Below are 57,671 nucleotides of genomic sequence, written 5' to 3' on the forward strand. Positions count from 1 at the left end.
CGCGCCCTGGACCGTGCGCTGCACCATCTCGATATAGCGGCCGACGCCATGCTGCTCATGCACGATGAAGTCGCCCGCCTGCAGCGTCAGCGGGTCGATCGTCTTACGGCGCCGGGCGGGCATCCGGGCGGCGTCCCGGCCCGCGGCCTTCTGGCCGGACAGATCCGTCTCCGTCAGCACGGCGAGCCGCAGGTCCGGGGCGATAAAGCCGTTGTCGATGGAGCCGCAGGCCACATGGACGACGGACGGGCCGATCTCGGTCAGGTCGTCTTCGAGGCGGGCGGCGATCCCCTCCCCGCCCAGCACCTCGGCGGTACGCGCCGCCGGGCCGTGGCCCTCGGTGAGGTAGACACAGCGCCAGCCCTGAGCCAGCCAGCCCTTGGTGTCGGCCAGCGCCCGGGCCGTATCGCCACGGTAGGACTCGGGGGCGCGCATACCCAGCCGGAGGGTGTCATCCCGCTCCCCGTCCGCCTCGCCCGCTCCGTCCAGCCCCGCCTGATCCAGCCCCGCCTCGGCCAGCCCCGCCTCGTTCAGCTCAGTGTCCGCGGCGAAGGGGCTGACCGACCACCACAGCATGCCCAGCTCACGGGCGTGTTCCCGGACATCCGCGATGCCCCACAGAGAGGCAGCATCGACATCGATGGGCGCCTGGCCACCGCCAGCGGTCGCCGCCCAGGAGGCCTGCAGAAACTCCTGGCTGGTCGCCACCAGATCGGCGGCCCGGCTGCGTACCCGCTCCGGGTCACAGACGACGGCCATACTGCCCGCCGGGAGCACATCCAGCAGCAGCTCCATCTCATCGACAAGCACCGGGGCAAGGGACTCCATGCCCTCCACGGCGATCCCCTCGGCGATCTTGCCAAGCAGCTCACCGAGCTCGGGGTGCGCCGCCGCCAGCTCCGCCGCCCGCGCCCGTACCTCGTCGGTCAGCAGCAGCTCACGGCAGGGCGGAGCCCACAGACCGTGCTCGGCCACCTCAAGGGAGCGCTGGTCGGCGACCTTGAAGTAGCGGATCTCCTCAACGTCATCGCCCCAGAACTCCACACGGAGGGGGTGCTCCTCGGTGGGCGGGAAGACATCGAGGATTCCGCCGCGTACGGCGAACTCGCCGCGCTTCTCCACCAGCTCAACCCGCGCGTAGGCGGCGGCCGCCAGCCCGTCCACCAGCTGGCCGAGGTCGGCGGTCTCGCCCTGCTTCAAGGACACCGGCTCCAGCTCACCAAGGCCCTTGACCTGCGGTTGCAGTACGGAGCGTACCGGCGCGACCACCACGCTGACCGGACCGGCGGTGGGGTCGTCCGCGCGCGGGTGCGCCAGCCGCCGCAGCACCGCCAGCCGACGGCCGACGGTGTCGCTGCGCGGTGAGAGCCGCTCATGCGGCAGCGTCTCCCAGGCCGGATACTCCACGATGCCGTCCGGCGGGAGCAGCGACCGCAGGGCGGCGGCCAGATCCTCGGCCTCCCTGCCGGTCGCGGTGACAGCGAGCACCGGCCGCTCGGCGGACCTGGCCAGCGCGGCGACGGTAAACGGCCGCGCGGCCGCCGGGCCGACGAGATCGACATGGTGCCGATTGCCATCGGCGGCGGCTTTGACGGCCTCCTCCAGGGCCGGATCCCGTAGGACAGCGTCAAGCAGACCGGTCAAGCTCATGGAAGGGTTCCGTCCCAGGGTGGCTGGACAACACGAGGGGAGTTTCCAGCGTACGTGGTTCGCAGGCTGCTGCCCGGCCGGACGTTGTCGGCTCTCCCACCGTGGTGGTTTGTTCCCGCCCACCCACCCCTCGCCCAGCTTTATTCTGTCGCGATGGCGTTCAGGACGTTCATCCGGCCTGCCCGGAAGGCGGGCACCAGGGCCGCGATCAGGCCCACGACCGCCGAGCCCAGGAAGACCGTGATGATCGTCGGCCAGGGGATCTCCAGCACCTTGAGCCCCTCCAGCGCCAGCAGCTGCTGGGCCGCCGCGCCCCAGCCCATGCCCAGCCCGAGCCCGAGCAGCGCCCCGAAGAGGGCGATCACCACCGACTCCAGCCGGATCATCCGCCGCAACTGCCGCCGGGACAGACCGATCGCCCGCATCAGACCGATCTCCCGGGTCCGCTCGACGACGGAGAGGGCGAGCGTGTTCACCACGCCCAGGATGGCGACGATGATCGCCAGGGCCAGCAGGCCGTAGACCATGTTGAGCAGCTGACCCATCTGCTCCTCCAGGAGCTTCTTGTAGTCAGCCTGGTCCTGGACCGTGTACCCCGGGTAGGGCTTCAGCTCGGACTTGAGCGCGCTGTAGGCCCGCTGCTCGTTCCCCTCCTGCGCCTGGGCGAACATCATCCAGTTCTGCGGCATCTTGTCCGCGGGGATATAGCGCTCGGCTGTGGCGATGCTGAGGTACATCGCCCCGCTGTCCAGCGTGCTGTCCGAGGAGGTGATCGCGGCGATCCGCAGCTTCGCCGGGGTCGTGCCGTCCGGGAAGACGGCGGTCAGCTCATCGCCCCTCTTCAGCCCGTGCTCCTTCGCGAACTGCTCGTCGACCGACATGGCGTCCTTGCGGTACGCGTCGGCCAGCTCGCCCTCCACCGTCTCGACGCGCAGATCCTGTGCATAGGTCGGGGACGCGGCGATGAGGTCGCGGGTGTCCGACGTGCCGCTGGGAGTGGTCAGCTCGACCTCGACGAGCCCCTTGTACTCGGTGACATGCTCAAGGCCGGGCGCCTTGCGCACCACCTCCGCGATCTGCGGGGTGATCACCTTGCCCTGGTCCCCGGTGATGATGAAGTCCGCGCCGACCGACCTGTCGAGCTCATCGTTGGCCGAGGCCACCAGGGAGGAGCCGACGACCGAGAGGCTGGCGACCAGTGCCAGGCCGATCATCAGGGCCGCGCCGGTGGCACCGGTACGGCGCGGATTGCGCAGCGCGTTGCGCTCGGCGAGCCGCCCCATGGGGCCGAAGACCCGCAGGACGAGCGCGCCCAGTACCCGGACCACCACGCCCGCCAGGAGCGGGCCGATCAGGATGAAGCCGATCAGAGTGAGCACTACGCCGACGCCCAGATACAGCGCACCGGGGCCCGGCTCGTCCGCGCCCGCCGCGCCCAGCAGCGCGGCCGCGCCCGCCAGGGTGAGGAGGGTGCCGATGGCGGCCCGGACCTTACCGGACTTGTCGTCGCTGGGAACGCCCGCGTCGCGCAGCGCGGCCATGGGAGAGACCTTGCCCGCCCGGCGGGCCGGGAGGTAGGCGGCGACCACGGTGACCAGGACACCGAGGACGAGGCCGATGACGGGGGTGGTCCAGACGATGGTCAGATCGCTGGTGCTGAGGTTCATCCCCATCATGCCCATCAGCTTCATCAGGCCGATGGCGATACCGACCCCGGCGCCGACGCCGAGGACCGAGCCGAGGATGCCCAGGAGCAGGGCTTCGATGAGCACGGACCGGTTGATCTGCCTGCGGCTGGAGCCAATGGCGCGCAGCAGACCGATCTCGCGGGTGCGCTGGGCGACCAGCATCAAGAACGTATTGATGATCAGGAAGATGCCGACCAGGAGGGCGATACCGGCGAAGCCGAGCAGCGCGTACTTCATGACGTCGAGGAAGGCGCCGATGTCATCTTTGTTCTCGGCGGCGAACTCCTCCTGGGTCTGCACCTTGTAGCCGTCGCCGATGGCGGCGGTGACGTTCTTCTTGAGCAGTTCGTCGGTGACGCCCTCGGCGGCGATGACGGAGACCTGGGTGAACTCATCGGTGGAGCCGAGCAGTTTCTCCTGGGCGGTCTTGTCGTCGTAGTAGAGGACGGCGGCGCCCGGGTTGGTCACCTGGAAGGCGGCGAGGCCGGAGATGGTGGCGGTGAAGTCACCGGTGACGGCGATGGTGCGCAGTTCGTCACCGAGGCTGAGGCCGTGCTTCTTGGCCGTATCGGCGTCGACCATCACCTCGGTGGGACCGCGCGGCGGGTGTCCGGAGGTCACGTCCATCGTCTTGACATCGAGGTCGGTCCAGTTGGACGCGATGGTCGGAGCACCGCTGGTGGGGCCGATGTTGTTGTTGTCCCGGTCGACCACGGTCACGGCCATGCTGGCGGTGGTGCCGAGGGCCTTCTCCACGCCCTCGGCCCGCTCCACCCGCTGCACGAGCGAGGCCGGTACGGTCGTGGGCTTGCCGGTGGCGGGGCGTTCGTCGCCGTTCCCGGCCTTCTTATGGGAGACGGTGACGTTCGCCGAGGTCTCGGCGAAGAGCTTGTCGAAGGTCGTGTTCATGGTGTCGGTGAACACCAGCGTCCCGCAGACAAAGGCCACCGACAGCACCACTGCGAGGCCGGAGAGAATCATCCGGCCCTTGTGCGCGAAGAAGTTGCGCAGTGAGGTCTTGAGAACCGTCATGACACCCGCCCGAAGGTGTCGGATGCTTCGGCGGTGTGGGGGTCGTCCCCCGCAAGGTGCAGCATGCGGTCCAGGACCATCTCGGCGGTTGGGCGGCGCATCTCATCGACGATGCGGCCATCGGCGAGGTAGAGCACCCGGTCGGCATAGGAGGCCGCCATCGGGTCATGGGTGACCATGACCATCGTCTGACCGAGCTCATCGACGGAACGGCGCAGAAAGCCCAGCACCTCGGCGCCCGCCCGGGAGTCCAGGTTTCCGGTGGGCTCATCGCCGAAGATGATCTCGGGGCGGGCGGCGAGCGCCCGCGCGACGGCGACCCGCTGCTGCTGGCCGCCGGACAGCTCGCTCGGGCGGTGCTTCAGCCGCTCGCGCATCCCGACGGTCTCGATGACCCGGTCCATCCACTCCCGGTCCGGCTTACGGCCCGCGATGTCCATGGGCAGGGTGATGTTCTCCAGCGCGTTGAGCGTGGGGAGGAGGTTGTAGGCCTGGAAAATAAAGCCGATGTGGTCCCGGCGCAGCCGGGTCAGCTTCTTGTCCTTGAGCCCGGAGATCTCGGTGTCACCGACCCAGATCTGGCCGGAGGTCACCGAGTCCAGCCCGGCCAGACAGTGCATCAGCGTGGACTTTCCGGAACCCGATGGGCCCATGATCGCGGTGAAGGCGCCCCGGGCGATCTCCACATCGACCCGGTCGAGCGCGAGGACCTCGGTCTCGCCGGAGCCGTAGGCCTTCACGACCTGCCGTGCTCGCGCCGCGACGGCCGTGCTTCCCCCACTGCCCCCGGTCCTTGGATTCGCTACAGCCGTAGTCACGGTATATCTCCCATATCGGTTTGCTCTGGCGCTGGCGCGGCGTCTGAACTCAGCCTGCTGGGCGGAGAGTGAGCACCGCGATGGTGCGCATGGGCGTATCCGACCGGGGGCCAGCCCCACCCTCCCGCTCCGGCACGCCCGATCAGCCACGGCCCACGGTAGGGAGAGCGGCCCGTCACCTCGTCCTGCGACAGGACGAATCAGAGCCGGGCAAAACCCTGTACCGCCCCCTAGGGGTTGACACTTCGTAACCCTTACCCGAAGTAATAAATCGCAGTTCAGCGGCGATCCTGTGAAGATCCTTCCACCGCTTACTACTTGTGAGTAACGTGCGCTCTTCCCCCGCGAGTTCCAGGCCATACCCCACCAGAAGAGCCGCCTCATGTCATTTGACGCAGGACGCCCCCATCAGTACACCCACCGGCACGCCCGGCAGCACAGCCACCAGCACATCCCGCCACCCCCGCCCCACCCACCCCGAACGCATTTCGGCAACACAGCTTTCGACGACGCAGCCTTCGACGACCCCGCTGTCCACAACACCGCTGTCCACAACACGGTGTCCAGCAACACCGCGTTCGACAACACAGCCGAACTGCGCCGACTGCGCTCCGCCTACCGGCTGCTGCGCCGCAGCATGACGCTGGCCGCGCTCGGCTACTTCGTCCTCTTTCTCCTGCTGTCCGCGTTCGCTCCGGGCCTCATGGACACCAGCCTCTTCGCCGGACTCAATATCGGCCTGCTCATGGGGCTGCTCCAGCTACCCGTCGCCTTTGCCGCGGCCATCGCCTATGAACGCCTCGCCCGGCGCAATGTCGACCCACTCGCCCGCCGGGTCCAGCACGCCCAGGGAGGCGGCCAGTGAACAACTTCGACGCCTCCGCACAGACCCTGTCCCTGGCCATCTTCTGCGCCGTCGTCAGCATCACCCTGCTGCTGTGCATCATGACCAGCGCCGAAGCCGATGACCTCGGCGAGTTCTACACCGGCTACCGCAGCCTGTCCCCCACCCGCAATGGGCTCGCCATCGCCGGTGACTACATCTCCGCCGCCACCGTCCTCAACACCATCGGCATCATCGCCCTCACCGGCTACGACGGCCTCATCCTCGCACTCAGCACCGCGCTGTCGCTGCTCCTGCTGATGTTCCTGCTCGCCGAACCTCTGCGTAACGCGGGCAAGTTCACCATGGGCGACGCTCTCACCCGACGCTCCCCCAGCCGTTCGGTACGCATCACCACCAGCGCCGTCACCCTGCTCGCCCTCGTACCGATGATGGTGGTCCAACTCGCCGGAGCGGGCTACCTCATCACTCTGATACTGGGCTTCTCCGGCGAGGGCGTACGCACCGGATGCATCATCGTGCTCGGCCTGCTGATGATCGCCTACGCCACCATCGGCGGCATGAAGGGCACTGCCCTCATCCAGATCATCAAGATCGTCGTACTGACCGGCGCCGCCACAGCCGTCGCCATCCTCGTCATGGACCGCTTCAGCTGGAGCCCCGGCGAGCTGCTCAGCCAGGCCCAGCAAGGCAGCGGCGCCGGACCGGCCTTCCTCAGCTCGGGCCTGCAGTTCGGCACCGACCTCACCGGCCGCCTCGACACCATCAGCGGCATGCTCACCGTGGTCATCGGTGCCGCCGTCCTCCCCCATGTCACCATGCGCATGTACACCGCGCACAGCGCGCCCGCCATACGGCGCGCCATGTCCTGGGCGGTCGGCGTTGTCATCTATGTCGTCCTGCTCATCGCCGTCATCGGCGTCGGCGCCACCGCGCTCATCGGCGCCCGCGACATCGCCGCCGCGAGCCCCCAGGGCAGCAACGCCATCCTGCATATCGGCCAAGCCGTCGTCGAGGGCTCCGGAACCCTCTCCACCCTGGTCTTCACCGCCATCGCCACCGCGGTCTTCCTCACCCTCCTGTCCTCCGTAGCCGGTATGACCCTGGCCTGCGCCTCCTCAATCGCGCACGACCTGGCCGCCCATGGAGTACACCGCGGCGGGCTCTCCGCCGCCCGTGAGATGACCACCGCCCGGCTGGCCGGGCTCGGCGTCGGACTGGCCGCTATCGGCCTCGCGATCCTCGTCCAGGACTGGACGCTCCAGGCGCTGATCACCCTGTCGTTCTGCATCGGCGCCTCCGCCATCACCCCCGCACTGGTCTACAGCCTCTTCTGGCGCCGCTACACCCGCACCGGGCTCCTCGCCACTCTGATCGGCGGCAGCCTCTGTGTCCTGGTGCTCCTGACCTTCTCCAGCGTCGTCTCCGGCGGTCCGCACGCCCTGATCACCAGCCGGGACTTCAGCTGGTTCCCCCTGCACACCACCGGCCTGATCTCCATCCCGGCGGGCTTCCTGCTCGGCTGGCTGGGCACGGTATTCAGCGACCGCCGCACCCAACAGCGGGAGCAGCAGCGGTACGAGGCCGTAGAACCCCGGATTCTGGCCGGTACGGACGCCCCTGGCTAGGAGCTGGCTGGGAGCTGGCTAAGAGCTGGCTGGGAGCCCTCCCGCGGAGGGAGCTACCCGGAAATGACGACGGGTCCTGACCGAAAGGTCAGGACCCGCACATAAGCTCTGCTCCGCTGCCAGGACTCGAACCCGGACTTACTGGACCAAAACCAGCAGTGCTGCCTATTACACCACAGCGGATAGCAATAGGTACCAATTCGAACACCTCGCTGGGTTGCCGAACTGGCCCCCACCACTATGCCGTACGACCACCCCTCAACGCGACGGTAAAGATCGGCGCCGCCCGGCACACGGACGTCGCCGCGGGGAAAGGCGCAGGTCGTGCGCAGGTCGTGCGCCCCCCGTACGCCCCCGGGAAAACGGCTGGCGGCCGGTCGTAGTCTGGTCGGTATGACCGAGACGGGGGAAGACGTCCGCGCCGGGGAACGGGCGCGGCGGCCGGGGCCGCTGTGGTGGGCGCGGCCGCGGAGTGCGGTGCTTGATATCTCACTCGCGGTGATATCCACGGTGGAGTGTGTCCTGCAGGGCATCGTCTTCGCGGGTGAGGCCGGGATTCCGGTGGGGCTGGGCGTGCTGCTCGGGGTGATCGCCGGGGCGACGCTGGTGTTGCGGCGGCGGTGGCCCATCGCTGTGGTGCTGATGTCCATCGCGGTCATCCCCGCCGATATGGGGCACCTCCTGGGCATTGTCGCGCTCTATACACTGGCCGCCTCCGAGGTGCCGCGCCGGATCATCGGGCTGCTGGCCGGAATGCAGGCACTGGGCGTCTTCATCATCGCCCTCGTCCAGATGCGGGAGAGCAGCGGACAGGAAGACCTCACCGGGCCGGGCTGGTTCCTGGCGCTGGTCGCCACGCTGCTGGCGCTGGTGGTGACCGTGCCGCCGGTGCTGCTCGGTCTGTACGCCGGCGCCCGGCGGCGGCTCGTATACGCGTTGCGGGAGCGGGCGGACGGCCTGGAGCGGGAGTTGTCGCTGCTGGCGGACCGGGCCGAGGAGCGGGCCGAGTGGGCGCGTAATGAGGAGCGGACCCGGATCGCGCGGGAGATGCACGATGTGGTCGCGCACCGGGTGAGCCTGATGGTGGTGCACGCGGCGGCGTTGCAGGCGGTGGCGCTGAAGGATCCGGAAAAGGCGGCGAAGAACGCGGCGCTGGTCGGGGATATGGGGCGGCAGGCGCTCACGGAGTTGCGGACGATGCTGGGTGTGCTGCGGGCGCACGAGGTGCCGCAGGAGGAGAGGCCGTTGGCGAGGGTGGCTCAGTTCGCGGCGGCCGCGGTGGAGCGGGAGGCCGGTGACGCCGGAGCACGGCTGGGGGAACTGGATCAGCTGATCGGTCAGTCACGGGCGGCCGGGATGGCGGTGGAGCTGTCCGTGGAGGGGGAGTCGCGTCCCTATCCGGTGGCGGTGGAGCAGACCGCTTACCGGGTGGTGCAGGAGGCGCTGACCAATGTGCACAAGCACGCGGCCGGGGCGAAGACGCAGGTGCGGCTGGCGCATCGGCCATCGGAGGTCGCGGTGCTGATTGAGAACGCGGCTCCGGCGGCCGGGGTGGCGGACGCCGGGCTGCCCAGCGGTGGCAATGGTCTGGTGGGGATGAAGGAGCGGGTCACCGCGCTGGGTGGGGGCTTTGTGTCCGGGCCGACGACGGCCGGGGGTTTCCGGGTGTCGGCGGTCATCCCTGACCGTAAGTGAGCCGCACTGGCTTGGCGCCGGTGACGAGGGTGGTCAGGGCGGCGTCGATATGCGGGCCGAGATACCAGTCACCGCTGTGGTCCAGGCTGTAGACGCGGCCTTCCATGTCGATGGCGAGCAGCGCTGAGCCGTCGTCTTCCTCGCTCACTTCTCCGCCCGGTTCCCCGCGCAACTCCCCGTGCAACTCCCCGCGCAACTCCTCGCCCAGTGGGGCGATCTCCGTATCCAGCGCGCGGCCGAGGTCGGAGAGGGTACGGGCCCAGTGGAGGCCGCGTTCGGGGTCGATACGCAGTGGGGTGGGGGCGATATGGCGTCCTGGCCCGGTGCCGGCGATGCGCAGCCCGCCGAATTCGGCCCAGGCTTCGACGGCGGCCGGAAAGACCATGTGCCGGTGGCCGGCGGGTGAGAGGTGGGCGCGCAGGGTGTCGGCCCAGACCTCGGCCTGGCGTATGTCCCAGCGGCCGGGCTGCCAGCCGGCGGCGCGCAGGGCGGCATCGACGGCGGCCGGGAACCGGCTGTTCATGGCGGGGGTCATCGGGTGCTGGCGGCGTCGACGGCGCGGACGCCGAAGTGGGCGAGAAGCGCGGTGCAGGAGCGGCAGGGCGGGGCGTAGGTGCCGTGCTGCGGATCGCCGTGTTCGCGGATGCGGCGGGTGGTGAGTTTGGCCTGCCTGAGGGCTCGGCGTGCGTCGCCGCCGGTGAAGGGCTTACGGCTGGAGCGCTTGGAGCGGGAGGCCTCGGCGGAGGTGAGGTAGCGGGAGAGGAGAACGGCTTCGGGACAGCGTCCGGTGTGCCGTTCGCGGCGGTCGGTGGTGAGGGTGTCGAGGAAGTCCTGGACGAGTGGGTGAAGGGTGGGTGGCCGTTCGGCTTTGCTGGCGGTGCAGGTGAGTGTGGTGCCGCGGACGGAGAGCGCGGCGGCGACGGTGGGCATGATGCCGTCGCGGCGGTGGCGCAGGACGGGCGCCGTGCCGATGGCCGACTGGCCGTGGGTCCCCCAGCCGATGCGGGGGTCTCCCGTATACGAAGCTGTGTGCATAGTGCCGCCTTTCTCCCCGTCCATCCCCCCTGTGCGAGATCGACTCTGCCAAACACCGGGGGTGTTGCGGAAGTCTGGACCTGTGCTGAACATGTCCCAACCTCGTGACAGGACCAGGTACGGTCCGGGGCTCGCGAGACCGCATGGCGAGACCACATAGGCTGTGCCTCGACAGCCAGACGCAGCAGGGGGCACCGCCATGACGACAGGTCGGCTCGGGCAGCAGGCCGCGCCACCGAACACGGCCTACGCCGGGCAGGTCGTGCAGTTCCCGGATCCGGTCCGGGCAGCTCGCCACCCGAAGGGGGTACGGGTGGATGAGAACGGCTTTCCGGATTTCTCAGCCTACGCCCGTGCCGCCGCTGAGGTCGCCGAGCCGCCGGAGGGCTTCGGCGTGGACGAACTGCGGCTGACGGATTACGTATCGGCGAACGCCGCGCTGCACGCCGCTGGTCATGAGCTGTGGGCGGATCTCGCCCCGGTGGCGACCCCGCACGGCTGGACATGGCATCACGTGGCCCACAGCCGTCGGATGGAGCTGGTCCCGGTCGAGGTGAAGGCGCTGCTGCGGCACCATGGCGGGCTGGCGACGGCTGCCGTGGACCACGGCAAGCGGGGCACACGTCCCTTGCAGGAGACCCGGCCTGTGCACTTTGAGGTGCCCCATGGTGTCGCGGTCGCTGAGGAGCAAGTGCAGCAGGTCGAGGAGTCCTTGGGCTATCGGCTGCCTGGTGCGTACCGTTCGTTCCTCAAGGCGGCGGGCGGCTGTGCCCCGGTCGGGGTGGCGCTGGACGCCGAGCTCGGTCTCCTGATCGACCAGCCGTTCCTCACGGTGCGGGATGAGGCGGCGGTCAATGACCTCCTCTATGTCAATAAGTGCCTTCGGGACCATCTGACCAAGGATTATCTGGGCGTTGGCTTCGTCCATGGCGGACTGGTCGCGGTGAAGGTGAGGGGTGAGGGCACCGGATCCGTATGGTTCTGTGCGTATGACGACGCCCGGGACCGGGATGGGCTGGGGGTGCAGGAACGGGTGACGGAGCTGCTGCTGCCCTGTGGCGCCGATTTCGATGACTTTCTGCTGCGGCTCGCGGGAAATCCGCCCGAGTTGGAGACCGTGGCCAATCTGATGGTGGATGGCGGCTTCGCGCGCGCTGTCCCGGTGGAGAGGTGAGCGCGGTGGTGACATTCGCGCAGGCGCAGGAGCGGGCGGAGCGCTGGATCAACGGCGGTGTGCCGGGCCACCAGCACCGTGAGGTGCGGGTGCGTGAGTTCGATCTGGGCTTTGTGGCCTGGGCGGAGGACCGGGGAACCGTGCCCGCCTCGGACGGCGGAAACGCGCGGCTGCTGATCGCGCGGGACAGCGGTGATTCGACGCTGTGGCCGGGACTGCCGGTGGGCGAGGTCATCCGGCGGTACGAGGAGCAGTACGGCCCGGCCGCGGGCGGTGAGCCCGCCGCGGCCGTGCCACCGCAGCGGGTGGATCTGGAAGCGACGTCCTTCCTGCTGACGCCGCCGGAGTGGTTGCAGGAGGCGGCGGACCGGATGGGCGTACCGGGCCGCCGTGAGTCCGCGAGCGCGTGGGCCGATACCTCGAGCTCCGGGTCCGGTGAGTCGCTGGCACCGCCCGCGACGGTGTTCGCACCGCCGATCAGCGGGAGCGATGACGACGACACTCCGCCACCGCCCAGCGCCGGTTCGGAGGCGAAGACGGCGCTGCTGCCGGAGGGCAGCGCACTGCCGAAGACACAGGTGGCCCCGGCGCTGGAGGAACCGCAGCCGCCCCAGCAGACGCCCCGGCCGCCGGGCGGTGGGATGCATCACGCGGCGACGATGCTCGCCGACCCCGGCAGCGGTGGCCTGCCGCCCGTACCCCCGCCACCCGCGCCCGGCCCGCCCGGTCAGCCGGGTCAGCCCGGCGCGGCTGATATCGCGGACGCCGATACGAGCCGTGCGCCGCGTGGTGGGGTGCCGCCGCGCCCGTCGGCACCGTCGGCACCCCAGCAGGCTGCCCGTCCTTCGCGGGGCAGCGGTCCGTCGGTGCCCCCGCCCCCCGGTGCGCCGGGCACACCCGGGGCCCGGCCGAAGCCCGCGACCTCGGGGCCCGGTGCGCCCGGCAGCCCGGGGGCGGGCTATGTGCCGACGCAGCTGGTGTCGGCGGAGGAGGTGGCGGCGCAGGGCCAGAGTGACGCCCCGCCCTCGCCGCCCAGCGGTTCCGACGCGTCCTCCGGGGGCGGGGTGCATCACGCGGCGACGATGCTCGCCGACCCGGGCAGTGCTGGCCAGCCGCCCGTACCGCCGCCGTCCGCGCCCGGTCAGCCGGGTCAGCCGGGTCAGTCCGGCGGGCCGGGTACGCCGTCCCCGCCCGGTCCGCCCGGTCCGCCCAGCCAGCCCAGCGCTCCCGGCGGCGGCGTACACCAGGCGGCGACGATGCTGGCGAGCCCGGGCGGCCCGTCGGCTCCGCCGCCGCCGAACGCCCCGCAGCCCCCGGCGATGACGCTGGGCGCTGCTGGGGCCGGCTATCCGCAGCAGCCGCCCACCGGACAGCCGACCGTCGGCCCCGGCTATATGGCGGTGCTGCGTTACCGTGCGCCCGACGGTTCCGAGCAGCAGCTCATCCGCCGTTCCGCGCCCGGCGCGCCGCATCCGGAGTGGCAGATCCTGCATGAGCTGCGTGGCCTGAATGTCCCGCCACAGCAGGTGCTGGAGCTGCATACCGAGCTGGAGTCCTGTGACCTGCCCGGCGGTTACTGCGCCCGGATGATCCGGGAGACCTGGCCGCAGGTGCGGATCACCAACACCGCCGCGTACGGGCGCGAACACGCCTCCCGTCAGCAGGGTGTGCGCCATCTCGTGGAGCACCAGGGCGAGTTGCACCAGGTCGCCGATGGCCCGGCCCGCCCGGCGCCGGTGCGCGTCCCGCTGCAGCAGGTGCCGCCCGCGCCGCCGATTCCACCGGACGGCATCGGGCAGGAGCTGGCGCAGGCCTTCGGGCCGCAGGGCATCTTCCGCTTCGATCAGCGGGCGGTCTCCCGGCAGGGAGTGCCGGACATCGTCGCGCACACCCTGGTGTGGGCCGGTCTGCCGGTGGACTTCGGACCGTTCTTCTGGGCCCAGGCCCAGCCGGACCGTCCGGTGCCGACGCTGGCCGAGCTGGCGCAGGAGCGCGGTGTGCAGCCCGCCTCGGACGCGGGCTCGTATCTCGTCATGGGCAGCGACTTCGGGCGTCAGCTCTGTGTCCAGTACGGCACGGCGCATATCGTCGCGGTGCCGTTGGAGGCAGGGCCCGGTGGTCAGCCGGTGCCACCGCAGTTCGTCAACACCGGGCTGCCGGAGTTCGCCCGCTGTCTGGCGCTGCTTGGGCGGATGTGGCGGCTGCGGTACGGGCTGACGCCGGAGCAGGCGGGGCACTGGACGGTCGACTTCCAGAACCAGCTGTCGGCGCTGGATCCGGCGGCGCTGTCCGGCCCGGAAAACTGGTGGTCCGTCCTCCTTGAACAGATGTGGGACGGCTTGCTGTAACCCTCGCAGACCCGCTGTAACCCTCGGCCGCCACTCGCAAGGGTGATGAGCGAGCGGGCGCATCCGCTCAATGAGGCAGGTGAGCGGGCGAAACGCCCAGCTTGCGGGCCCGGGGGCATACGTCTGGGCAGTAGCCTGCTAACCATGTCTTCGACGGAGTCACCGCGCGGCTTCACGGTCGTACGAGGCCGCGGCTACCGGCCCCAGCAGGTCGACCGCCGGGTGACCGCGCTGAACCAGGAACGCGATGAGGCCTGGGAACGCGCCGCCCGGCTGACCGTGCTCGCCAGAGAGCTGTCCGAGGAGGCGGAACGCCTCCGTGGTGTGGTGGCCGCGCTGGCGCCGCAGACCTACGAATCACTGGGGTCCCGCGCCCAGTTCATCCTCGCCGAGGTGGAAGAGGAGGCTGCCGATCTCCGCAAGGCCGCCGAGGCCGAGGCGATGGAGCTGCGGGAGAGCGCCGAGCTGGAGGGCCGCACCGTGCGTGAGGCGGCCCGCGAGAAGGCAGCGCGGGTACGGGCCAACGGTGAGGCCGCGGCCGTACGCATTCTGGACGCCGCCCAGTCGCAGGCCGACGAGATCCGGGTGGCGGCCCGGAGCTACGCCGAGCAGACCTGCGGTGAGGCACGGACGGCGCTGGATGAGATGACTCGGCGCTGTGCGTCCCTGCTGACCGAGCAGGAGGAGAAGCACGCGGCCGCCCTGGACGCCCTCGGCCGGGAGCTGGCCGGGCATGAGGCCGCGATGTCCGGGCGGATCGCCGAGCTGGAGGGGCACGGCTCGGCGGTGCTGGGTGAGGCGAAGCGGGCGTACGCGGAGGCCGAGGAGTCCGCCCGGCACGGCCAGGAGGACGCGGAGGCGCAGGCCGCGGAGATCATCGCGCAGGCCCGGGTACGTGAGGAACGTATCGAGCGGGAAACGGAGCGGGTGCTGCGTGAGCACGCGGAGCGGCAGGAGGAGCTGCGGCAGCATATGTCGCATGTGCGCGCCAGCCTGGCCGCGCTGACCGGCAGGGACCCCACCGAAGGAGGGACGGGCTCGGTACCCGGGCCGGGGGCGCCAGCGGAATAGGGGCATCAGGCCGGTATCCTGCGGGTGACATCCACCCGAAGCCGAAGGGCACACCCGTGAGCGCCAACCGCCCGGCAGCCGTCGTCGTTCTCGCAGCGGGTGAGGGCACCCGTATGAAGTCGGCGACCCCCAAGGTTCTGCACGACATCTGCGGGCGGTCGCTCGTCGCTCATGTTGTCGTGGCCGCCCAGGAACTGGATCCCGAGCATCTCGTGGTCGTCGTCGGCCACGCTCGTGAGCGGGTCTGCGAACATCTCGGCGGCCTCGATCCCGATATCCGCGCCGCTGTGCAGCATGAGCAGAACGGCACCGGCCATGCGGTCCGGATGGGTCTGGAGGCACTGTCCGCCGACGGCGTGACGCTGGACGGCACGGTGATCGTCACCTGTGGTGACACCCCGCTGCTGACCGGCTCGACGCTGCGGACGCTGGCCGACACCCACACCGCCGAGGGGAACGCGGTGACGGTGCTCACCGCCGAGGTGCCGGACTCCACCGGCTACGGCCGGATCGTACGGGGCGCGGACGGTTCGGTGACCGAGATCGTTGAGCACAAGGACGCCACCGAGGCGCAGCGCGCTGTCCGCGAGATCAACTCCGGGGTGTTCGCCTTTGACGCCGCGCTGCTCAGCGACGCGCTGGGCAAGGTCCGTACGGACAACACCCAGGGTGAGGAGTACCTGACGGATGTCCTCGGCATTCTGCGGGAGGCCGGGCACCGGGTGGGTGCGGCGGTCGCCGCGGACCACCGGGAGATTCTGGGCATCAACAACCGGGTCCAGCTGGCCGAGGCACGCAGGCTGCTCAATGAGCGGCTGCTGGAGGGCATGATGCTCTCCGGGGTCACGATCATCGATCCGGCCACCACCTGGGTGGACGCCACGGTGACCGCGGAGCCGGACTCCCTGGTGCACCCCGGCTCCCAGTTGCTGGGTGCCACGCATCTGTCCGCGCACGCGGAGGTCGGGCCGAACTCCCGGCTGGCCGATACGGAGGTCGGCGAGGGCGCGGTGGTCAGCAATACGGTCGCCGATGGCGCCCGGATCGGCGCGGGGGCGTGTGTGGGCCCGTACGCCTATCTGCGGCCCGGTACGGATCTTGGTCCGAAATCCAAGGCGGGCACCTATGTCGAGATGAAGAACGCCCAGATCGGCGAGGGCACCAAGGTGCCCCATCTGTCGTATGTCGGGGACGCGACGATCGGTGAGTACACCAACATCGGCGCGTCCAGTGTCTTCGTCAACTACGACGGTGAGACCAAGCACCACACCACGATCGGCTCCCACTGCAAGACCGGCTCGGACAACATGTTTGTGGCTCCGGTCACGATCGGGGATGGCGCCTACACCGCCGCCGGGTCCGTGATCACCAAGGATGTGCCGCCCGGCTCGCTCGCTGTCGCCCGAGGCCAGCAGCGCAATATCGAGGGCTGGGTGGCCCGTAAGCGGCCCGGGAGTGCCGCCGCGCAGGCGGCACAGGCCGCTGGTCGGCGAGAGGACAGCGGTAAGTGACCGGGAACGGCCGGAAACAGGACGCCCCGGACAGGGCGTACCGTGATAAGCGCACAGCCAGTGGAACTCAAGGAGACGGTGCAGTGACCGGGATCAAGACGACCAGTGAGAAGAAGCTGATGCTCTTCTCCGGCCGCGCTCACCCCAGGCTGGCAGAGGAGGTCGCCAGTGAGCTGGGCGTGGACCTGGTCCCGACCAAGGCGATCGACTTCGCCAACGGCGAGATCTATGTCCGCTACCAGGAGTCGGTGCGTGGCGGTGACTGCTTTCTGATCCAGAGCCACACCGCTCCGATCAATAAGTGGATCATGGAACAGCTGATCATGATTGATGCGCTGAAGCGGGCCTCCGCGCGCAGCATCTCCGTGGTCATCCCGTTCTACGGCTACGCCCGCCAGGACAAGAAGCACCGTGGCCGGGAGCCGATCTCGGCCCGGCTGATGGCGGACCTGCTGAAGGCCGCGGGCGCGGACCGCATCCTGAGCGTGGACCTCCACGCCGACCAGGTACAGGGTTACTTTGACGGCCCCGTCGACCATCTCTTCGCGCTGCCGGTGCTGACCAGGTACATCGCGCAGCGGGTGGACCGGGACAAGCTCACCGTGGTCTCCCCGGACGCGGGCCGCGTGCGGGTCGCCGACCGCTGGGCCGACCGGCTGGGCGCGCCCCTGGCGATCGTGCACAAGCGGCGCGACCCGGATGTGGCGCACCAGGTGACGGTCCACGAGGTCGTCGGTGATGTCGAGGGCCGGGTCTGTGTCCTGGTCGACGACATGGTCGACACCGGTGGCACGATCTGCGCGGCGGCGGACGCGCTCATCGCGAACGGCGCCGCGGACGTCATCGTCACGGCCACGCACGGCATTCTCTCCCACCCGGCGCCGGACAGGCTGAAGAACTCCAAGGTGAGCGAGTTCGTCTTCACGAACACGCTGCCCACCCCGGAGGAGATAGAGATCGACAAGGTCACGGTGCTGTCGATGGCCCCGACGATTGCCCGTGCGGTGCGGGAGGTCTTTGAGGACGGCTCCGTGACCAGCCTCTTCGAGGAGCAGGGCTGAGCGGTACGTCTGCGGGGGCGCCGTGGGTGGTGTTCCCCGTATCCCTCCCCTTCCCGTAACCGGGGCTTGCGCCCCGGGGCCCCGGGGGGTTGCCGGTGCGGGCCGGTGGGCGGTGTTGTGCCCACCCGTTCCGCCCTGCGGAACGACTGCCCACAACACAGGGGGTGGGGGGAATACCCCGCGTGATCGATTTCGGTGTGGCCTTCCGGCCGAGTAGACTCACAGGGTTGCTCGGCGAGGGAGGCCGCACTGATGTGTGCGGCTCATCCGTTATCGACGCGCTCTTCGTAGCAGGCCTGTCGTAGGCCGGGTGACGGCCACCAGATCGTCTGAAATACGAGGAGCGAGTCATGGCTGACGTCAAGATCTCCGCCAAGGTCCGCCAGGAGTTCGGCAAGGGTGCCGCCCGCCGACTGCGCCGCGAAGAGAAGATCCCCGCGGTCATCTACGGCCACGGTGCCGACCCCGTCCATGTCGAGCTGCCCAGCTACGACATGATGATGGCGCTCAAGAACTCGAACGTCCTGATCAACCTGGATGTCGAGGGCAAGAAGGAACTGGTCATCCCCAAGGCTGTGCAGCGCGAGGCCATCCGTGGCTTCCTGGTCCACGTCGACCTGCTCACCGTCAAGAAGGGTGAGAAGGTCACCGTTGAGATCCCGGTCCACACCGAGGGCGACCTGGGTCCGGGCCAGAACCTGCTGGAGCACGTCCTGAACGCGCTGCCGGTCGAGGCCGAGGCCACCCACATCCCGGAGTCCGTCTCCGTGTCCGTCGAGGGTCTGGTCGCCGGTGACCAGGTCCTGGCCAAGGACATCGCACTGCCGAAGGGCACCACCCTCACCGTCGACGAGGACACCGTCGTCCTCCAGGTCCTGGGCGCGCAGGCCGAGGAGCCGACCGCGGAGGCCGCGGCCGAGGGCGAGGCCGCCGAGGGTGCGGCGGAGTAATTCCCCGCTCCCCGGATAACATTTGTTCAACCGCCGCCCGGCGCCGCAGCGCGGGGCGGCGGTTGAACTGTTGAGGAGAGGTGTAGGTGACGGATACAGCGAGCCCCTGGCTCATCGCGGGCCTCGGCAACCCCGGGCGGGAGTACGCGGCGAACCGCCACAATGTGGGGTTCATGGTCGCCGATCTCCTGGCTGAGCGGATGGGCGCCACATTCAAGGCACACAAGGCCAGCGCCGCCCGCGCCCAGGTCATCGAGGGCCGTATCGGCGCGCCCGGACCGGACAGCCGCCGGGTCGTCATCGCCAAGCCGATGTCCTTTATGAACCTCTCCGGCGGCCCCGTCACCGCGCTGCGGGACTTCTACAAGGTTCCGGTCGACCACATCGTTGTGATCCACGATGAGCTGGACATCGACTACGGCATGCTCCGCCTCAAGAAGGGCGGCGGTGACAACGGCCACAACGGTCTGAAGTCCATCACCAAGTCGCTGGGCTCCGACTACTACCGCGTCCGCTTTGGCGTGGGCCGCCCTCCGGGCCGTATGCCGGTGGCCGACTATGTACTCAAGGACTTCTCCGCCGCCGAGCGCAAAGAGCTCGACTACTTCGTCGACCGTGCCGCGGACGCCGTGGAAACGCTCATCGTGGACGGCCTGGAGCGCGCACAGGGCACGTACAACTCATAACCCGTACAACTCCCGTAGGGGGACATCCGTCCATCGCGGGTTGACCGACGCCCGAGTCATGGCCAAGTATCACGGCCATGCCCACCAGCACCAAGAAGCGCAGCCGTATCCGTCGCGCGGGTGAGAGTGCCTACGGGATTCTGCTGCTCGCCAAGAACGCTCTGATGGCCGTGGTGGCGCTGCTGCTGTTGGTGGCCGGGACATGGACCTCCTGGGACAGCGCACGGCACGCGATGTTCACCGATGGACGTGAACTCGGCACGATGACCGTGAAAGCCTGTGGCGCGGACCGCTGTACGGGGCCCTTCGTCCCGAATGACGGCCAGGGCAGCGTGCGGGCCAAGGTGAGCATGAAGAAGCCGGTGGCACAACAGACCGGCGAACGGCTCCCGGTGGCCGTCCGGCCGGGCACGGACGATGTCGTACGGACCGGAGTGCCCGGGATCCTCTACGCCTGGGTGCCGCTGGGGGGCGCGATGCTGCTGGCCGCCCTGGTACTGGCGGGCGGACTGCGGATGCGCCGTACGGGTTGGGTGCTGGGGCTGCTGGGCGCGGGGCTGATGGGAGCGGCGTTCATCACACTGTGAACGACTTCGCTGGATCGTTACACTCCGCATTTACGACAACCGGCCAGTAACCGGGCGGATGCGACGCATCGCGCTTGACCGGACCTGCACCTGCGCAAGAAGCTTTCCCAGCCTCCCCCCAGTTCCCTTCTGTCCCCGAGAAGTTGGACTACCCTATGCGCACCCCCTACCGCTCCACATCCGTGGTAATGGCCTCGCTGCTGCTCGCCGCAGGAGCTGCCCCCGCGTTCGCAACCGAGAGCACCTACTCCCCCGAGCTGCGTCAGCCGCTGCCCCGGACCGCCAGCACAGCTGACGGCGCCGCGCCGCAGAAGGGCCCCAAGGAGTGTCCGACCGTCCCGGCCGGCATGGACGGCTGGCACTTCGTACTCCCTGGCAACAAGGCCGAGTTCGTCAAGCTCACCGCGACCTTTGAGCCCGGTGGCACGAAGACGGTCGACGACTTCAGCGTCTTCCCCGGCAAGGCCGGCAAGCACGCCTATCTGGGGTCGGCCCCCGGGGCGAAGCTCATTGACATCGAGGCCGAGGTCACGGGTGGGGACCTGGAGAAGTTCAACCTGTCCCACACCTGCCCCACGTCGCTGCCCACCTCCGGCGAGACGCCGGTCAATGATGTGGACGACGAGGAGACCCCTGAGGACAAGGACACACCTGAGGACAAGGACACCCCTGAGGACGCCTCCGAGGAGGCCGCAGGCGGCGCGCAGGACGACACGGTGACGGATGAAAACTCCGCCAACTCCCCGCAGCCTGCGGGCGGCGGCTCCGAGGAGCCGTCCGACGAGGCATCCCCGGAGCCGGCCCCGGCCGGTGGCGGCGACCTCGCCGAGACCGGCAACGGCGCCCCCGTCGGCGCCCTCGGCGCCGGCGCCGCAGCCCTGGTCGCCGCAGGCGCCTACCTGACCCTCCGCCGCCGCAAGGCAGCCACCACCCAGCAGGACTGACCCCGCAACCCGTTGTGGGCACTCGCAGCCCCGCGAGGGGCTGTGGGTGGGCACAACGGGGGCACCCAACGTTCCCGCCCCACCCCCGGGGCCCGGGGCGCAAGCCCCGGTTCCGTGGAGGGGGCGGGAACGGGGAACCCACCCCGGCGCCCGGTCAGCCCGTGTTGCGCAGACCCGCCGCCACCCCGTTGACCGTCAAGAGCAGCGCACGGGACAGCAGCTGATCCGGCTCCTCACCCCGCGCCGCGGCCTCACGCTGCCGGTGCAGCAGGGTGACCTGGAGATAGGAGATCGGGTCCAGATACGCGTCCCGGATCTTCAGGGTCTGCTTCAGCACCGGGTTCGACTCCAGCAGCTCCTTCTCGCCGGTGATACGCAGCACTTCCTGAACGGTCAGCGCGTGCTCGGCCTCGATCGTCTCGAAGACATGCTTCAGCTCAACCGGCACCAGGGTGTCGACATAGTGCCGGGCGATGCGCAGATCCGTCTTGGCGAGCGTCATCTCCACATTGGAGAGGAAGTTCTGGAAGAAGTGCCAGTGCTCGTACGCCTCTTCCAGCACCGCGTCCAGACCGGCCTCACGCGCCGCCTTCAGCCCGCTGCCGACGCCGAACCAGCCCGGCACGATCTGCCGCGACTGGGTCCAGCCGAACACCCACGGGATCGCCCGCAGCCCGTCCAGACCCGCCCCGCTGTCCGGGCGCCGGGAAGGACGCGAACCCAGGTGCAGCTCGGCGAGCTGGTCCACCGGGGTCGAGGCGAAGAAGTACGCGGGCAGATCCGGGTCTTCCACCAGCCGCCGGTACGCACCGTGCGCCGCGTCGGAGACCGTGTCCATCGCCGCGTCCCAGCGGGCCAGCGCCTCATCCGACTGCCGGGGAGCCGTGTGCAGCGCGGAGGCCTGCAGCGTGGCGGAGACCGTCAGCTCCAGGTTCTCCCGGGCCAGCGAGGGCACCAGGTACTTGTCGGAGATGACCTCGCCCTGCTCGGTCACCTTGATCTCACCCTCCAGCGTGCCGTACGGCTGGGCGAGGATCGCGTCATGGGTCGGGCCACCGCCCCGGCCGACCGTGCCGCCACGGCCGTGGAAGAGCCGCAGCCGCACCCCGTGCCGGTGAGCGACATCGCGCAGCCGCCGCTGAGCACGGTGGATCTCCCACTGTGAGGTGGTGATGCCGCCGAACTTCGAGGAGTCGGAGTAGCCGAGCATGACCTCCTGAAGGTCGCCGCGGAGCGCGACCAGCTTCCGGTAGGAGGGATCGGACAGCATCGCGTCCAGCAGCTCGTCAGCGATCTTCAGCTCATCGGTGGTCTCCAGCAGCGGCACGATACCGATCCGTGCCCAGCCCGCGTGCAGATCGATGAGCCCGGCCTCCCGGGCCAGCACGGCGGCGGCGAACACATCGTCCGCGCCCTGGCACATCGAGATGATGTACGACTCGATCACCTCGGGCCCGAAGGTGTCGAGTGCCCTGCGGATGGTCTGGAAGACCCCGAGGGTCTTCGCCCCGGCGGCGTCCAGCGGTGCCGGGGTGGGCGCCAGCGGCCGCCGGGAGCGCAGCTCCTTGGCGAGCAGCTTGTGCCGGTAGTCACGCGGCATGTCCTCATACCGCCATGACTCCTCACCGAGCCGGTCGAAGAGCTGGCCCAGCGCGTGGTGGTGGGCGTCGGCGTGCTCACGCACATCCATCGTGGCCAGCTGGAGCCCGAAGGCGGCCAGGGTGCGCAGCACCCGCTCAACGATGCCCTCGGCGATCAGCCCGCCACGGTGCTCACGCAGTGAGGCCTGCACGAGGGCGAGATCGTCGAGGAGTTCGCCGGTGCCGAGATAGTCCCGGCCGGGGACATGCTGGGCGTCCTGTGCCAGCCGCTCACGGGTGTTGACGAGCTTCTGCCGGATGCAGGTGACCTTGAGCCGGTACGGCTCCTCGGCGTTGAGCCGCTTATAGCGCGGGGTGATCTCCGGCAGCCGCTCCAGATCGTCCTGGAGCGAGTCCAGCAGCTGCTGGGTGGCGCCGCAGTTACGGATGGAGTTGGACAGCGCGCCGCGCAGCTCATCGATGTGCTCAAGCGCCTGGCTGATGCCGTGCTCATGCTGGAGCAGCAGAACATCCCAGGTGACCTGCGGCGTCACATTGGGGTTGCCGTCCCGGTCACCGCCGATCCAGGTGCCGAAGGTCAGCGGCCGGGTGCCGTGCGGCAGCGGTGCGCCGGCCCGCTCCAGCTCAGTGGCGAGGTCCTCCAGCAGATCGCCGACCGCGCCCCGGTGCAGCTCGTCCAGGTAGTAGACGGCGTTGCGCGCCTCATCGGCGGGCTCGGGCCGGGCGACCCGCAGCTCATCGGTCTGCCAGATCAGGTCGATGTTCTCGGCCAGCCGCAGTTCGGTGCGCGGCTGCTCGACGTCGTCCGCTCGGTCGAGCAGTTCGGCGATCTTGCGCAGCTTGGTCAGTACGGACCGGCGGGCGGCCTCGGTCGGGTGGGCGGTGAAGACGGGCCGGACGCCGAGGTGCTTGGCGGTCTCCCGCAGATGCTCCGGGTCGGCGTCCTTGAGCATGTCGGCGGTGCGGGCCAGGCTGCCGCCGTCGGCCGCGCGGTGGGCCCGCAGCTCCCGGCCACGGTGCACCTGCTCGGTGACATTCGCGAGGTGGAAATAGGTAGAAAAGGCCCGTACGAGTCTGGCGGCCGTCTGTAGATCGGTTCCGCTCAGCAGGTCGGCGGCGGCCTCGACGTCGCTGCGGGTCAGCGCGCGGACCCGCTCGACAAGCTCCAGCAGCTCGGGGCCTTCTTGCCGGACCAGGGTCTCGCCGAGCAAATCGCCCAGGCGGCGGATATCGGCCCGTAGGGCGCTGCTGGTGTCCGAGGTCTCCGGGACTCCCGGGTTCTCCGGGGCCTCCGGGTGGGCGTCGGCACTGCTCATGAGGGGCGGCTCCTTGCAGCTCTTCGCTTCTGGCAGGTCACGGACCGCGCTGTCCGACACCCTAAGGATAGGCCGCGCCTACCCAGCCGGACGCGGCTGTCCACTCAGCGGTCAGGGGTGCTTCCTGTCCTCCCTCTGGACCAGTCCCAGAGTGCTGCCATACTTACGTCGCCGTAGGTTACGGTCCCGTAGGTGATCCGTATCCCGCCCCGCTCCATGAGGGACACAGATGACGACGACTCCCCACTTGACCGAGAAGCCGTCGGCGACGAGTGCCGACTCCACCTCCGCCTCCGCCTCCAGCACCGCAGAACCGCTGCCGTCCGCCACGCTGGGCGGAGAGAAGCGCCGCTCGCTGGAGCAGATCACCCTGCTGCTCTTCATCACCGTCCCCTTCGCCGCACTGCTGGCCGCGGTGCCGCTGGCCTGGGGCTGGGGAGTGAGCTGGCTGGACCTGGGTCTGCTGGTGGCGATGTACTTCATTGGCTGCCATGGCGTCACGGTCGGTTTTCACCGCTACTTCACCCATGGCTCGTTCAAGGCCAAGCGGCCGTTGCGGGTCGCGCTGGCCATCGCGGGTTCGCTGGCCGTTGAGGGGCCGCTGGTCCGCTGGGTCGCGGACCACCGCAAGCACCACAAGTACTCCGACGCCGAGGGCGACCCCCACTCACCGTGGCGCTATGGCGAGACGGTGCCCGCGCTGCTGAAGGGTCTGTGGTGGGCGCATATGGGGTGGATGTTCGACAAGGAGCAGACGCCTCAGCACAAGTACGCCCCGGACCTGATCAAGGACCCGGTGATCCGCCGGATCTCCCGCCAGTTTGTGCTGTGGACCATGGTGTCACTGGCCGTCCCGCCCCTGGTGGGCGGAGTGGCCACCTGGTCCTGGCAGGGCGCGCTCACCGCGTTCTTCTGGGGCTCCCTCGTCCGGGTCGGTCTGCTCCACCATGTCACCTGGTCGATCAACTCGATCTGCCACGCGGTGGGCAAGCGTCCCTTCAAGTCCCGGGACCGCTCCGGCAACGTCTGGTGGCTGGCCGTGCTGTCCTGCGGTGAGTCCTGGCACAACCTGCACCACGCGGACCCGACCTGTGCCCGGCACGGGGTGGAGAAGGGGCAACTCGACTCCAGTGCCCGGATCATCCGCTGGTGTGAAAAAGCAGGCTGGGCATATGACGTGCGGTGGCCGCAGCGGAGCCGGATCGATGCCCGGCGTAACGAGGATGCCGCTCAGGCGGCATGATGGTCCTGTGGCGACCGATGAAAGAAGCATCCAGGACAAACCGGCAGGTTCCTCCCGGCGCGCCCGTCGGCGTATGACCGGGAAGGAGCGCCGGGAACAGCTACTCGACATCGGTCGCACCCTCTTCGCCGAACGGGGCTTCGAGGGAACGTCGGTCGAGGAGATCGCGGCGAAGGCTGGGGTCTCCAAACCGGTGGTCTACGAGCACTTCGGCGGCAAGGAGGGCCTGTACGCGGTGGTCGTCGACCGTGAGATGAGGCAGCTGCTGGACATGGTCACCGAGGGGCTGACCGCGGGCCACCCGCGGGAGCTGCTGGAGCAGGCCGCGTTCGCCCTGCTCGACTACATCGAGCAGTACACGGATGGTTTCCGGATCCTGGTCCGCGATTCGCCGGTGGCGCAGTCCACGGGCACGTTCGCATCGCTGATCAGCGATATCGCCACGCAGGTCGAGGACATCCTGGGCCTGGAGTTCAAGGCGCGGGGCTTCGACCCGAAGCTGGCCCCGCTGTACGCCCAGGCGCTGGTCGGTATGGTCGCCCTGACCGGGCAGTGGTGGCTGAACGCCCGTAAGCCCAAGAAGGCGGAGGTCGCGGCGCACCTGGTCAACTTGGCCTGGCATGGCCTGGACGGCCTGGAACAAAAACCCCGCCTCATCGGCCACCGCCGCGCCTGATTTCTAACGGCGCCCGCCGTTGCTGCCGACGGACGGATTCCCCGAACCCAGCCCCTTCCCGAACCTGAGGGCTACCGCCCCCAGACCCCACTCCCGTTGTGGGCACTCGCAGCCCCGCGAGGGGCTGTGGGTGGGCACAACACCCGGCCACCGGCCCGCACCGGACCAACCCCGGGGCCCCGGGGCAAAGCCCCGGTTTCCGGGAAGGGGCGGGATACGGGGACACCCACCCGCACCCCCGCAGCCAGGCAAAGCCCCGCCGCGCGGCGGAGCCGCACACCGGCACAGCCGGGAAGGGGCGGGATACGGGGACACCCACCCCGGGCACCCCCGCAGCCAGGCGAAGCCCCGCCACGCGGCGGAGCCGCACATCGGCACAGCCGGGGAGGGGCGGCACCCACCGGGGCCACCCCCGTGCGCCCGCGACCAGGCAAGCAGCCTGCTAGACCGGTTCGAGGGAAACCACACGCGGCGAGCCGGGCCGCGAACACCTCGATGCCATCGACCCGGATGCCGGCGTGGAGCCGGACCCCGCGGCCTCAGACCAGCAGCCCGCAGCTGTCACGGAACCTTCCGCGCGACGACAAAGATCCGGCGGAAGGGAAACACCGTGCCGTGCGGCCCCTGCGGATACGCCTCACGCAGCCGGTCGCGGTACTCGAGCAGGAACTCCTCCCGCGCCCCGGGGTCCTCCGCGAGCGCGGTGAGGACCGGCCGCAGGGCGGTGCCCTTGACCCACTCCAGGACGGGGTCGTCACCGCTCAGCAGCTGGATGTAAGTGGTTTCCCAGACATCGACCGCACACCCCAGGTCAGTAAGCCGCTGTAGATACTCAAACGGTTCGAGGATGTATACATAGCGCCTCCCGTGCTCCCGTAGTCGCTCGCGCCAGCGTGGCGAGTCGCAGAGTTCGCCCAGCAGCGCGTGGCTGGGTGAGATGAAGTTGCCCGGGACCTGGAAGGCCAGGGCGCCGCCCGGGGTAATGGCGTCCAGCCAGGACTTGAAGAAGTCCGCGTGGCCGCGTACCCACTGCAGGGCGGCGTTGGAGACGATCAGGTCGTAGGTCTCGGTGGGCTCCCAGTGCGCCGCGTCGGCGCGTGCGAAGTCCAAGCGGCCACCGCCGGGCGTCGGCCCGGCATGGCGCTGGGCCTCGTCCAGCATCTCGGGGGAGTTGTCAAGGCCGGTGATGTACGCGCCGGGCCAGCGGTTGGCCAGCAGTGCGGTCACATTGCCCGGTCCGCAGCCGAGGTCGGCGATACGGGCCGGACGGCCAGTGGGGGGCAGCTCAGGGATGCGGGCGAGCAGATCGTGGAAGGGGCGGGTGCGGTGATCGGCATGCCGGAGATACTGTTGCGGATCCCACGTCGGAGCGGCTGGCATGAACGGGCCTCCTTGCGAATGTCGGACCTGCCGTGCCTGAACAGCGGGTCCTGGCGAACGGAGCCTTCCACCGGCGGGGCGTCAGCATCCCTCTTCAACGTACCTTGACGTCAAGAAACTTCATGCCGACAGAACTACTACACTGATCGGCATGGAGGACGAGGTCGATCGACTGGTGGCAGCATGGCGGCGTGAGCGCCCCGATCTCGATGTGGAGCCGCTGGAAGTTCTCAGCCGGGTGAGCAGACTCGCCCGCCACCTCGACCGGGCACGACGGATCGCCTTCGCTGAGCACAATCTTGAGCCCTGGGAGTTCGATGTGCTCACCTCGCTGCGCCGCGCGGGGACGCCGTATCAGCTCTCCCCGGGGCAGCTGCTCACCCAGACTCTGGTCACCTCCGGCACCATGACGAACCGCATCGACCGGCTGGCGAAGAAGGGCCTCGTCGAGCGGCTGCCCGACCCCAGTGACCGGCGCGGAGTGCTGGTGCGGCTCACGGTTGAGGGCCGTGACCGCGCCGACCAGGCCCTGGCTGGGCTGCTCGCACAGGAGCGGGCGATCCTCATCGAGCTCTCGCCGACGCAGCGGCAGGAACTGGCCGGGCTGCTACGGCAGTTGACGGCGCCGTTTGACAACATCCCCGGCTGACACGCAGCCGCGCCCGCTACATCACGGCGCGCTCCAGATCCGCCGGGCCCACCCCGGCCCGGCGGGCGAGCGCTACCGCGGCCAGCGTCGAGTGCACCCCGAGCTTGCCCAGCACATTCTGCATATGCGTACGGACGGTGTGCGGGGAGAGAAACAGCCGCTCGGCCACGGCCTTCCGGCCAAGACCGGCGACCATGCAGCGCAGCACCTCATGCTCGCGCGGGGTGAGTGACTCGACAAGCCGCTCACTCTCGGTGCGGTGCTTACGGGTCGCGGTCAGTTCCCGCAGCACCCCGGTGAGCAGCGCGGGCGGCAGATGGGTCTCCTCGCGCAGCACGCCACGTATGACCTGGAGCAGCCGGGAGAGCGAGCAGTCCTTGGCGATCCAGCCGGACACGCCCTCCTGGAGCGCGGCGGCCGCGCGGCGCGGATCGTCGCGCTCGGCCAGCACGACCGTGCGCAGCTCAGGGTGGGTACGCCGGACCCGGGCGATCAGCGGGACCGCGTAGTCGTCATCGCCGTCCCGGGCGGCGGCGAGAGCTCCGGTCAGATCGGCGTCGAGCAGCAGCACATCAAAGCGTCGGCCATCGGCGTCGGCCCGCTCCAGGCAGCGCAGCGCGGCGAGACCGCTCCCGGCGGCCGCCACGTCCACGTCCTGCTCGGCCGCGAGCGCCGCCGCTAAGGACTCAGCGAATATGCGGTGGTCGTCCACCACCAGAACGCGGATACGTTGCACACACACCCCCAGTGGCCGGGGAATCGACGGGGCGGACACGGCGCCCGGTGCGGGGAACGAGAGCACGGCCGCCGCCGTGCTCCGCTGGTACCCCGTTCCCGGACGTCGTATCCGGCTGTCTCGCCCCCTGATCGGCACCGGCCCCCACCGGTGCTGGTTCCCAGCGTACGGGCGGGATGCGACCGTGGAGGCCAATTGGCGAAAGTGGCGCAACTGGCCCCCTTCACAGTGGGGCGCATGTTTGACCTTGATATGGAAACCGACGACAGCCGCCGGAAGTTGATCGAAGAACGGCTGGAGGACACCAACTTACGTCTCTCTCCCGTGATGAGCGCGCTCAGCGGCACCCCGGCCGATGACGAGGAGCCGGTGCACATCTATGCCTCGGACACGAGCGGGGAACTGGCGGGCGGGCTCGTCGGCTATGCCTGGGGGCACTGGCTCCACATCGACCTGCTCTGGGTCGACAAGCGCCACCGCGGCAGCGGGCTCGGCACTCGCCTTATGGCCCGCGCGGAGGAGATCGCCCGCGAGAAGCACGGCTGTGCGCACGCCCGGGTGGAGACCTGGGCCCGCGAGCGGAGCGAGCCCAAAAGGCACTTCCAGGCACCGGACTTCTATCAGAAACTGGGCTACAGGATCGTCGGCATCGTCGAGAACTACCCACCGGGCTGCACCGATCACCTGCTGGTCAAAACGCTCAGCTGATCCGCCGCACCCCGTCCGAGGGGGCCGCCGGGAAGATGCGCGGGGCACGGTGACCGGCCTTGCTGAAGGCGGTGGTTACCGCGTCGCTGACCCGGTCCGCCGTCGCTTCCCCGGCCAGCACGATCGCGGAGCCGCCGAAGCCGCCGCCGGTCATCCGGGCGCCCAGCGCGCCCGTCTCGTTCGCCGTTTCGACGGCCAGGTCCAGCTCCGGGCAGGAGACCGCGAAGTCATCGCGCAGCGAGGCATGTCCGGCCGTGAGGAGCGGGCCGATGGCACGCGGGCGGCCCGTGTCGAGAAGTGAGATGACTTCCTCCACCCGGTGGTTCTCGGTGACCACATGACGCACGAGGCGCCGCATTACCTTCTCGTCGATTCGCCTCAGGGCAATATCGAGGTCGTCGTATGCTACTTCGCGCAGCGCGCGCACGCCGAGTACCCGCGCGCCCGCCTCGCAAGCGGCGCGCCGTTTCGCGTATGCGCCATCGCCCAGTGCGTGCTGGACACGGGTGTCGACGACGAGCAGCCGCAGCCCTTCGGCGGCGAGATCGAAGGGGACTTGGCGCTGGCTCAGATCGCGGGTGTCGAGACGCAGTACGTGCCCCGCGACGCAGCAGGCGGCGGCCATCTGGTCCATGATCCCGCAGGGCACGCCGACGTAGCTGTTCTCGGCGCGCTGGCAGAGCCGGGCCAGCGCCGGTCGGGGAAGTTCCAGCTCATAGAGGTCGTTCAGCGCGGCCGCCGTGGCGACCTCCAGGGCGGCCGAGGAGGAGAGGCCGGCGCCGACCGGCACCGTCGAATCGAAGTGCAGCTCCGCGCCGCCCACGCGGTGCCCCGCCTGGCGCAGCGCCCACAGCACACCCTCCGGATACACGGTCCAGCCGCCCACCGGCACGCTTGAGCTCAGCCTCAGCTCGCCATCGCCGCGCCGGGCGGCGGTAACCCGCGTCGTCTGCGGCAGGGCGAGCGGCAGCACCAAGCCGTCGTTGTAGTCGGTGTGTTCCCCGATGAGGTTGACCCGGCCCGGTGCGGCCCAGCTCCCGGCGGCGGTCACCTCGCGCCCTGCGGCACGCTCACTGGCTCGCTACCTCTCGCAGTCGGCCGGCCGCCGCCTCGGGCAGCACATCATTGACGAAGGCGTCCATCCCGGATTCCGAGCCCGCGAGAAACTTCAGCTTCTCCGGGGTGCGGCGGATCGTGAACAGCTCCAGACGCAGCGCGAACTCCGCGCGCCCCGCGATCCCGAACGGCGCCTGATGCCAGGCGGCGATATACGGGGTCGGCGGGGCATCCAGGCCGAAGATCCGGTCAAACCGGCGCAGGAGTTCCAGATAGACCCGGGTGAACTCCCCACGCGCGTCCTCGGAAAGGGCGAGCAGGTCCGGCACCCGGTGCTTGGGGTAGAGGTGCACCTCGTAGGGCCAGTGCGCGGCGTAGGGGACGAAGGCCGTCCAGTGCTCGGCGTCGAGGACGATCCGACGGCCGTCCGTGCGCTCCGCCGCGATGACGGTGTCGAAGAGGTTGGAGCCGGTCCGCTTCCGGTGCGCGGCGGCCGAACGCAGGATCCGTGTGGTGCGTGGGGTGATGAAGGGGTAGGCGTAGATCTGGCCGTGTGGATGGGCGAGGGTGACGCCGGTCTCCGCGCCACGGTTCTCAAAGCAGAACACCTGCTGGACACCGGGGAACGTGGAGAGCTCGGCGGTACGGTCGGTCCAGGCGGCCAGCACCAGTGCCGCCTGCTCCTCGCTGAGGTCGGCGAAGGACGCGTTGTGGTCAGCGGTGAAGCAGACGACCTCACAGCGGCCCGTATCGCCCGCGAAGGACGGGAAGCGATTCTCAAAGACGACGACGTCATAACCGCTGGCCGGGATCTCGCTGAGCCGCCCTTCCCGGGAGGGGCACAGCGGGCACTGCTGGGCCGGTGGGTGGTGGGTACGTCCCTGGCGGTGGGTGGTGATCGAGACCCATGCCTCGCGTAGTGGATCGAAGCGGGTCTCCACACGGACGGCGACCGGGTCGAGCGGCCGCTGGTCGAGTGCGTCGCGGACGACGTCCTCCCGCGCGTCGTAGTAGATGAGCTCACGGCCGTCAGCGAGCCGGGTCGAAGTCTTCTTCACGGGGCGTCCTCACCCTGCCGTTCACAAGCATGCCGTTCACCGGCATGTCGCTCGTTACCGTGCTATTCAAACAGGACCGGACACAATGAAGCAGAGCACCACACCACGCCCGGGTCAGCGAGTTGGGTCATCCGTCCCGGCCCGGTCCAGCAGTCCCGTCCGTGCCGCAAGCGCGGCGGCCTCCAGCCGGGAGCCGACCCCGAGCTTCACCAGGACCCGCTGGACATGTGTCCGTGCGGTGCTCGACGCGATGCCCATACCGAGGGCGATCAGCCGGGTGTCCTCCCCCTCCGCCACCCGGACCAGCACCTCGGCCTCACGGGGCGTCAGGATCCGGAGCAGCCTCGCCCCCTCATCGTCCGGCTCGGTGGCCGGGTTGAGCAGTTCCTCGAAGGCGTCGCGCAACAGCTGCGGGGCTACCGCGGCTTCACCGGACCGCGCCTTGACCATGGCCCGTTCAACGCCCTCGATACGCTCGTCGTGCCGCACATAGCCACAGGCCCCGGCCGCGAAGGCGGCCGCGATGCCACGCGGGCTCGGCACCGGACCCAGCACCACGACCGCGACCTGCGGACGCTCCCGCTTGATCTTCGCAATGGGGTCAAACGCCCCCGGCTCGGCGGGTGCGGCCGTACCCCACAGACACACCTCGGGCGCCCTGTTCACCACAAGCTCTCCCGCCCCCACGGTGGGCGCGGCGGAGGCGATCACCCGGTGTCCTCGCAGCTTCAGCGCCGAGGCCAGTGCCTCCGCCAGCAACCGGTGATCGTCCACCACCATGAGCCGCACGCTCATCCAGCCCCCTGTTGTCTCCCTACGGCCCTCAACCCCCTGAGCCTGGGCCCTGCTGCCCCCGGAAGCTACACGCTTGTTCGACGTTACGCGCCCCGTACCGTCCAAATACCCGTGGAATACCCAAAACCCCCCTCGCTCAGGGCGGCGTGCGCGTATACGCCGAAGGGCCGGGTGAGCGGCGTGCCCACCCGGCCCTTCGGCTATGCGCCACAGCGTTCCGGAACTCCCAGAACTCACTGAACTTAGCTGAAGACCACGATTTCGTAGTCATCGGGGTTCGGATCCTGCCGCGCCCGCTCCGCCACGAGGACAAGCGCGCCCTTGTGCCAGAAGGGCCGGCCGTTGCCGAACCGGGCCGTCCGGGAGAGCTGCTTCTCTTCCGCGGGGAGCCTCATGTACTGGCTCGCCTTACCGCTCTTGACGTCGAGGGCCATGATGGATCCGCTGCCGGTAAGGCCGTTCTCGTAGGTCAGCAGCTTGCCGTCGTAGATGGCCAGCGGAGAGGTCGAGTAGCCGTTGTCCGCCTCCGAGGACCACTTCACCTTGCCGGTGTCCAGGTCAAAGGCCACGATCTCATTGATCCGGCTGGTGGGGCCGCCCGGGTGCATTTGGGTCGCCGTGTACAGCGCGTTGCTGTCCTTGTCGGCGATGGCGTTGAAGCAACTCGACGGGCCGATGTCGGAGCACTGCAGCTCGAATCGCTCCTGCTCGTCAAAGTTGAACTTCTGCTTGACCCGTGCCGTCTTGCCGCTGACCGACAGGACCATGATGTCGTCGGCCCGGGAGCTGTAGCCGCCCGCCGATACGGCCACGACCAGGGGATCCGTCGACAGCACCCGCTTGATCTCGACACCCTGGGGAGCCTTCCACTCCCACTTCTTGTCGCCCTTCTCCGTCAGCGACTGAAGCCGGGAGCTGGTCTCGGTGGAGCCCAGCGGTCTGCACTCCTGCATGGAGAGGAACTCCGCACCACCGATGTACGCGCGGTCATTGCAGGTCTGCCGTTCCTGCGGTGCCTCCCAGAGCAGCTTGCCGTCGTCGACCTGGTAGGCGGCCGCGCCGCCGATCCAGGCGACCCCGGCGATATCGCCGTTCATCGCGGCGTAGGGGCTTCGCACCTTTGGATCGTCCTCGCCGTCTCTGGCGGGCAGGTCCTTCTGCCAGTCGGGCTCGCCCTCGAGGAGGTCGATGAGCATGACCTTCTCGCACATGCGGCCCCACACGATGAAGGCCTTGTCCTTGACGGTCTGCTGGGCGGCCGTGCAGTCCCTCGCACGTGGCGCCGGGATCTCCCAGTCCTGCTTGCCGGTCTTCATGTTGTAGGCGACGACCGACTTGACCGAGTACTTGATGACGTTGTCACCGGCGAACCATGTGCCGGGCACATTCAGGGAGCGTTCATCCACCACCGGCTGTGCGGGCTGCTTCCAGGTGACCTCGGCCTTCTCCCTGGGCTTGGGTTCATCCCCGCCCGTACCGTTGTCGCTTGACCCCTTGTTGTCGCCCTTTGCCTCGTCCTTGTCGTCGCCGCTCTGGGTGAAGAGGAAGACGCCTCCGACCGCGATCAGCGCCACGGCGACAACGGAGGCGAGGACGATCAAAAGCTTCTTGTTCCCGGACCCGCCGCCCGGCGGCTGAGTACCGGCGGCGGGCATGGGGTAGGTCGGCTGCTGATGGTACGGACCCAGCTGGCCATAGGGGTGGGGCTGCTGACCGTACGGGCCGGGCTGACCGTAGGGCCCGGGAGGCTGCTGACCCGGGTAGCCATAGCCGCCCTGGGGCGGCGTCGGAGGCTGGCCCGGCGGCTGGCCCGTGGGCTGGCCGGGAGCCTGCGGATAGCCGTAGCCACCCTGCGGAGGCTGGCCCGGCGGCTGATTCGGCGGCGGAGGGGGCTGCGACATGGAATTCCTTCTTCACGCGCGGACCGATTGCCCCTGCCCCTCAAACCCCCGTAGGGAAGAGCGAATCGGACATTTGGCCCGCCAATTTCAAGACAACTCAATGGCAGTTGAGCGATGCCCTTTGTATCACCGGACATCCACCGCGGGCGGGCCGGTTCCCAGCCGGACGTATCAGCTGAGACCGGCCCGGAATACCGCCGTTACCCGCTGTCCGTGCGTTCGCGATCCGCGCGCTACTCCGCCTCGGCCAGCTCCAGCCAGCGCATCTCCAGCTCTTCCTGCTGCTGAGCCAGCTCCCGCAGCTGAGCGTCGAGCTTCGCCACCCGCTCGAAGTCGGTGGCGTTCTCGGCCATCTCCGCATGGACCTTCGTCTGTTTTTCGCCGATACGGTCCAACTGCCGCTCGATGCGCTGAAGCTCCTTTTGCGCCGCCCGGGAAACGGCCGCGGGCTTGGCGGGTTTCGCCGCCGCCGGGGCCGACGGGGCCGCGGGCGCCGGAACCGCTGCCTCCCGCTGCCGGGCCCGGCGCTCCAGATACTCATCGATCCCCCGCGGCAGCATCCGCAGCGTCGCATCGCCGAGCAGCGCGAGAATACGGTCCGTGGTGCGCTCTATGAAGTACCGGTCATGGCTGATGACGACCAGCGAGCCCGGCCAGCCGTCCAGCAGATCCTCCAGCTGGGTCAGCGTCTCAATGTCCAGATCGTTGGTCGGCTCATCGAGGAAGAGCACATTCGGCTCGTCCATCAGCAGCCGCAGGATCTGCAACCGCCGACGCTCCCCACCGGACAGATCACCGACCGGTGTCCACTGCTTCTCCTTCACAAAGCCAAAGCGCTCACACAGCTGCGAGGCGGTCATCTCCCGGCCCTTGCCCAGGTCAACCCGTGAGCGCACCTGCTCAACGGCCTCCAACACCCGGCACTTGGGGTCGAGCTCGGCGACCTCCTGGGAGAGATAGGCCAGCTTCACCGTCCGGCCGACCTTGATCTGCCCGCCCGCAGGCTGCGTCTCGCCCTGGCTGCGGGCCGCGTCCGCGAGGGCACGCAGCAGCGAGGTCTTGCCGGCGCCGTTGACACCGACCAGCCCGATACGGTCACCGGGCCCGAGCTGCCAGGTCAGATGCTTCAGCAGCACCTTGGGGCCCGCCTGGACGGTGACGTCTTCCAGCTCGAAGACCGTCTTTCCCAGCCGGGAGTTGGCGAAGCGCATCAGCTCGGCGGTGTCCCGTGGCGGCGGCTCGCTCGCGATCAGCTCATTGGCCGCCTCGATACGGAAGCGGGGCTTGCTGGTCCGCGCGGGGGCCCCGCGGCGCAGCCAGGCCAGCTCCTTGCGCATCAGGTTCTGCCGCTTGGCCTCCTCGGTGGCGGCGATCCGCTCCCGCTCGGCCCGGGCGAAGACGTAGTCGCTGTACCCGCCCTCGTACTCATGGACGGTCCCGCCCTGCACATCCCACATCCGGGTGCAGACCTGATCCAGGAACCATCGGTCGTGCGTCACACAGACCAGCGCCGAGCGGCGCGCCCGCAGATGCGCCGCCAGCCAGGCGATGCCCTCCACATCCAGGTGGTTGGTGGGCTCGTCCAGCACGATCAGATCCTGCTCGGCGATCAGCAGCTTGGCGAGCGCGATCCGCCGCCGCTCACCACCGGAGAGCGGCCCGATGACGGTATCCAGTCCCTGCGGGAAGCCGGGCAGATCGAGACCGCCGAAGAGTCCGGTCAGCACATCGCGGATCTTCGCCTCGCCCGCCCACTCATGGTCGGCCATGTCCCCGACCACCTCGTGCCGCACGGTCGCCCCGGGATCGAGCGAGTCATGCTGGGTGAGCACTCCCAGCCGCAGCCCCCCGGAGTGCGTCACCCGCCCCGTATCGGCGGGCTCGAGCCGGGCCAGGATCCGGATGAGGGTGGTCTTGCCATCCCCGTTGCGGCCGACGACACCGACACGGTCGCCTTCGTTCACCCCGAGAGAGATGCCGTCGAGCAGCGTGCGCAGGGCGTACGCCTTGCTGACGGCTTCCAGATTGACGAGGTTGACGGCCATAGGGCTCCTCTGACGCGGGCTGATCAGCAGCCAAGCCTAGTGGGCCGCACTCCCGTAGCCGTACGGATACGAGGGGTCATCGAACGGCCGCCTCCCCCCCAAGGCCGCCGGGGGGAGGCGCGAGGCGCCGTCAGGAAGGGACGGGCACCGGCCGGGTCAGCCCGCGTTGAGGATCTGGGCCACGACCGGCCCCGCGTTCTTGCCGCCGTGGCCGGAGTCCGGGATGACCGCTGCGGCCGCGAGGTCGCCGCGGTAGGCGATGAACCAGGCGTTCGGCTTCTTCTGCCCGTCGACCTCCGCGGAGCCGGTCTTCGCGCCCTTGTCGCCGCTCACCGAGGCCATCGCCTCGGCCGCGGTGCCGCTGGTCGCGGTGAGCTGCATCAGGGAGCGCAGATCCTGGGCGGTCGCCGGGGACATGGTGCGCGGTGCCTTGGCGAGGGTGCGGTTGTCCAGCGACGGTGCCACGATCACCGGCTGCTTGAAGGTGCCGTCCTTGACCGTCGCCGCCACCGAGGCCATCGTCAGCGGGTTCATCCGGACCGCGCCCTGGCCGATCAGCGAGGCGGCCATCTGGGCGTCGGACTGCACCGGCACCCTGCCGTCGAAGGTTCCGGCGCCCACCTGCCAGTTGAGGCCGAGGCCGAAGACGTCCCGGGCCTGCTTGGTGAGGTCGTCATCCTTCAGCTCGGGCGCCTGGCTGATGAAGGCGGTGTTGCAGGAGGCGGCGAAGCTCTGCGCGAAGGTGCCGTTCTTGATCTCGAACTTGTCGAGGTTCTGGAACTTCCAGCCGCCGTGGGTGAAGTACTTCGGGCAGGGGTGGGACGCGTTGGTTTTCGCCAGTCCCTTCTCCAGCAGCATCGACGCGCTGACGACCTTCCAGGTCGAGCCGGGCGCCAGCGAGCCGCGGAGCGCGGAGTTGAAGCCGGTGGCCGGGGCGTTGGCGATGGCCAGGATCTCCCCGGTGCTCGGCTTGATGGCGACCGCGGACCCCTTCTTCTTACCCTTCAGTGCCTTCATCGCGGACTTCTGGAGCTCCGCGTCCAGGGTGGTCTTCAGGGTGCCCGGGGTGCCCTCGGAGAGCTTGAGCAGTGTCTCGCCGTCTTTGCCGTCCTTGCCGACGACGCGGGTCTCGACGCCCGGCTTGCCGTCGGTCTTGTCGGCGTACCGCTTGCGCAGATCGGCCAGGACCGCGTCCAGCTCCGGGTACTCGTCCTTGGTCAGCTCGGTGCCGTTGCGGTCCACCGCCTTGACCGGCGGGTCACCGGAGGCGTCGGTGACGATGGTCTCGCCGTCGCCCAGCTTGGGGTGCAGCACGGTGGACTGCCACTGGACGAGGGGCTTGCCATCGGTCTCGTCCCGTACGACGGTCAGCGCGGAGTCGTAGGTCCATGCGGAGCTCTGCTCCTCGTAGGTGAGCCGCGTCGTCACCTTGAAAGGGACTTTCGTCCCCGAAGGAGTGCCTTCCGTCAGCCGGATCTGCGAGGCGCGGCCATCCTTCTGGAAGCTGGTCAGCGCCTTGGCGGCGGCCGTCTCGTCATCGGTGAGGGCGGCGGCCCCGGCAGTGTCACCGTCCTGCCAGGCGGTGAGAAATTCCTTGGCGGTCGCCTGCACTTCCGCCGCGCTCGGCGGACCGGTTTCGACGGCCTTTTCCGGCTTTTCGCTTTCTTCGGGGGCGGCCACCGACGTCTCGTCCGTGCCGCCGTCCACGCCCTCGTCGCTGTTCCCCACCAGGGCGTACGCCCCGAATCCGGCGGCTCCCACCACCGCGGCGCAGACAGCGCCGATTACCGCCATCTTCTGACCGTCACGCATAAGACTTCTTGACCCTCCACCCCGCCCCGGCTGCGGCGCCAGGGACCTGTTCGACGCACCCTAGAGCACAAATGTGACGTGAGTCAGATCCACGTGTCGAACCACATACGGGCCCGCCACTGGTCCATGGAAATCTCCTCAGCCGTATAAATCGGCCAGAAGTAGATGAAGTTCCATACGACCAGCAGCACCAGCACCCCCGCGGTAACCAGGCCGATGGCCCGGCGTCGCTCCGTCGACCCCGGCGGACCGGCGATCGCGCCGAGCAGCATCGCTACCGCGAGGCACAGGAACGGCACAAAGACGACCGCGTAGAAGAAGAAGATCGTGCGCTCCTGGTAGAGGAACCACGGCAGGTAGCCCGCCGCCACGGCGCACACAATCGCCCCGGCCCGCCAGTCCCGGCGCAGGGCCCAGCGGTAGAGCACGTAGACCAGCGCGGCGCAGCCCAGCCACCACAGCAGCGGGGTGCCCAGCGCCAGCACCTCACGGGCGCAGCCGCTCTGTTCCAGACAGCCTTTCTCGCCGAGTTCCCGGGACTCGTAGAAGTAGGAGACCGGGCGTCCGCCGACCAGCCAGCTCCAGGGGTTGGACTGGTAGGCGTGGTGGGAGGTCAGCCCGACATGGAAGTTGTAGACCTCGGACTCGTAGTGCCACAGACTGCGCAGCGGGCCGGGGACCCAGCTCCACGCGCTGCCCGCGCCGTCCTTCTGCGCCCAGTCCCGGAAGTAACCGCCCCGGGTGACGAACCAGCCGGTCCAGGAGACGACATAGGTGACGACGGCGACCGGTACAAGGGAGAGGAAGGCCGGGACCGAGTCGCGGCGCAGCATGGCCAGAAGTGGCCGCCGGGCTCCGGCGGTGCGGCGGGCGCCCATGTCCCACAGCACGGTGAGAACGCCGAAGGCGGCGAGGATGTAGAGGCCGTTCCACTTGGTGCCGATGGCCAGTCCGAGGCAGAGCCCGGCGGCGAGCCGCCAGGGCCGCAGGCCGAGCGGGACGCGGCCCGCGACGGTGGCGTCGGGTTGGTCGCCGGGCAGTGCGGCGGCGAGCCGCGCCCGGGATCTGTCGCGGTCGATCAGCAGACAGCCGAAGGCGGCCAGGACGAAGAACATCAGCACCAGGTCGAGCAGCGCGGTGCGGCTCATCACAAAGTGCAGTCCGTCGACGGCCAGCAGCGCGCCCGCGAGGCAGCCGAGCGCGGTGGAGCGCAGGAGGCGGCGGCCGATCCGGCAGAGCATCAGCACCGAGAGCGTGCCGAGCAGGGCGACCATGAAGCGCCAGCCGAAGGGGGTGAGGCCGAAGAAGTACTCACCTACGGCGATGATCCACTTGCCGACGGGCGGGTGCACGACATAGGAGGCCGCGTCGCTCAGCGGGGCGCTGCCGGGGTCCGCCAGGATCTGCTCATTGGCGCCGTCCGGCCAGGTGCCCTCGTAACCCTGCCGCAGCAGCGCCCAGGCGTCCTTGGCGTAGTACGTCTCGTCGAATATCACCGCATGCGGTGAGCCCAGCCGCCAGAAACGCAGGATTCCGGCGAAGAGCGCGATCAGCACGGGGCCGCCCCAGCTGGCCCACCGCGGCTGAAGGCCGAGGGCCGACCAGGGGCGGCGGGCGGGGGCCGGATACGACGGCACGAGCCGGTCCCGCACCGTGGTCCGTGGCGGGGCCACATAGCCGTAGCGGCGCAGCCGCCCCTGCCAGGAGGGCGGCTGTTCCTCCAGATCGTCCCCTCGCTGGGCTGGATTCGCCGTCGGCACGGTGTCACTGCTCACGCGGGCCATCGTAGGCAACAGCCCTGTACGCCTGAACCAGCGTGGCCTTCGCCGAGGCGGTCGCTCGCTGCCGGGCCTGCGAGGATGGGGCCGTGACCGGAACGCTCGTACTCGCAGGCACGCCCATCGGTGATATCGCCGACGCTCCACCACGGCTCGTCGCCGAGCTGGCCGCGGCGGACATCGTCGCCGCGGAGGACACCCGGCGCCTGCGTCGTCTGACGCAGGCGCTGGATGTACGTACCTCCGGGCGTGTTGTGTCGTACTTCGAGGGGAACGAGGCCGCCCGTACGCCCGAGCTCGCCGACGCGCTTGCCGAGGGGGCCCGGGTGCTGCTGGTCACGGATGCCGGGATGCCCTCCGTGTCGGATCCCGGCTATCGGCTGGTCGCGGCCGCCGTGGAGCGGGGGATCCGGGTCACGGCCGTGCCGGGGCCATCCGCCGTACTGACCGCGCTCGCGCTCTCCGGGCTGCCCGTTGACCGCTTCTGCTTCGAGGGCTTCCTGCCGCGCAAGCGGGGTGAGCGGCTGGCGCGGCTGCGGGAGGAGGCCGGGGAGCGGCGCACGCTGGTCTATTTCGAGGCCCCGCACCGGCTGGCGGCGACGCTGGCCGCGATGGCGGAGGTGTTCGGTGCGGAGCGCCGGGCGGCCGTCTGCCGGGAGCTGACCAAGACCTATGAGGAGGTCAAGCGGGGGCCGCTGGCCGAGCTGGCCGCCTGGGCGGCTGAGGGGGTACGCGGCGAGATCACCATTGTCGTCGAGGGCGCCGCTCCGCCTGCCCCTCAGTCGCTGGACGCCGCTGAGCTGGCCCGTCGGGTCGCGGTGCGCGAGGAGGCCGGTGAGCGCCGCAAGGAGGCCATCGCCGCGGTGGCCCAGGACGCGGGGCTGCCCAAGCGCGAGGTATTCGACGCGGTGGTGGCGGAAAAGCAGAGGTAAAAGGCAGTTGCCGCCAAACCTACTTTGGGGTAAAGGGCTAAGCTCGAAGGCAACGCCTCTCCATGGTGATCAGCGCCTTTCCCTGTCCAGGCACCAAATCTGCCCCAATAAACAGGAAGGGCCGCTGCCTTTTCCGCCGTAAGGGCGTCCACTGGTAGTGGAAGGAGGTGCCATGAAGGACACCGAGGGCACCCACGGGCACACAATGGCTACGACGGCTCACGAGGCGTACGCCTTCGCTTGTCTGCACTGCGGGCACGCCTGGGAGCAGGCGTACGAGATAGAGCACCATGTCGACAACAACAACAGGCCGTTTATCCTCTACTTCGCTGATGGGGAGCGCGTTCCCTCTCCGCTGACCCGCCTCACCTGCCTCAATTGCGGTGAGCACAACGTCCGTATCATGCGCGCCGGCCGGGCCAACGCCGCGCTCTCCGCGCAGGCCGCCCAGCGGCGCTCGCCCCACCCCTGACACGTTCCCCAGGCAGCCGATCTAGGATCGCGCACATGCCGAACCCAGAACGGTCAGCACAGCCCGCGCCGCCGCTTCCCGTACCGCTCGATGTGGCGGTCGCCGATTCCCATACGCACCTCGATATGCAGAATTCATCCGTCGAGGAAGCGCTGGAGAAGGCGGCCGCCGTCGGCGTATCCACGGTGATCCAGATCGGTTGCGATCTGGCGCGCGCCCACTGGGCGGCCGAGGTCGCCGCCGAACACCCCACGGTATGGGCCGCGGTGGCCCTGCATCCCAATGAGGCGCCACGGATCGCGCTGGATGAGGGCCAGCAGGCCCTGGACGCGGCGCTGGACGGCATCGCGAAGCTCGCCGCGCTGCCGCAGGTGCTCGCGGTCGGCGAAACCGGGCTCGACTACTTCCGTACGGGGCCGGAGGGCGTCGCCGTCCAGCAGGACTCCTTCCGACGCCATATCGCCCTCGCCAAGGAACTCGGCAAGGCGCTGGTCATCCACGACCGGGACGCCCATGACGACGTCCTGCGCATCCTCGATGAGGAGGGCGCGCCCGAGCGCACCGTCTTCCACTGCTTCTCCGGCGACGCCGCGATGGCCAAGGTCTGCGCGGCCAGGGGCTACTACATGTCCTTCGCGGGGAACGTCACCTTCAAGAACGCCCAGCCGCTGCGTGACGCCCTCGCCGTCGCTCCGCCGGAGCTGCTGCTGGTGGAGACCGACGCGCCGTTCCTGACCCCCGCGCCGTACCGCGGACGGCCTAATGCGCCATATCTGATTCCGGTCACATTGCGGGCGATGGCTCAGACGAAGCAGCTGGACGAAGACGTGCTGGCAGAGCACGTCGCGACCAATACGGCACGCGCGTTCGGCTACTGACACCCGGTCGCCCCGACGGCTGAACAGCGGCGACATAGCCACCCTCCGTAGTCATACAACTTTGGAGAGTGACAAAACTCCGCTAAGGTCCCGGCCCGCATCCGCCGGACCGCTTGGAGTGCGTCGTGAGCCATTCACACAGGAGTCACCGCGCCGCGCGCGGCAGCCGCCGCGCCCGCTCCGCAGCCCCGCCCCCACCCCCGCCCCCATTCCCATTCCCGCCCGTACCAGCACCGTATGAGGCATACCTGCCCTATGAGGTGCATGAGGCGTACAAGCTGTATGAAGCGCCCTATGAGCGCGACCCGTACGACACCTACCAGCCCTCCTACGAGCCCCGGCTGCCCCGCCAGCCCAGCCGGGCAAGCACGGCCGCACTGGGACTTACCCCCACACCCCCCGCACCCGTCCCCACACCCGCACCAGTCCCAGCCCCGGCCCCTGGTGGCCGGGCGGCCGCCCGCCGGGCCGCCCACGCCAAGCGCGCTGCCGACCGCCCCGAGCTGCTGCGCAAGCTGCTGCCGCAGGCGCTGGTGGTGGCCTTTCTGGCGGGTGGCACCACGGCCTTCGTCGCCCAGGACAAGGCCGTCAAGCTCACCGTCGACGGCAAGCCGACGACCCTGCGCACCTTCGCGAACAGTGTCGCCGACCTGCTGGAGGACGAGGGTGTGGAGGTCGGCCGGCATGATGCCGTCGCCCCCGCCGCCCATGAGCGGCTGGCCCACGGTGACCGGGTCGCCGTACGCTACGGCCGCCCCCTCATCCTCACCCTGGACGGCCGCCGCCAGCGGGTGTGGACCACCGAACGCACCGTCGAGGCCGCACTGCGCCAGCTCGGAGTGCGTGCCCAGGGCGCCTATCTGTCCGTCCCCCGCAGCCGCCCCATCGGCCGGGCGGGCCTGGAGCTGGTGGTGCGCACCGAGCGCAGCGTCACCTTCCTCGCCGACGGCCGCGAGCATACGGTCCGTACCAACGCCGCCACCGTCCGCGAGGCCATGGCACAGGCGGGCGTCCGGCTGCGGAACCAGGACACCACTTCGACACAGCTGGACGCCTTTCCACGGGACGGCGAGGTGATCTCCGTACGGCGGATCACCGCCAACAAGAAGATCCGCGAGGAGCAGATCCCGTTCACCACCGAGCGCCACCAGAATCCGCATCTCTTCCAGGGCACCGAGGTCGTGGAGCGGCCCGGCAGCCACGGCATCAGACGGGTCACCTACGAACTGCGTACCGTCGACGGGGTCAGACAGAAACCCCGGCAGCTGGAGGCCAGGATGGTACGAAGGCCCGAGGCGCAGATCATCAAGGTCGGCACCAAGTCGCCGCCCGAGTCGGTGAGCGGCGCCGACCATCTCAACTGGGACGCCCTGGCCCGCTGTGAGTCCGGCGGCCGGACGAACCACGTGGACGACTCCGGGACATATGGCGGGCTGTACCAGTTCGACACCCACACCTGGCAGGCGCTCGGCGGCAAGGGACGACCGCAGGACGCACCCGCCGCTGAGCAGACCTACCGGGCCAAGAAGCTCTATGTGCAGCGGGGGGCGAGCCCCTGGCCGGTATGCGGCCGTAAACTGCACCAGTGAGCGCAGCCCCCGATCCCCTCCTCGGCCCCGCCGACATCCGCGAGCTGGCCGCCACGCTGGGGGTACGCCCCACCAAGCAGCGCGGTCAGAACTTCGTCATCGACGCCAATACGGTCCGCCGGATCGTACGGACCGCGCAGGTGCGGCCCGACGATGTGGTCGTCGAGATCGGTCCGGGCCTTGGCTCGCTGACCCTCGCACTGCTGGAGACCGCTCGGTGGGTGACGGCCATCGAGATCGACGATGTGCTCGCCGCCGCTCTCCCGGCGACCGTGGCCGCCCGGCTTCCCGAGCGCGCGGACCACTTCGCGCTCGTTCACGCCGACGCCATGCAGGTGGACAGCCTCCCCGGCCCCGCCCCCACCGCGCTGGTCGCGAACCTTCCCTACAACGTCGCGGTGCCGGTCCTGCTGCATATGCTCGCGGCCTTCCCCAGCATCGAACGCACCCTGGTCATGGTCCAGTCCGAGGTCGCCGACCGGCTCGCCGCCGCCCCCGGCTCCAAGGTCTACGGCGTGCCGTCGGTCAAGGCCAACTGGTACGCGGAGGTGAAGCGGGCCGGGGCCATCGGCCGCAGCGTCTTCTGGCCCGCTCCCAATGTGGACTCCGGCCTGGTCTCCCTGGTCCGCCACGATCCGCCGAAGACGAGCGCCACCCGCGCCGAGGTCTTCGCGGTCGTCGACGCCGCCTTCGCCCAGCGCCGTAAGACCCTGCGGGCCGCGCTGGCCGGCTGGGCGGGTTCGGCGGCGGCGGCCGAGGCCGCGCTGGTCGCCGCCGGTATCTCCCCGCAGGCCCGGGGTGAGTCCCTGACCGTCGAGGACTTCGCCGCCATCGCCGAGGCCCGCCAGTGAACCCGCCAGTGAACCCGTCAGCGAACCCTCCAGTGAGTGCTACAGCAGTGAGCGTCACAGCCCGCGTCCCCGCGAAGGTCAATGTCCAGCTGAGCGTGGGCGGACCCCGCCCCGACGGCTTCCACGACCTGGCCAATGTCTTTCTCGCCGTCGGCCTCTACGACGAGATCACCGCCACCCCGGCCAACGCGATCACCGACCCGCCCCGGCTCACCTGCTCCGGCCCGGACGCGGACCAAGTCCCGCTGGACCGTACGAACCTGGCGGTACGAGCCGCCGAACTCCTCGCCGCTCACCACGGCATCTCCCCTGCCGTCCACCTCCATATCGCCAAGGACATCCCGGTCGCGGGCGGTATGGCGGGCGGCAGCGCGGACGCGGCGGGCGCCCTGCTCGCCTGTGACGCCCTCTGGGACACCAAGACCCCCCGCGCCGAACTCCTCTCCCTCTGCGCACAGTTGGGCTCCGACGTCCCCTTCTCGCTGGTCGGCGGCGCGGCGCTGGGCCGGGGCCGGGGCGAGCTGCTGACCGAGCTTCCGGTCGGCGGCGACTTCCACTGGGTGTTCGCCGTCGCGGACGGCGGGCTCTCCACCCCGGCGGTCTACCGCGAGTTCGACCGCCTCGCCACCGGCCCGATCCCCGAGCCTGCCCCCTCTCCCGCCCTGCTGGCCGCCCTGCGCACCGGAGACCCGCACGCCCTGGCCGCCTCCCTGGCCAACGACCTGCAGCCCGCCGCCCTTTCGCTGCGCCCCGCCCTCGCCGACACCCTCGACACCGGCCGGGCGGCCGGCGCGCTGGCCACCCTGGTCTCCGGCTCCGGCCCCACCTGCGCCTTCCTCACCGAAGACGCCGACTCGGCCGCCAGCGTCGCCCGGGCCCTGCGCGCCTCGGGCACCTGCCGTACCGCCCGTACGGCCACGGGCCCCGCACCGGGAGCGGCACTGCTCAACTGAGCATCAGCGCGTAAGGCACCCGCGCAGCGCCCGTACCAGGGCCTGGGCGCGCGGGTCAGAGGTCACCGACGTCTGCAGGCCGCTGGTGACATAGCCAAAGGCGGCCCCCGCGTCCGGGTCGGCGAAGCCGAGGGAGCCGCCACGGCCCGGATGCCCGAAGGACGCCGGGGACAGCATCGGCGAGGCGGGGCCGTGCAGCATATAGCCGAGCCCGAAGCGGGTGCCCACCACCAGCACCCGGTCCGGACCGGCGGACTCCTCGGTACGGGCCTGGGTGAGGGTGGCCGGGGCGTACACCCGATGACCACCAACGCGACCGATCAGCGCCGCGTAGAACCGGGCCAGGGAACGGGCGGTGGCGATCCCCGAGGACGCCGGGAGCTCGGCGGCACGGTAGCCGGGGGCGTTCTCGTCGGGGAGCGGATCGATGGCACCGAAGGCGCGGCGGGTGAGCGAGTGCGGGTCGCGGTAGGCGTCGGAGACCGTCTGCTTGGGCCGTATTCGCAGCCCCTGGGAGGCGGGCGCGGCCGGAGTCTCCGTCTCGGCGATACGGCCCACCCGGTGCGCCTGCTCACCCGGCAGCCCGATCCACAGATCCAGCCCCAGCGGCTGGGCGACCTCGTCCGCGAACCACCGGCCGAGTGTGCGTCCCGTCACCCGGAGCACCAGCTCACCGAGCAGCCAGCTGTACGTCTGCGCGTGGTAGCCATGTGCCTCGCCCGGCTGCCAGACCGGCGCCTGGGCGGCGATGGCGCGGGGACCGCTCACCCCGTCGATGGCTTCGGCCGGAGTGAGCGGGCTGTCCAGTACCGGCAGCCCGGCCCGGTGGGTGAGGAGGTGCCGTACGAGCACCCGCTCCTTGCCGTTCGCCTTGAACTCCGGCCAGTACGTGCCGACGGGGGCGTCCAGGTCCAGCTGGCCGCGCTGGTGAAGCAGGTGGAGCACGGCGGCGGCCGGGCCCTTGGTGGCTGAGCGGATGATCTGCGCGGTGTCCTCGGCCCAGTCGGTGCCGCCCCAGAGGTCGACGACCTTGTGCCCGTCCCGGTAGACGGTCACGGCCGCACCGCGGTCACCGCGGTCCGTGAAGTTTCCCCGGAAGGCGTCCCGGACCGGCTCAAAGCCGTCCGCCACCGTGCCCTGGACGTCCACCACTGTGCTCCCGCTCCCACCGTTTTACGTCTTACGTCGCGCCGTGCACCCACCATGGTGCAGGAACCCGACCGCGGAACTGCCCGGGGGGATCCCCGGCTCAGCCAGCCGGAGCCGTCACCGACCTCGGGTCGAAGCCGAAGGGAAGCTCCAGCCGGTGCGCGTGGAGCAGTTCCGCGTCGCACAGCAGCTCCCGTGTAGGCCGGTCGGCGGCGATCACGCCATCGCTGAGGATGACCGAGCGGGAGCAGAGCTCCAGCGCGTACGGCAGATCGTGGGTGACCATCAGCACCGTGACATCCAGCGAGCGCAGGATGTCGGCCAGTTCCCGGCGCGAGGCCGGGTCGAGGTTGGAGGAGGGCTCATCCAGCACAAGGATCTCCGGGCGCATGGCGAGGACCGTAGCCACGGCCACCCGGCGGCGCTGTCCGAACGAGAGGTGGTGCGGCGGCCGGTCGGCGCAGTCCGCCATGCCGACCTGGGAGAGCGCGTCCAGCACCCGGGCCTCCAGCTCGGCACCGCGCAGCCCGCCCGCGGCCGGGCCGAAGGCGACATCCTCCCGGACAGTCGGCATAAAGAGCTGATCGTCCGGGTCCTGGAAGACGATGCCGACCCGGCGGCGGATCTCGGCGAGGTTCCCTTTGCAGACCGGCAGCCCGGCGACGGTCACGCTGCCCGCCCCGGCGGTGAGGATGCCGTTGAGGTGCAGTACGAGAGTGGTCTTCCCCGCACCGTTCGGCCCGAGCAGCGCCACCCGCTCACCACGCGGGACAGTGAGGTTGACCCCGAAGAGCGCCTGATGGCCGTCGGGGTAGGCATACGCGAGGCCGGAGACGTCGAGGGAGTTCACCGGAGTCCTTCCACAGAGAGCTGAGCGGGTCAACGCAGCCACCATCCCAGGAGACAGACCCCGAGCGCGCTGGCCGGGAGAATGGCGGCCCCCACCCACTGCGCCCGGGTCGCGGTCACCTCGTCGACGACCGGCATGGACCCGGCGTAACCACGGCTGACCATGGCGAGATGGACACGCTCACCGCGTTCGTAGGAGCGGATGAAAAGGGCACCGGCGGTCTTGGCCAGCACACCCCACTGCCGGATGCCGCGCGCCTCGAAGCCACGGGAGGCGCGGGCGATCTTCATCCGGCGCAGCTCATCCGCGATGACATCGCCATAGCGGATCATGAATGAGGCGATCTGCACGAGCAGCGGGGGCAGCTTGAGGCGTTGCAGCCCCAGCAGCAGCTCACGGATGTCGGTCGTGGCCGCGAGCAGCACGGAGGCGGCAACGCCGAGGGTGCCCTTGGCGAGGACGTTCCAGGCGCCCCACAGCCCGGACTCACTCAGCAACAGCCCAAGCCACGCAACGCGGGGACCCTCCGCGACAAACGGCAGCAGCACCGCGAAGGCAACAAACGGCACTTCAATCAGCATCCGCTTGAGAACGAAGCCAGGCGGGATACGAGCGGCCCCAGCTACCCCCACAAGAAGAAGCGCGTAGAGCCCGAACGCCCACATCGCCTCCCGTGGCGTAGAGACGACCACAAGCACAAAGCCAAAGACCCCCACGGTCTTGCAGTGCGCCGGAAGCCGGTGCACGGGCGAGTGCCCGTGCCGGTACAGCTTGTGGGCGTGCCCGGCACCCATGTCAGACCCTCTCGGTCTCGGCAGCCGTCACAGCCGACCGGCGGCGTACGACGAGGAAGACACCGGTGCCGACGGCCAGGGTCGCCCCAACGCCGATCACCCCGGCGAGCCCGACGGAGAGCCGGGCGCTGCCGACGTCCTTGACCTCGTAGTCGGCCAACGGCGAGTCAGCGAGACCGTGTTCCTTCTCCTGCTCCGCGATCCCATGATCAGCCGACACCCGCGCCAGGCCGTCCAGCTCCTCGGAGGCGTAGTAGCTGATGCCCCCCGCACACACGAGCGCGGCGGCGACCCCGGCGATCCACACACCCCAAGCAGACCGCCCAGCCCCCTTGCCAGACTCCACCCCCGCCACATCCCCAACACCCGCATCCTCAACCCCATCCGCACCCGCACCGGCACCGGCACCCGCACCCGCACCCGCACCCGCAACGCCATCCACACCCACCACCGGCGAGCTCCGCAGCACCAGCGGAGCCATCAACCCCCGGGCGCCGTAGACCAGATCCGGGCGCACCGCGAGGATCGCGCCGACCGTGAGAGCCGTGATGACCGCCTCGCCGATACCGATGGCCGTATGGACGCCGACCATCGCGGCGAAGACCTTGCCGATGGAGACATCGGCGGTGCCGCCGAGCGCGAAGAGGAAGGTGAAGACCATGGCAGACACCGGGACCGAGACCAGGGCGGCGACAAAGGCCGAGCTGGTGATCGAGCGGCGCCCCCGGGGCAGCAGCCGGACCAGCAGCCGGAAGAGCGGATAGGCGACCCCCACGGCAACCACCCCCAGCAGCGTGATGTTGATGCCCAGCGCGGTGAGGCCACCGTCGGCGAACAGCAGAGCCTGCATCAGCAGCACGACAGCCAGACACAGCACACCAGTGAAGGGTCCGACGAGTATCGCGGCCAGGGCTCCACCCATCAGATGGCCACTGGTCCCGGCGCCCACCGGGAAGGTCAGCATCTGCACGGCGAAGATGAAGGCGGCCACCAGCCCGGCCAGCGGACTGACCCGCTCCTCGAGTTCACGCCGCGCACCACGCAAGGAGACCGCGACAGCGGCTGCGGCAACCACGCCGGTCGCCACCGATACAGGGGCGTCGAAGAAACCGTCGGGGACATGCATGGCGGGCTCCGCCTCTCCGGGCAGGTGTTTTAAGCGATCGATGGATGATAGTCATCACCTGCGAACCACTTGCAAGAGCGCGCGAACGCAAATAGCACACCGATTCCACGGACCTTTGTGGCATAACTCACACAACCCCGCGCTGACCGACTTCCTCGATTCCCGGTCTTAGTGGACGAACGGGCGACCGCCCCAAGAGGAGCAAGGCGATGTCCACACTGATCGACCACACCATGCAGGCCCGCATTATCGCCCAGCCTGCCGCGTTCCCGATCTTCGGGGCCCTGCGCTACGACAGCGCGGACCCACTGGCCGTCCAGCTCATTTTCCCAGCCGAGGTCGCTCTCGACGGAGCCGAGGTGACATGGGTGTTCGCACGTGAACTACTCGACGGCGCCCTGTGCGATCCCGTGGGCACCGGTGACGTCCAGCTCTGGCCTAACGGCCCGGACCGGACCATGGTCGAACTCCAGGCGCCGGAGGGCACAGCCCTGGTCGAGCTGCCGACCAGGGATGTGCGTCACTTCCTGCGCCGAACGTACGCACTCGTCCCGGCCGCCGAGGAACATCTGCGACTGCATGTGGACCGCGGCCTGGCAGACCTGCTGCGCGGGGTATGAGGCGTGGTGTGACACAGGTCACTGAAATCGCGGCGAGGTGCCGTAATTAACCTGGCGACTGCGGGGTCTTAGGACATCAGAGCACTCACAGAAGGGAGAACTCGATGCCCGCAGCCATCACCCATACCGTGCAGGCCCGCATCATCGTCGCCCCGCCAGCTTCCCGGAGCGTAACCGTCGGGCTCCGCTACGACCGCGAGGACCCGGTCGCCGTTCGAATCGTCTTCCCTCCCCAAGCCGCCCTCGATGGCGAGGAGGTCGCCTGGACCTTCGGCCGGGAACTACTGGAGGTCGGGCTACGCGCTCCGGCGGGCGAAGGGGACGTTCATGTGTGGCCGTGCGGCCCGGCCCGGACCGTCGTCGAGCTGCGTGCCCTGGAGGGGGTGGCGATGATCCAGTTCACCACAACGGATCTGCGCCAGTTCCTTGGACGCTCCTATGCGGTGGTGCCCAAGGGCCGGGAGCACGTGAGCCTGGACCTCGACCGTGGGCTGGCCGCCCTGCTCGGCTAGCGGACTTCCGGCACGTGAGGGGGTGGGTAGGGGTGGGTTGTTCCGGACGCTTGCCCGTGATTTGTGGCCCGACACACACCCAATGGGCCAACCCAACGCCGCCGCGCGTCGGGCCGTAAATCATGGGTCCGGAACGTTCCACCCCGGACCACCCCCAACCCACAACGGCGCCGCACCCCAGCAACGTACGGCCGGGCAGCAGCCTGCCCACCCGCAGCCTGCTCACCCGCACCCCGCGCACCCTCAGCCTGCCAACCCCGTGGGACCGCCTGAGCCCGAGCCAGAACAGGCTCAGACGGTCCCACAGCTGCTGGAGTCCCGGTCAGACGCGGGTCGCCTCAAGCTCAGGTTCGGCCCGAGTCGCAGCCGCCCCCGCGTCAAGACGCTGTTGCAGCTTCTCGCCCTCCACATCCACGTTGGGCAGGACCCGGTCCAGCCACCTCGGCAGCCACCAGGCCTTCTCACCCAGCAGGGCGAGTACGGCCGGGACGATGGCCATCCGGACGATGAAGGCGTCAAAGAGGATAGCGACAGCGAGACCGAAGCCCATCATCTTGATCATCGACTCACCGGCTCCGATAAAGCCCGCGAAGACGCTGATCATGATGACCGCGGCGGCGGTGACCACCCGGGCGCCGAGCTTGAAGCCGGTGACAACGGCCTGTCCGGGACGCTCACCATGGACGTAGGCCTCACGCATCCGGGTGACAAGGAAGACCTCGTAGTCCATAGCCAGACCGAATATCACGCCGATCATGAAGATCGGCATCATGCTCATGATCGGCCCGGTCTGCTCCACCCCGATGAGGCCCGCCAGCCAGCCCCACTGGAAGACGGCCACCACCGCACCAAGCGCGGCGAGCACCGACAGCAGAAAGCCGAGCGCCGCCTTGAGCGGCACCAGAACCGACCGGAAGACCATCAGCAGCAGGATGAACGCGAGTCCCACGACCAGCGCCAGATACGGCACCAGCGCATCGTCCATCACCTGTGAGAAGTCAATGTTGATGGCGGTCATCCCGGAGACCAGCACAACAGCACCGGTGTCCGCCTTGAAGCCGTCCGCCTTGGCGCGGATATCGCGGACCAGGTCCTCGGTCTCGGTGCTGCTCGGCCGCGACTTCGGCACGACCGTGATGGTCGCGGTGTCCCCGGCCTCGTTGAAGGCCGCCGGTGTCACCGCCGCGACACCGTCCAGCTTCTCGATGCTGTCCTTGACCGTCCTCGCGGCAGCCTTCGGGTTGTCGCTGCCCGTGGTGTCCAGGACCGTCAGCAGCGGACCGTTGAAGCCAGGGCCGAAGCCCTCGGCCATCAGGTCGTAGGCCCTGCGCTGGGTGGAGCTGGTGGGCTGGTCACCCTCGTCGGGCAGGCCAAGGTTGAGGCTGGTCACCGGGACCGCGATGGCACCGAGGCCGAGCACCGCGGTGAGCAGCACCACCACCGGACGCCGCAGCGTGAACCGGGCCCAGCGGGTGCCCATGTTCGGCTTGGCCTCCAGTGCACCGGCGTCCGGCACCCCGGTGCCCGGGTTGGCCTTGCGTACCCGGCGGCCGAAGATCCGCTTGCCGACCATGCCCAGCGCGGCCGGGACCAGGGTGATGGCGACCAGGACGGCGATGACGACCGTGCCCGCTGCGGCGAAGCCCATCTTGGTGAGGATCGGGATGTTGACGACCGCGAGCCCCGCCAGTGCGATGACCACGGTGAGACCGGCGAAGACCACCGCCGAGCCCGCGGTACCCACGGCGCGCCCCGCGGCCTCCTCCCGGTCGCGGCCCTCGATCAGCTCCGCGCGGTAGCGGGAGGCGATAAACAGCGCGTAGTCGATGCCGACCGCGAGGCCGATCATCATCGCGAGCGTGGTGGTGTTGGCGGACAGGCCGAGCGTGGAGCCGAGAGCGACGATCGACGAGATACCGATCATGACACCGATCAGCGCGGTGATCAGTGGCAGCCCGGCGGCGACCAGCGAGCCGAAGGTGATGATGAGGACGATCGCGGCGACCGCGATTCCGACGATCTCGCCATTGCCCATATCGGGCTCGGTGAAGAGCGCGTCACCGCCGAGCTCGACCGTGAGCCCCGCGCTGCGCCCGGTGTCAGCGGCGGCCTCCAGGCCCTCCCTGGTCCTGTCGGTGATCTTGTCGGCGGAGACCTTGTAGGTGACCTGCGCGTAGGCGATGTCCCCCTGCCGGCTGACCGCACCCTCGGCCTGGAAGGGGCTGACCACCTGGGCGGCCTGACCGCCGGACAGCTCACCGACGGTCTTCTCCACCACGGCCCTGTTCTCCGTCGCGGTGATCTTCTCGCCGCTGGGCGCACGGAAGACCAGACGCGCCTGGGCGCCATCGGCGGCCGCGCCCGGAAAGCGCTCCTCCATCAGGTCGAAGGCCTGCTGGGCCTCCGTACCGGGGAGCGCGAAATCGTCATCGGACGGGCCTGAGGCTGAAGAGGCACCCGCCCCGGCGGCGACCAGCAGCGCCACCCAGAGCAGGGCGACGACGCGGCGGCGCCGGAAGGCGAATCTGCCGAGTCTGTAAAGGAACGTGGCCACGAGAGAGGTACTCCGTCTCGGGTCGGGTGCGGACTGGGACGGTGGGGGGCGGTGGACCGCGCACCGCGAGAAGTGACAGTCCATGTCAGAAGACGCGCACACCCTCGCGAGAGGTGACCGACCGCCCAAAATGAGACACAGGTCACATACACAAACGGAACGGTCACGGCATGATCACGACTTGCCGTGCCTGCGAGCCGCCCGAACCATGGGAAAGGTGAGCAATGGTGCGTATCTCCGGTTCCCACACCTTCACGGTGATCTGCTGTGCTTCGCCGCCGAGGATGACCTCTGGATTGCCCCGATCCCCGCCAACAGGGAGAAGCCCGGCCGGGCCTGGCGGCTCACCGTGGACCGCACCCGGGTCGGGCATCCCCGCTTCTCACCGGACGGGCGGCAGATCGCCTTCACCACTTGGCGCAGTCTCGATCCGGAGATCCATCTCGTCCCGGTGGACGGCGGACTGGCCGAACGCCTGACGTACTGGGGTGCGACCGACACCCGGGTCTGTGGCTGGACGCCCGACAGCGACATCCTGGCCGTCGCCTCACACGGCCAGCCCTTCTCCTATTTCTCCTGGTCCTACCGGCTGCCCCCGGACGGCAGCCCCGGCGGCAGACTGCCCTGGGGACCCTGCTCGGACATCACCGTCGCCGACCTCGACGGCGAGCGCAAGACGCTGCTGCTCACCGGCAAACCACCTCATGAGCCCGCCTCCTGGAAGCGGTACCGGGGCGGGGCGATGGGGAGGCTGTGGCTGCACGGCGAACGGCTGCTGGCCGGCCTCAACGGGCATCTGGAGTCCCCGATGATCGTCTGGGGCGGCTCCCCCGGGCACTGGGAGGGCCCCTTGGAGCGGGTCGCCTTCCTCTCCGACCACGAGGGCATCGGAAATCTCTACTCCTGCCGCCCGGACGGCTCCGATCTGCGCAGACATACGGACCACGCCGACTTCTACGCCCGGCACGCCGCCACCGACGGCAACCGGATCATCTACCAGTGCGCGGGCGAGCTCTGGCTGGTCGACGATCTGAGCCCGGGGACATCTCCCCGCCGTCTCGATGTCCAGCTCGGCGGCCCACGCGCCGGGCGGCGCCACTATCAGGTGCCCACCGCCAACTATCTCGACTCCCTCGCCGTGGACAACACCGGGCGGGCCAGCGCGGTGTGTGTGCGCGGCAGCCTGTACTGGCTGACCCACCGGGACGGCCCGTCCCGCGTCATCGCCGACACCCCCGGCGTGCGGGCGCGGCTGCCGGAGATGCTGGGCTCCAGCGGGCAACTCGCCTATGTGACGGACGCTGAAGGCGAGGACGCCGTCGAGATCGCCTATCTTCCCCGGGCCAGCGGTGGCCAGAACCCACGGCGGCTGGCGTCAGGCCGACTGGGCCGGGTTCAGGAGCTGGCCGCCTCGCCCGACGGCGACACCCTCGCGGTGGCCACGCACGACGGCCGGCTGCTGCTGATCGACGCGGCACCGGATGGCACGGGCGAGGTGACCGAGCTGATCCGTTCAACCAACGGCCCGGTGCACGATCTGTCGTTCTCCCCCGATTCAGCGTGGCTGGCCTGGGCCCACCCGGGCATCGGGCGTTCACTGCGCCAAATCAAAATCGCCAAGCTGACCGACCACCAACCTCACCCTGCCTCCCCCGCCCCCACCCCGTGGACGATCCTCGATGTCACCGACGGCCGCTTTGAGGACGAGCAGCCGGTCTTCACCCGGGACGGCCGCTATCTGGCCTTCCTCTCCTGGCGCGGCTTCGACCCGGTCTACGACGTACACACCGGTGATCTCTCCTTCCCGCTGGGCTGCCGCCCCTATCTGGTACCGCTCTCCTCGGCCACCCACTCCCCCTTCGCGCTCTCCCCGGAGGGCCGCCCGGCGGCCGGTGGGCTGGACCCGGAGGACACCAGTGGCGAGGACGGTTCGGTGCTGGTCGAGGCCGAGGGGCTGGCCAACCGGGTCACCCCCTTCCCCGTCATGGCCTCCAAGTACTCCGAGCTCCGCCCGGTGGCGGGCGGCGGCCTCATCTGGCTCCGCCACCCCATCTCCGGCGCGCTCGGCGAGACCTTCGCCAACCCGGCCGATGTGTCGGGGAAACCGACTCTGGAGCACTTCGACCTGGCCAAGGCCAAGCGGACCGAGCTGAGCAGCGATGTGGACTGGTTCGCGCTCAGCGTCGACGGCACCCGGCTGGTCATCAACGATGACGGTGACCTGCGGGCCGTACCCGCCAATGAGACCGCCGACAGCGACTCGACCGTCGCCATCGATCTGCGCCGGATCGTGCACAACGTGGACCCCGGCGCCGAGTGGCGGCAGGCGTACGACGAGGCGGGCCGGATCATCCATGCCTACTTCTGGGACCCGGGAATGTGCGGCATCGACTGGGCCGCGGTGCTCGACCAGTACCGGCCGCTGGTCGAACGGGTCGCCTCCCCCGATGAGTTCGCCGATCTGCTCCGCGAGGTGCTGGGCGAGCTGGGCACCTCACACGCGTATGTCTCCCCGGCCCGGCGCAACGAGGGCCCGCCGCACTACCAGCGGCCGATCGGGCTGCTCGGCGCCAACTTCTGCCGTACGAAGGACGGCGAGTGGCAGGTTTCCCGGATTCTGCCCGGCGACTCCTCGGACTCCAGGGCCCGCCCACCGCTGGCTGGCTCGGGCATCCGGGAGGGGGCGACGCTCACCCATGTCGACGGCCGCCCGGTCGACCCGGTGACCGGCCCGTTCCCGCTGCTGGCGGCGGCCGGGGGCACCACCGTGGAGCTGACCTTCCGGGCGGCCGAGGGTGACGGTCCGCCGCGCCGGATCGCGATCGTGCCGCTGGTCGACGAACGGCCGCTGCGCTACCAGGACTGGGTGGCCAAGCGGCGCAGGGTCGTACGGGAGTTGAGCGGCGGCAAGTGCGGTTACCTGCACATCCCGGATATGGGCGGCTCGGGCTGGGCGCAGTTCAACCGGGATGTGCGGATGGAGGTCTCCCGCCCGGCGCTGATCGTCGATGTACGGGGTAACGCGGGCGGCAACATCAGCGAGCTCGTCATCGAGAAGCTCACCCGCTCCATTCTGGGCTGGGATCTGACGCGTAACGCCCAGCCGGTCTCCTACACAAGTAACGCGCCGCGCGGTCCGGTCGTCGCCCTGGCCGACGAAGCCACGTCCTCGGACGGCGACATGATTACCGCCGCCTTCCGGCTGCTGGGCCTGGGCCCGGTGGTCGGCGCCCGGACCTGGGGCGGGGTCGTCGGCATGACCGGGCGTCACCGGCTCGTCGACGGCACGGTGATTACGGTGCCGATGAACGCCGCCTGGTTCGACGAGTACGGCTGGGACGTGGAGAACCATGGCGTCGCCCCGGACATCGAGGCGCTGCGCACCCCGCTGGACTGGGCGGAAGGCCGCTATGCCGTCCTCAGCACGGCCGTACGCACCGCCCTGGACCTTCTGGAGCGCCATCCGGCCCCCACGCCGCCCGATTACAGCAACGTCCCGGACCGCCGCAGACCACTGCTGCCGCCGCGGTGATTTGGTGCGGCTTTTGCCCCAGCATGCGAAGTTCGCCGGTGCGTGTAAGGCTTGTCACGGCCCAACCAGCCTCACACGTGGAGTGAAATACATGGGTATGTCAGACCAGTTCAAGGACAAGGCGCAGAAGGCGCAGGAAAAGGCGCAGAAGGCCAAGGAGGCCGCACAGGAACGCGCCAAGAAGGCAAAGGGCGGCGCTCAGGAGCGCGGCCAGCAGACCCAACAGCGGGGCCAGCGGGAGTCGCAGAACGTCCAGCAGAGCCTGGAGGACGAACGCGACGACTGGGAAAACCGGTAACACGCCCCACCCACTCTGCGGGGCGTACCACCCCCGCAGAGTTCCCCAATCCCGCCCCTACCCGGCTGTACCAATTTGCGGCTCCGCCGCGTGGGGGGCTGCCGCCCCCAGACCCCGAGGTGTTGTGGGCACTCGGGCCTCCCCCAGACTTCGTCCGGGGGGACCCCCAGAGGGGCGGCACGGGTGGGCACAACACCGGCCACCGAAGCCGCACCGGCCACCCCGGGGCCCGGGGCGCGAGCCCCGGTTACGGGAAGGGGCGGGAATTGGGGAACACCCACCCACGGCACCCCGCAACCGGGGTGAAGCCCCCGCCACGCGGCGGAGCCGCACCCCCCTACGCCCCACCACCCCGCTCCCTCTCATCCGCTTCCCCGCCCGCACCAACCAACCCAGCCCGCGAACCCCGCGTAGCCGCAAAGCGGGGCTCGAAGCGAGCCATCTCCCGCTGGCCCACCGAGCCGATGACCGGCGGCAGATAGCCACGTATGGACTGCATACCGCGCAACCACCCCTGCGCGTACACATGGTGCGAACGCCGCTCGATCCCCGCGACGATCCGGTCGATGGCCGGACCCAGCGGATAGGTCTTGTTGGACGGCCAGGGCAACCGCTTACGCAGATCCCGCATCACCTCGTCCTCATCCGCGCCGCGCACCATATCCGTGTCGGTCCAGCTCAAGTAGCCCACACCGACCCGCACTCCCTTGTAGCCGACCTCCGCGCGCAGGCTGTGCGCGAAGGCCTCGACGCCCGACTTGGACGCGCAGTAAGCGGTCATCATCGGCGCCGGAGTCATCGCGGCGAGCGAGGCTATCTGCAGGAAGTAGCCACGGGACTCCATCAGCACGGGCAAGAAGGCCCGCCCCGTGACCGCACCACCGATGAGGTTGACCTCGATGACCCGCCGCCAGGAGGCGGGGTCGGAGTCCAAAAACGGACCGCCCTGCGCCACACCGGCGTTGGCGACGACGACGTCCACCTTCCCGAAGCGGTCCTTCACTTCGAGCGCCACCTGCTCCATCGCCACATGGTCGGTGACATCGGCATGCCAGTAGTGGGAATCGGTGTCCAGCGCCCCGCTG

At 69.6% G+C, this 57,671-nt stretch carries 47 protein-coding genes and 1 tRNA gene (2 of these 48 running past the window's edge); 26 read left to right on the top strand and 22 right to left on the bottom strand.

Annotated elements, in window-relative coordinates; all coding sequences use genetic code 11:
• The 3 genes from mfd to test1122_RS08960 form a co-directional block, all read right to left on the bottom strand.
• Window positions 1-1,650 carry the 5' portion of a transcription-repair coupling factor gene (mfd, locus tag test1122_RS08950; RefSeq protein ID WP_232268627.1) on the bottom strand. 1,959 nt of this gene lie to the left of the window's left edge, so only the first 1,650 of its 3,609 coding nucleotides appear in the window; it begins with the start codon at window positions 1,648-1,650; its stop codon lies off the left edge, out of view.
• A gap of 140 nt (window positions 1,651-1,790) precedes the next feature.
• A complete protein-coding gene (locus tag test1122_RS08955; RefSeq protein ID WP_232268628.1) occupies window positions 1,791-4,370 on the bottom strand; it encodes an ABC transporter permease in 2,580 nt (859 codons plus the stop codon).
• Window positions 4,367-5,188 carry an ABC transporter ATP-binding protein gene (locus test1122_RS08960; protein ID WP_232268629.1) on the bottom strand — a complete coding sequence of 274 codons (822 nt, stop codon included), beginning with the start codon at window positions 5,186-5,188 and terminating at the stop codon, window positions 4,367-4,369. Before test1122_RS08960 ends, test1122_RS08955 begins: the two co-directional genes overlap by 4 nt.
• A 382-nt stretch (window positions 5,189-5,570) precedes the next feature.
• Between test1122_RS08960 and test1122_RS08965 the strand changes: the two genes are divergently transcribed.
• Window positions 5,571-6,053: a DUF485 domain-containing protein gene (locus test1122_RS08965; protein WP_232268630.1), complete on the top strand. Its 483-nt coding sequence runs from the start codon at window positions 5,571-5,573 to the stop codon at window positions 6,051-6,053.
• Window positions 6,050-7,660: a sodium/solute symporter gene (locus tag test1122_RS08970; RefSeq protein ID WP_232268631.1), complete on the top strand. Its 1,611-nt coding sequence runs from the start codon at window positions 6,050-6,052 to the stop codon at window positions 7,658-7,660. Before test1122_RS08965 ends, test1122_RS08970 begins: the two co-directional genes overlap by 4 nt.
• Window positions 7,661-7,771: 111 nt before the next feature.
• On the opposite strand, the gene test1122_RS08975 is transcribed toward test1122_RS08970, so the two are convergent.
• A tRNA-Gln gene (locus tag test1122_RS08975) sits at window positions 7,772-7,843 on the bottom strand.
• 210 nt (window positions 7,844-8,053) lie between these two features.
• Here test1122_RS08975 and test1122_RS08980 point away from each other — a divergent pair.
• Entirely contained in the window at window positions 8,054-9,355 is a 1,302-nt protein-coding gene (locus test1122_RS08980; protein ID WP_232268632.1) for a sensor histidine kinase, read from the top strand.
• Here the strand turns inward: test1122_RS08980 and test1122_RS08985 are convergent.
• A complete protein-coding gene (locus test1122_RS08985; protein WP_232268633.1) occupies window positions 9,336-9,878 on the bottom strand; it encodes an SUKH-3 domain-containing protein in 543 nt (180 codons plus the stop codon). The two genes, test1122_RS08980 and test1122_RS08985, sit on opposite strands and share 20 nt — an antisense overlap.
• 8 nt (window positions 9,879-9,886) lie before the next feature.
• A complete protein-coding gene (locus test1122_RS08990) occupies window positions 9,887-10,390 on the bottom strand; it encodes a YwqJ-related putative deaminase (RefSeq protein WP_232268634.1) in 504 nt (167 codons plus the stop codon).
• Between the two features lie 199 nt (window positions 10,391-10,589).
• On the opposite strand from test1122_RS08990, the gene test1122_RS08995 reads away from it, so the two are divergent.
• The 9 genes from test1122_RS08995 (at window position 10,590) to test1122_RS09035 (ending at window position 20,722) form a co-directional block, all read left to right on the top strand.
• Window positions 10,590-11,564, top strand: a complete 975-nt coding sequence (locus test1122_RS08995; RefSeq protein WP_232268635.1) for an SMI1/KNR4 family protein — start codon at window positions 10,590-10,592, stop codon at window positions 11,562-11,564.
• A 5-nt stretch (window positions 11,565-11,569) separates the two neighbouring features.
• Entirely contained in the window at window positions 11,570-13,912 is a 2,343-nt protein-coding gene (locus test1122_RS09000; protein ID WP_232268636.1) for an SUKH-4 family immunity protein, read from the top strand.
• A 144-nt stretch (window positions 13,913-14,056) separates the two neighbouring features.
• On the top strand, window positions 14,057-14,983 hold the full coding sequence (locus tag test1122_RS09005; RefSeq protein ID WP_232268637.1) for a cellulose-binding protein: 927 nt from the start codon (window positions 14,057-14,059) through the stop codon (window positions 14,981-14,983).
• 56 nt (window positions 14,984-15,039) lie between these two features.
• Window positions 15,040-16,494 carry a bifunctional UDP-N-acetylglucosamine diphosphorylase/glucosamine-1-phosphate N-acetyltransferase GlmU gene (glmU, locus tag test1122_RS09010; RefSeq protein ID WP_232268638.1) on the top strand — a complete coding sequence of 485 codons (1,455 nt, stop codon included), beginning with the start codon at window positions 15,040-15,042 and terminating at the stop codon, window positions 16,492-16,494.
• A gap of 83 nt (window positions 16,495-16,577) precedes the next feature.
• Window positions 16,578-17,555 (top strand): ribose-phosphate diphosphokinase, encoded by a 978-nt coding sequence (locus tag test1122_RS09015; protein WP_232268639.1) that lies wholly within the window; start codon window positions 16,578-16,580, stop codon window positions 17,553-17,555.
• A gap of 350 nt (window positions 17,556-17,905) precedes the next feature.
• Entirely contained in the window at window positions 17,906-18,505 is a 600-nt protein-coding gene (locus test1122_RS09020) for a 50S ribosomal protein L25/general stress protein Ctc (protein WP_232268640.1), read from the top strand.
• Window positions 18,506-18,591: 86 nt separating this feature from the next.
• A complete protein-coding gene (gene pth, locus test1122_RS09025; RefSeq protein ID WP_232268641.1) occupies window positions 18,592-19,191 on the top strand; it encodes an aminoacyl-tRNA hydrolase in 600 nt (199 codons plus the stop codon).
• Window positions 19,192-19,268: 77 nt separating this feature from the next.
• Window positions 19,269-19,778: a hypothetical protein gene (locus test1122_RS09030; RefSeq protein ID WP_232268642.1), complete on the top strand. Its 510-nt coding sequence runs from the start codon at window positions 19,269-19,271 to the stop codon at window positions 19,776-19,778.
• A gap of 155 nt (window positions 19,779-19,933) precedes the next feature.
• Window positions 19,934-20,722: an LPXTG cell wall anchor domain-containing protein gene (locus test1122_RS09035; protein ID WP_232268643.1), complete on the top strand. Its 789-nt coding sequence runs from the start codon at window positions 19,934-19,936 to the stop codon at window positions 20,720-20,722.
• Between the two features lie 154 nt (window positions 20,723-20,876).
• Here test1122_RS09035 and ppc read toward each other — a convergent pair whose 3' ends face one another.
• Window positions 20,877-23,639, bottom strand: coding sequence for a phosphoenolpyruvate carboxylase (ppc, locus tag test1122_RS09040; protein ID WP_232268644.1), 2,763 nt, complete (start codon window positions 23,637-23,639; stop codon window positions 20,877-20,879).
• A 229-nt stretch (window positions 23,640-23,868) separates the two neighbouring features.
• On the opposite strand from ppc, the gene test1122_RS09045 reads away from it, so the two are divergent.
• Both test1122_RS09045 and test1122_RS09050 read left to right on the top strand, forming a co-directional pair.
• On the top strand, window positions 23,869-24,882 hold the full coding sequence (locus test1122_RS09045) for an acyl-CoA desaturase (protein WP_232268645.1): 1,014 nt from the start codon (window positions 23,869-23,871) through the stop codon (window positions 24,880-24,882).
• Window positions 24,883-24,955: 73 nt separating this feature from the next.
• Window positions 24,956-25,558, top strand: a complete 603-nt coding sequence (locus test1122_RS09050) for a TetR/AcrR family transcriptional regulator (protein ID WP_232271835.1) — start codon at window positions 24,956-24,958, stop codon at window positions 25,556-25,558.
• Between the two features lie 561 nt (window positions 25,559-26,119).
• On the opposite strand, the gene test1122_RS09055 is transcribed toward test1122_RS09050, so the two are convergent.
• Window positions 26,120-26,938 carry a trans-aconitate 2-methyltransferase gene (locus test1122_RS09055; protein WP_232268646.1) on the bottom strand — a complete coding sequence of 273 codons (819 nt, stop codon included), beginning with the start codon at window positions 26,936-26,938 and terminating at the stop codon, window positions 26,120-26,122.
• 151 nt (window positions 26,939-27,089) lie between these two features.
• On the opposite strand from test1122_RS09055, the gene test1122_RS09060 reads away from it, so the two are divergent.
• Entirely contained in the window at window positions 27,090-27,587 is a 498-nt protein-coding gene (locus test1122_RS09060) for a MarR family winged helix-turn-helix transcriptional regulator (protein WP_232268647.1), read from the top strand.
• Window positions 27,588-27,603: 16 nt separating this feature from the next.
• On the opposite strand, the gene test1122_RS09065 is transcribed toward test1122_RS09060, so the two are convergent.
• The gene (locus test1122_RS09065) at window positions 27,604-28,323 is read right to left on the bottom strand and encodes a LuxR C-terminal-related transcriptional regulator (protein ID WP_232268648.1); all 720 of its coding nucleotides are present in this window, start codon (window positions 28,321-28,323) and stop codon (window positions 27,604-27,606) included.
• A 237-nt stretch (window positions 28,324-28,560) separates the two neighbouring features.
• On the opposite strand from test1122_RS09065, the gene test1122_RS09070 reads away from it, so the two are divergent.
• The gene (locus test1122_RS09070; RefSeq protein ID WP_232268649.1) at window positions 28,561-29,031 is read left to right on the top strand and encodes a GNAT family N-acetyltransferase; all 471 of its coding nucleotides are present in this window, start codon (window positions 28,561-28,563) and stop codon (window positions 29,029-29,031) included.
• On the opposite strand, the gene test1122_RS09075 is transcribed toward test1122_RS09070, so the two are convergent.
• The 7 genes from test1122_RS09075 to test1122_RS09105 all read right to left on the bottom strand — a co-directional run bounded on the left by test1122_RS09075 (window position 29,024) and on the right by test1122_RS09105 (window position 39,482).
• On the bottom strand, window positions 29,024-30,082 hold the full coding sequence (locus tag test1122_RS09075; protein ID WP_232268650.1) for a galactokinase: 1,059 nt from the start codon (window positions 30,080-30,082) through the stop codon (window positions 29,024-29,026). The two genes, test1122_RS09070 and test1122_RS09075, sit on opposite strands and share 8 nt — an antisense overlap.
• Window positions 30,083-30,101: 19 nt before the next feature.
• Window positions 30,102-31,145, bottom strand: a complete 1,044-nt coding sequence (gene galT / locus test1122_RS09080) for a galactose-1-phosphate uridylyltransferase (RefSeq protein ID WP_232268651.1) — start codon at window positions 31,143-31,145, stop codon at window positions 30,102-30,104.
• Window positions 31,146-31,259: 114 nt separating this feature from the next.
• The gene (locus test1122_RS09085; protein WP_232268652.1) at window positions 31,260-31,940 is read right to left on the bottom strand and encodes a response regulator transcription factor; all 681 of its coding nucleotides are present in this window, start codon (window positions 31,938-31,940) and stop codon (window positions 31,260-31,262) included.
• Window positions 31,941-32,182: 242 nt separating this feature from the next.
• The gene (locus test1122_RS09090; protein ID WP_232268653.1) at window positions 32,183-33,841 is read right to left on the bottom strand and encodes an outer membrane protein assembly factor BamB family protein; all 1,659 of its coding nucleotides are present in this window, start codon (window positions 33,839-33,841) and stop codon (window positions 32,183-32,185) included.
• Window positions 33,842-34,074: 233 nt separating this feature from the next.
• A complete protein-coding gene (locus test1122_RS09095) occupies window positions 34,075-35,886 on the bottom strand; it encodes an ABC-F family ATP-binding cassette domain-containing protein (RefSeq protein ID WP_232268654.1) in 1,812 nt (603 codons plus the stop codon).
• 156 nt (window positions 35,887-36,042) lie between these two features.
• Window positions 36,043-37,698 (bottom strand): penicillin-binding transpeptidase domain-containing protein, encoded by a 1,656-nt coding sequence (locus test1122_RS09100; protein WP_232268655.1) that lies wholly within the window; start codon window positions 37,696-37,698, stop codon window positions 36,043-36,045.
• 83 nt (window positions 37,699-37,781) lie between these two features.
• On the bottom strand, window positions 37,782-39,482 hold the full coding sequence (locus test1122_RS09105) for a dolichyl-phosphate-mannose--protein mannosyltransferase (protein ID WP_232268656.1): 1,701 nt from the start codon (window positions 39,480-39,482) through the stop codon (window positions 37,782-37,784).
• An 83-nt stretch (window positions 39,483-39,565) separates the two neighbouring features.
• Here test1122_RS09105 and rsmI point away from each other — a divergent pair, with 83 nt between their 5' ends.
• The 6 genes from rsmI (at window position 39,566) to test1122_RS09135 (ending at window position 45,151) form a co-directional block, all read left to right on the top strand.
• Window positions 39,566-40,408: a 16S rRNA (cytidine(1402)-2'-O)-methyltransferase gene (gene rsmI / locus test1122_RS09110; protein WP_232268657.1), complete on the top strand. Its 843-nt coding sequence runs from the start codon at window positions 39,566-39,568 to the stop codon at window positions 40,406-40,408.
• A gap of 172 nt (window positions 40,409-40,580) precedes the next feature.
• Entirely contained in the window at window positions 40,581-40,880 is a 300-nt protein-coding gene (locus tag test1122_RS09115; protein WP_422396953.1) for a hypothetical protein, read from the top strand.
• A gap of 35 nt (window positions 40,881-40,915) precedes the next feature.
• On the top strand, window positions 40,916-41,758 hold the full coding sequence (locus tag test1122_RS09120; RefSeq protein ID WP_232268658.1) for a TatD family hydrolase: 843 nt from the start codon (window positions 40,916-40,918) through the stop codon (window positions 41,756-41,758).
• A gap of 125 nt (window positions 41,759-41,883) precedes the next feature.
• Window positions 41,884-43,347 (top strand): ubiquitin-like domain-containing protein, encoded by a 1,464-nt coding sequence (locus test1122_RS09125; RefSeq protein WP_422396954.1) that lies wholly within the window; start codon window positions 41,884-41,886, stop codon window positions 43,345-43,347.
• The gene (gene rsmA, locus test1122_RS09130; protein ID WP_232268659.1) at window positions 43,344-44,198 is read left to right on the top strand and encodes a 16S rRNA (adenine(1518)-N(6)/adenine(1519)-N(6))-dimethyltransferase RsmA; all 855 of its coding nucleotides are present in this window, start codon (window positions 43,344-43,346) and stop codon (window positions 44,196-44,198) included. Before test1122_RS09125 ends, rsmA begins: the two co-directional genes overlap by 4 nt.
• 47 nt (window positions 44,199-44,245) lie before the next feature.
• Window positions 44,246-45,151, top strand: a complete 906-nt coding sequence (locus tag test1122_RS09135; protein ID WP_232268660.1) for a 4-(cytidine 5'-diphospho)-2-C-methyl-D-erythritol kinase — start codon at window positions 44,246-44,248, stop codon at window positions 45,149-45,151.
• A gap of 3 nt (window positions 45,152-45,154) precedes the next feature.
• Here the strand turns inward: test1122_RS09135 and test1122_RS09140 are convergent, their stop codons facing one another.
• The 4 genes from test1122_RS09140 to test1122_RS09155 all read right to left on the bottom strand — a co-directional run bounded on the left by test1122_RS09140 (window position 45,155) and on the right by test1122_RS09155 (window position 49,070).
• A complete protein-coding gene (locus test1122_RS09140; protein ID WP_232268661.1) occupies window positions 45,155-46,300 on the bottom strand; it encodes a serine hydrolase domain-containing protein in 1,146 nt (381 codons plus the stop codon).
• Between the two features lie 100 nt (window positions 46,301-46,400).
• Window positions 46,401-47,195 (bottom strand): energy-coupling factor ABC transporter ATP-binding protein, encoded by a 795-nt coding sequence (locus tag test1122_RS09145; protein WP_422396955.1) that lies wholly within the window; start codon window positions 47,193-47,195, stop codon window positions 46,401-46,403.
• Window positions 47,180-47,944 (bottom strand): cobalt ECF transporter T component CbiQ, encoded by a 765-nt coding sequence (cbiQ, locus tag test1122_RS09150; RefSeq protein WP_232268663.1) that lies wholly within the window; start codon window positions 47,942-47,944, stop codon window positions 47,180-47,182. The genes test1122_RS09145 and cbiQ overlap by 16 nt, the downstream gene beginning before the upstream one ends.
• A gap of 1 nt (window position 47,945) precedes the next feature.
• Window positions 47,946-49,070 (bottom strand): energy-coupling factor ABC transporter permease, encoded by a 1,125-nt coding sequence (locus test1122_RS09155; protein ID WP_232268664.1) that lies wholly within the window; start codon window positions 49,068-49,070, stop codon window positions 47,946-47,948.
• A gap of 209 nt (window positions 49,071-49,279) precedes the next feature.
• Here test1122_RS09155 and test1122_RS09160 point away from each other — a divergent pair, with 209 nt between their 5' ends.
• Together test1122_RS09160 and ssgD are read left to right on the top strand one after the other, a co-directional pair.
• Entirely contained in the window at window positions 49,280-49,690 is a 411-nt protein-coding gene (locus test1122_RS09160; protein WP_232268665.1) for an SsgA family sporulation/cell division regulator, read from the top strand.
• A gap of 104 nt (window positions 49,691-49,794) precedes the next feature.
• The gene (ssgD, locus tag test1122_RS09165) at window positions 49,795-50,202 is read left to right on the top strand and encodes a spore wall synthesis regulator SsgD (protein ID WP_232268666.1); all 408 of its coding nucleotides are present in this window, start codon (window positions 49,795-49,797) and stop codon (window positions 50,200-50,202) included.
• A 322-nt stretch (window positions 50,203-50,524) separates the two neighbouring features.
• On the opposite strand, the gene test1122_RS09170 is transcribed toward ssgD, so the two are convergent.
• Window positions 50,525-52,756 carry an MMPL family transporter gene (locus test1122_RS09170; protein ID WP_232268667.1) on the bottom strand — a complete coding sequence of 744 codons (2,232 nt, stop codon included), beginning with the start codon at window positions 52,754-52,756 and terminating at the stop codon, window positions 50,525-50,527.
• Window positions 52,757-52,964: 208 nt separating this feature from the next.
• Between test1122_RS09170 and test1122_RS09175 the strand changes: the two genes are divergently transcribed.
• On the top strand, window positions 52,965-56,288 hold the full coding sequence (locus test1122_RS09175; RefSeq protein ID WP_232268668.1) for a S41 family peptidase: 3,324 nt from the start codon (window positions 52,965-52,967) through the stop codon (window positions 56,286-56,288).
• A gap of 91 nt (window positions 56,289-56,379) precedes the next feature.
• A complete protein-coding gene (locus test1122_RS09180; protein ID WP_232268669.1) occupies window positions 56,380-56,586 on the top strand; it encodes a hypothetical protein in 207 nt (68 codons plus the stop codon).
• Between the two features lie 337 nt (window positions 56,587-56,923).
• Here test1122_RS09180 and test1122_RS09185 read toward each other — a convergent pair whose 3' ends face one another.
• Window positions 56,924-57,671, bottom strand: partial view of an SDR family oxidoreductase gene (locus test1122_RS09185; RefSeq protein ID WP_232268670.1) — the 3' portion only. Its footprint extends 143 nt past the window's final position; the window shows 748 of its 891 coding nt (coding positions 144-891); the start codon falls outside the window, past its right edge; the stop codon is at window positions 56,924-56,926.

This window comes from Streptomyces gobiensis (genome assembly GCF_021216675.1).
Taxonomy (GTDB): domain Bacteria; phylum Actinomycetota; class Actinomycetes; order Streptomycetales; family Streptomycetaceae; genus Streptomyces; species Streptomyces gobiensis.

Excerpts from the sequence above, each read along its gene's own strand:
- test1122_RS09180 (WP_232268669.1), top strand. The coding sequence starts at position 56,380 with ATGGGTATGTCAGACCAGTTCAAGGACAAGGCGCAGAAGGCGCAGGAA.
- test1122_RS09030 (WP_232268642.1), top strand. The coding sequence starts at position 19,269 with ATGCCCACCAGCACCAAGAAGCGCAGCCGTATCCGTCGCGCGGGTGAG.
- test1122_RS09035 (WP_232268643.1), top strand. The coding sequence starts at position 19,934 with ATGCGCACCCCCTACCGCTCCACATCCGTGGTAATGGCCTCGCTGCTG.
- test1122_RS08990 (WP_232268634.1), bottom strand. The coding sequence starts at position 10,390 with ATGCACACAGCTTCGTATACGGGAGACCCCCGCATCGGCTGGGGGACC.
- test1122_RS09060 (WP_232268647.1), top strand. The coding sequence starts at position 27,090 with ATGGAGGACGAGGTCGATCGACTGGTGGCAGCATGGCGGCGTGAGCGC.
- test1122_RS09090 (WP_232268653.1), bottom strand. The coding sequence starts at position 33,841 with ATGTCGCAGCCCCCTCCGCCGCCGAATCAGCCGCCGGGCCAGCCTCCG.
- ssgD (WP_232268666.1), top strand. The coding sequence starts at position 49,795 with ATGCCCGCAGCCATCACCCATACCGTGCAGGCCCGCATCATCGTCGCC.
- test1122_RS09175 (WP_232268668.1), top strand. The coding sequence starts at position 52,965 with ATGGGAAAGGTGAGCAATGGTGCGTATCTCCGGTTCCCACACCTTCAC.
- ppc (WP_232268644.1), bottom strand. The coding sequence starts at position 23,639 with ATGAGCAGTGCCGACGCCCACCCGGAGGCCCCGGAGAACCCGGGAGTC.
- test1122_RS09005 (WP_232268637.1), top strand. The coding sequence starts at position 14,057 with ATGTCTTCGACGGAGTCACCGCGCGGCTTCACGGTCGTACGAGGCCGC.
- cbiQ (WP_232268663.1), bottom strand. The coding sequence starts at position 47,944 with ATGGGTGCCGGGCACGCCCACAAGCTGTACCGGCACGGGCACTCGCCC.
- test1122_RS09055 (WP_232268646.1), bottom strand. The coding sequence starts at position 26,938 with ATGCCAGCCGCTCCGACGTGGGATCCGCAACAGTATCTCCGGCATGCC.
- test1122_RS09105 (WP_232268656.1), bottom strand. The coding sequence starts at position 39,482 with ATGGCCCGCGTGAGCAGTGACACCGTGCCGACGGCGAATCCAGCCCAG.
- test1122_RS09155 (WP_232268664.1), bottom strand. The coding sequence starts at position 49,070 with ATGCATGTCCCCGACGGTTTCTTCGACGCCCCTGTATCGGTGGCGACC.
- test1122_RS09020 (WP_232268640.1), top strand. The coding sequence starts at position 17,906 with ATGGCTGACGTCAAGATCTCCGCCAAGGTCCGCCAGGAGTTCGGCAAG.
- test1122_RS09115 (WP_422396953.1), top strand. The coding sequence starts at position 40,581 with ATGAAGGACACCGAGGGCACCCACGGGCACACAATGGCTACGACGGCT.
- test1122_RS09160 (WP_232268665.1), top strand. The coding sequence starts at position 49,280 with ATGTCCACACTGATCGACCACACCATGCAGGCCCGCATTATCGCCCAG.
- test1122_RS09085 (WP_232268652.1), bottom strand. The coding sequence starts at position 31,940 with ATGAGCGTGCGGCTCATGGTGGTGGACGATCACCGGTTGCTGGCGGAG.
- test1122_RS08955 (WP_232268628.1), bottom strand. The coding sequence starts at position 4,370 with ATGACGGTTCTCAAGACCTCACTGCGCAACTTCTTCGCGCACAAGGGC.
- test1122_RS09070 (WP_232268649.1), top strand. The coding sequence starts at position 28,561 with ATGTTTGACCTTGATATGGAAACCGACGACAGCCGCCGGAAGTTGATC.
- test1122_RS09095 (WP_232268654.1), bottom strand. The coding sequence starts at position 35,886 with ATGGCCGTCAACCTCGTCAATCTGGAAGCCGTCAGCAAGGCGTACGCC.
- test1122_RS08980 (WP_232268632.1), top strand. The coding sequence starts at position 8,054 with ATGACCGAGACGGGGGAAGACGTCCGCGCCGGGGAACGGGCGCGGCGG.
- test1122_RS09100 (WP_232268655.1), bottom strand. The coding sequence starts at position 37,698 with ATGCGTGACGGTCAGAAGATGGCGGTAATCGGCGCTGTCTGCGCCGCG.
- test1122_RS09145 (WP_422396955.1), bottom strand. The coding sequence starts at position 47,195 with ATGGTGGCTGCGTTGACCCGCTCAGCTCTCTGTGGAAGGACTCCGGTG.
- test1122_RS08965 (WP_232268630.1), top strand. The coding sequence starts at position 5,571 with ATGTCATTTGACGCAGGACGCCCCCATCAGTACACCCACCGGCACGCC.
- test1122_RS09120 (WP_232268658.1), top strand. The coding sequence starts at position 40,916 with ATGCCGAACCCAGAACGGTCAGCACAGCCCGCGCCGCCGCTTCCCGTA.
- test1122_RS09045 (WP_232268645.1), top strand. The coding sequence starts at position 23,869 with ATGACGACGACTCCCCACTTGACCGAGAAGCCGTCGGCGACGAGTGCC.
- test1122_RS08995 (WP_232268635.1), top strand. The coding sequence starts at position 10,590 with ATGACGACAGGTCGGCTCGGGCAGCAGGCCGCGCCACCGAACACGGCC.
- test1122_RS09050 (WP_232271835.1), top strand. The coding sequence starts at position 24,956 with ATGACCGGGAAGGAGCGCCGGGAACAGCTACTCGACATCGGTCGCACC.
- test1122_RS08985 (WP_232268633.1), bottom strand. The coding sequence starts at position 9,878 with ATGAACAGCCGGTTCCCGGCCGCCGTCGATGCCGCCCTGCGCGCCGCC.